The sequence below is a fragment of the Micromonospora sp. MP36 genome, from assembly GCF_008119785.1.
GTDB lineage: Bacteria > Actinomycetota > Actinomycetes > Mycobacteriales > Micromonosporaceae > Micromonospora.
In genome coordinates this window covers 1-53456 of record NZ_VSFA01000046.1, presented here as the reverse complement: position 1 = coordinate 53456, position 53456 = coordinate 1, and the positions used below count along the sequence as shown (strand labels likewise).

45 protein-coding genes and 1 riboswitch are annotated in these 53456 nt (G+C 68.0%); of the genes, 23 read left to right on the top strand and 22 right to left on the bottom strand.

Going from position 1 to position 53456, the window contains the following annotated elements; all coding sequences use genetic code 11:
• The 11 genes from FXF52_RS42530 to FXF52_RS25335 all read left to right on the top strand — a co-directional run.
• Window positions 1-282: hypothetical protein (locus tag FXF52_RS42530; protein WP_222870662.1), on the top strand; the 282-nt coding region annotated here is incomplete at its 5' end.
• Between the two features lie 475 nt (window positions 283-757).
• Window positions 758-3709: an amidohydrolase family protein gene (locus FXF52_RS25380; RefSeq protein ID WP_255472327.1), complete on the top strand. Its 2952-nt coding sequence runs from the start codon at window positions 758-760 to the stop codon at window positions 3707-3709.
• A 185-nt stretch (window positions 3710-3894) separates the two neighbouring features.
• Window positions 3895-5280: an SGNH/GDSL hydrolase family protein gene (locus FXF52_RS25375; RefSeq protein WP_222870661.1), complete on the top strand. Its 1386-nt coding sequence runs from the start codon at window positions 3895-3897 to the stop codon at window positions 5278-5280.
• A 365-nt stretch (window positions 5281-5645) separates the two neighbouring features.
• On the top strand, window positions 5646-6662 hold the full coding sequence (locus FXF52_RS25370) for a LacI family DNA-binding transcriptional regulator (protein WP_148800833.1): 1017 nt from the start codon (window positions 5646-5648) through the stop codon (window positions 6660-6662).
• Window positions 6659-7654, top strand: coding sequence for a carbohydrate kinase family protein (locus FXF52_RS25365; protein ID WP_148800832.1), 996 nt, complete (start codon window positions 6659-6661; stop codon window positions 7652-7654). Before FXF52_RS25370 ends, FXF52_RS25365 begins: the two co-directional genes overlap by 4 nt.
• A gap of 28 nt (window positions 7655-7682) precedes the next feature.
• Window positions 7683-8321, top strand: a complete 639-nt coding sequence (locus FXF52_RS25360) for an ECF transporter S component (protein ID WP_148800830.1) — start codon at window positions 7683-7685, stop codon at window positions 8319-8321.
• Window positions 8318-9130, top strand: a complete 813-nt coding sequence (locus FXF52_RS25355; protein WP_148800828.1) for an energy-coupling factor transporter transmembrane component T — start codon at window positions 8318-8320, stop codon at window positions 9128-9130. Before FXF52_RS25360 ends, FXF52_RS25355 begins: the two co-directional genes overlap by 4 nt.
• Window positions 9121-9996: an energy-coupling factor ABC transporter ATP-binding protein gene (locus FXF52_RS25350; protein ID WP_148800826.1), complete on the top strand. Its 876-nt coding sequence runs from the start codon at window positions 9121-9123 to the stop codon at window positions 9994-9996. The genes FXF52_RS25355 and FXF52_RS25350 overlap by 10 nt, the downstream gene beginning before the upstream one ends.
• Entirely contained in the window at window positions 9977-10771 is a 795-nt protein-coding gene (locus tag FXF52_RS25345; RefSeq protein WP_148800824.1) for an energy-coupling factor ABC transporter ATP-binding protein, read from the top strand. Before FXF52_RS25350 ends, FXF52_RS25345 begins: the two co-directional genes overlap by 20 nt.
• 46 nt (window positions 10772-10817) lie before the next feature.
• Window positions 10818-11591, top strand: coding sequence for a BtpA/SgcQ family protein (locus FXF52_RS25340; protein ID WP_148800822.1), 774 nt, complete (start codon window positions 10818-10820; stop codon window positions 11589-11591).
• Window positions 11584-12297, top strand: a complete 714-nt coding sequence (locus FXF52_RS25335) for a M24 family metallopeptidase (protein ID WP_148800820.1) — start codon at window positions 11584-11586, stop codon at window positions 12295-12297. The genes FXF52_RS25340 and FXF52_RS25335 overlap by 8 nt, the downstream gene beginning before the upstream one ends.
• An 88-nt stretch (window positions 12298-12385) precedes the next feature.
• Here FXF52_RS25335 and alc read toward each other — a convergent pair whose 3' ends face one another.
• From alc to FXF52_RS25285, 10 genes are all read right to left on the bottom strand, one after another.
• A complete protein-coding gene (gene alc / locus FXF52_RS25330) occupies window positions 12386-13357 on the bottom strand; it encodes an allantoicase (protein WP_148800817.1) in 972 nt (323 codons plus the stop codon).
• Window positions 13354-14673 (bottom strand): allantoinase AllB, encoded by a 1320-nt coding sequence (gene allB, locus FXF52_RS25325; RefSeq protein ID WP_222870665.1) that lies wholly within the window; start codon window positions 14671-14673, stop codon window positions 13354-13356. The genes alc and allB overlap by 4 nt, the downstream gene beginning before the upstream one ends.
• Entirely contained in the window at window positions 14673-15860 is a 1188-nt protein-coding gene (locus tag FXF52_RS25320; protein ID WP_148800815.1) for an aldolase/citrate lyase family protein, read from the bottom strand. Before FXF52_RS25320 ends, allB begins: the two co-directional genes overlap by 1 nt.
• Window positions 15857-17452, bottom strand: coding sequence for a malate synthase A (gene aceB, locus FXF52_RS25315; protein WP_148800812.1), 1596 nt, complete (start codon window positions 17450-17452; stop codon window positions 15857-15859). The genes FXF52_RS25320 and aceB overlap by 4 nt, the downstream gene beginning before the upstream one ends.
• Window positions 17453-17506: 54 nt before the next feature.
• Window positions 17507-19051, bottom strand: a complete 1545-nt coding sequence (locus tag FXF52_RS25310; protein WP_148800810.1) for a chlorohydrolase family protein — start codon at window positions 19049-19051, stop codon at window positions 17507-17509.
• Between the two features lie 77 nt (window positions 19052-19128).
• The gene (locus tag FXF52_RS25305; RefSeq protein WP_222870660.1) at window positions 19129-19929 is read right to left on the bottom strand and encodes an aspartate/glutamate racemase family protein; all 801 of its coding nucleotides are present in this window, start codon (window positions 19927-19929) and stop codon (window positions 19129-19131) included.
• A gap of 334 nt (window positions 19930-20263) precedes the next feature.
• Entirely contained in the window at window positions 20264-21235 is a 972-nt protein-coding gene (locus FXF52_RS25300; protein ID WP_148800808.1) for a carbohydrate ABC transporter permease, read from the bottom strand.
• Complete coding sequence (locus FXF52_RS25295) at window positions 21225-22157, bottom strand: carbohydrate ABC transporter permease (protein ID WP_148800806.1); 933 nt, start codon at window positions 22155-22157, stop codon at window positions 21225-21227. Before FXF52_RS25295 ends, FXF52_RS25300 begins: the two co-directional genes overlap by 11 nt.
• A complete protein-coding gene (locus tag FXF52_RS25290) occupies window positions 22154-23611 on the bottom strand; it encodes an extracellular solute-binding protein (RefSeq protein ID WP_148800804.1) in 1458 nt (485 codons plus the stop codon). The genes FXF52_RS25295 and FXF52_RS25290 overlap by 4 nt, the downstream gene beginning before the upstream one ends.
• Before the next feature lie 166 nt (window positions 23612-23777).
• The gene (locus tag FXF52_RS25285) at window positions 23778-24890 is read right to left on the bottom strand and encodes a ring-opening amidohydrolase (protein WP_148800802.1); all 1113 of its coding nucleotides are present in this window, start codon (window positions 24888-24890) and stop codon (window positions 23778-23780) included.
• Window positions 24891-25293: 403 nt separating this feature from the next.
• Here FXF52_RS25285 and FXF52_RS25280 point away from each other — a divergent pair, with 403 nt between their 5' ends.
• The 5 genes from FXF52_RS25280 to glyA all read left to right on the top strand — a co-directional run bounded on the left by FXF52_RS25280 (window position 25294) and on the right by glyA (window position 30323).
• Window positions 25294-25971 (top strand): FadR/GntR family transcriptional regulator, encoded by a 678-nt coding sequence (locus FXF52_RS25280; protein ID WP_148800800.1) that lies wholly within the window; start codon window positions 25294-25296, stop codon window positions 25969-25971.
• A 61-nt stretch (window positions 25972-26032) separates the two neighbouring features.
• Window positions 26033-27259, top strand: coding sequence for an amidohydrolase (locus tag FXF52_RS25275; protein ID WP_222870659.1), 1227 nt, complete (start codon window positions 26033-26035; stop codon window positions 27257-27259).
• 29 nt (window positions 27260-27288) lie between these two features.
• Window positions 27289-27384, top strand: a riboswitch (glycine riboswitch).
• A gap of 146 nt (window positions 27385-27530) precedes the next feature.
• A complete protein-coding gene (gene gcvT / locus FXF52_RS25270) occupies window positions 27531-28649 on the top strand; it encodes a glycine cleavage system aminomethyltransferase GcvT (protein WP_148800798.1) in 1119 nt (372 codons plus the stop codon).
• A gap of 26 nt (window positions 28650-28675) precedes the next feature.
• Window positions 28676-29050, top strand: coding sequence for a glycine cleavage system protein GcvH (gene gcvH / locus FXF52_RS25265; protein ID WP_148800796.1), 375 nt, complete (start codon window positions 28676-28678; stop codon window positions 29048-29050).
• A gap of 1 nt (window position 29051) precedes the next feature.
• The gene (gene glyA, locus FXF52_RS25260; protein ID WP_148800794.1) at window positions 29052-30323 is read left to right on the top strand and encodes a serine hydroxymethyltransferase; all 1272 of its coding nucleotides are present in this window, start codon (window positions 29052-29054) and stop codon (window positions 30321-30323) included.
• Window positions 30324-30677: 354 nt separating this feature from the next.
• Here the strand turns inward: glyA and FXF52_RS25255 are convergent, their stop codons facing one another.
• On the bottom strand, window positions 30678-30881 hold the full coding sequence (locus FXF52_RS25255; RefSeq protein WP_148800792.1) for a hypothetical protein: 204 nt from the start codon (window positions 30879-30881) through the stop codon (window positions 30678-30680).
• Window positions 30882-31001: 120 nt separating this feature from the next.
• A complete protein-coding gene (locus FXF52_RS25250; protein WP_255472325.1) occupies window positions 31002-31445 on the bottom strand; it encodes a hypothetical protein in 444 nt (147 codons plus the stop codon).
• A gap of 257 nt (window positions 31446-31702) precedes the next feature.
• On the opposite strand from FXF52_RS25250, the gene FXF52_RS25245 reads away from it, so the two are divergent.
• Window positions 31703-33925 (top strand): hypothetical protein, encoded by a 2223-nt coding sequence (locus FXF52_RS25245; RefSeq protein WP_148800787.1) that lies wholly within the window; start codon window positions 31703-31705, stop codon window positions 33923-33925.
• A 143-nt stretch (window positions 33926-34068) separates the two neighbouring features.
• Here FXF52_RS25245 and FXF52_RS25240 read toward each other — a convergent pair whose 3' ends face one another.
• The 4 genes from FXF52_RS25240 to FXF52_RS25225 all read right to left on the bottom strand — a co-directional run bounded on the left by FXF52_RS25240 (window position 34069) and on the right by FXF52_RS25225 (window position 40714).
• Entirely contained in the window at window positions 34069-36444 is a 2376-nt protein-coding gene (locus tag FXF52_RS25240) for a glycoside hydrolase family 28 protein (protein ID WP_187413679.1), read from the bottom strand.
• A gap of 265 nt (window positions 36445-36709) precedes the next feature.
• Window positions 36710-38134 carry a glycoside hydrolase family 28 protein gene (locus tag FXF52_RS25235; RefSeq protein ID WP_148800783.1) on the bottom strand — a complete coding sequence of 475 codons (1425 nt, stop codon included), beginning with the start codon at window positions 38132-38134 and terminating at the stop codon, window positions 36710-36712.
• A 611-nt stretch (window positions 38135-38745) separates the two neighbouring features.
• Entirely contained in the window at window positions 38746-39876 is a 1131-nt protein-coding gene (locus FXF52_RS25230; protein WP_148800781.1) for an N-acetylmuramoyl-L-alanine amidase, read from the bottom strand.
• Window positions 39877-40246: 370 nt separating this feature from the next.
• Window positions 40247-40714, bottom strand: coding sequence for a MarR family winged helix-turn-helix transcriptional regulator (locus FXF52_RS25225; RefSeq protein ID WP_255472324.1), 468 nt, complete (start codon window positions 40712-40714; stop codon window positions 40247-40249).
• An 89-nt stretch (window positions 40715-40803) separates the two neighbouring features.
• Between FXF52_RS25225 and FXF52_RS25220 the strand changes: the two genes are divergently transcribed.
• Genes FXF52_RS25220 through FXF52_RS25210 form a run of 3 tightly spaced genes read left to right on the top strand, consistent with a single transcriptional unit; the run spans window position 40804 to window position 42584 of the window.
• Window positions 40804-41457, top strand: a complete 654-nt coding sequence (locus FXF52_RS25220) for an SgcJ/EcaC family oxidoreductase (protein ID WP_148800777.1) — start codon at window positions 40804-40806, stop codon at window positions 41455-41457.
• A gap of 16 nt (window positions 41458-41473) precedes the next feature.
• A complete protein-coding gene (locus FXF52_RS25215) occupies window positions 41474-41941 on the top strand; it encodes an SgcJ/EcaC family oxidoreductase (protein WP_148800775.1) in 468 nt (155 codons plus the stop codon).
• Between the two features lie 16 nt (window positions 41942-41957).
• Window positions 41958-42584, top strand: coding sequence for an NAD(P)-dependent oxidoreductase (locus FXF52_RS25210; RefSeq protein WP_148800773.1), 627 nt, complete (start codon window positions 41958-41960; stop codon window positions 42582-42584).
• 57 nt (window positions 42585-42641) lie between these two features.
• On the opposite strand, the gene FXF52_RS25205 is transcribed toward FXF52_RS25210, so the two are convergent.
• The 6 genes from FXF52_RS25205 to FXF52_RS25180 all read right to left on the bottom strand — a co-directional run bounded on the left by FXF52_RS25205 (window position 42642) and on the right by FXF52_RS25180 (window position 48937).
• Window positions 42642-43643 (bottom strand): carbohydrate kinase family protein, encoded by a 1002-nt coding sequence (locus FXF52_RS25205; RefSeq protein ID WP_187413678.1) that lies wholly within the window; start codon window positions 43641-43643, stop codon window positions 42642-42644.
• 14 nt (window positions 43644-43657) lie between these two features.
• On the bottom strand, window positions 43658-44596 hold the full coding sequence (locus FXF52_RS25200) for a pseudouridine-5'-phosphate glycosidase (RefSeq protein WP_148800768.1): 939 nt from the start codon (window positions 44594-44596) through the stop codon (window positions 43658-43660).
• Window positions 44597-44671: 75 nt separating this feature from the next.
• Complete coding sequence (locus FXF52_RS25195; RefSeq protein WP_148800766.1) at window positions 44672-45850, bottom strand: PLP-dependent aspartate aminotransferase family protein; 1179 nt, start codon at window positions 45848-45850, stop codon at window positions 44672-44674.
• Window positions 45851-45888: 38 nt separating this feature from the next.
• Window positions 45889-46785 carry a carbohydrate ABC transporter permease gene (locus FXF52_RS25190; RefSeq protein WP_222870658.1) on the bottom strand — a complete coding sequence of 299 codons (897 nt, stop codon included), beginning with the start codon at window positions 46783-46785 and terminating at the stop codon, window positions 45889-45891.
• Entirely contained in the window at window positions 46782-47687 is a 906-nt protein-coding gene (locus FXF52_RS25185; protein ID WP_222870657.1) for a carbohydrate ABC transporter permease, read from the bottom strand. Before FXF52_RS25185 ends, FXF52_RS25190 begins: the two co-directional genes overlap by 4 nt.
• A 68-nt stretch (window positions 47688-47755) precedes the next feature.
• Entirely contained in the window at window positions 47756-48937 is a 1182-nt protein-coding gene (locus FXF52_RS25180) for an ABC transporter substrate-binding protein (protein ID WP_222870656.1), read from the bottom strand.
• Between the two features lie 222 nt (window positions 48938-49159).
• Here FXF52_RS25180 and FXF52_RS25175 point away from each other — a divergent pair, with 222 nt between their 5' ends.
• The 3 genes from FXF52_RS25175 (at window position 49160) to FXF52_RS25165 (ending at window position 53170) form a co-directional block, all read left to right on the top strand.
• Window positions 49160-50017 carry a MurR/RpiR family transcriptional regulator gene (locus tag FXF52_RS25175; RefSeq protein ID WP_148800763.1) on the top strand — a complete coding sequence of 286 codons (858 nt, stop codon included), beginning with the start codon at window positions 49160-49162 and terminating at the stop codon, window positions 50015-50017.
• A gap of 28 nt (window positions 50018-50045) precedes the next feature.
• Entirely contained in the window at window positions 50046-50723 is a 678-nt protein-coding gene (locus FXF52_RS25170) for a phosphoribosylanthranilate isomerase (protein ID WP_148800761.1), read from the top strand.
• A 74-nt stretch (window positions 50724-50797) separates the two neighbouring features.
• Window positions 50798-53170, top strand: a complete 2373-nt coding sequence (locus FXF52_RS25165; protein ID WP_148800835.1) for a 1-deoxy-D-xylulose-5-phosphate synthase N-terminal domain-containing protein — start codon at window positions 50798-50800, stop codon at window positions 53168-53170.
• The last annotated feature ends 286 nt before the right edge of the window (window positions 53171-53456 follow it).

The window sequence follows — 53456 nt, the reverse complement described above, 5'->3', positions numbered from 1 at the left end:
AGTGACGTACGCGATGCCCTGAGACGCCGCCCACTCCTTCAAATTCACCCGATCACCATAGCACACAAAAGGACACTAGAGACCACCGAGTCGCGAGCAGTTGTTGACCCCACCGGAGACATCACGCTCACTGACCGTGGCTGGCCCTGGGAACGCACCCTTCGCCCGGTCGTCCTGGCGCTGGCCGGCCTGGCCCTGCTCGCCGGTGGGCTGGTCGTCCAGCGGCGCTGGGCACGCCGGCCGGCGCAAATGGACGCCCATCGCGCTCCGGCCGCCGCGTGACGAACGGTGGGTGTTGGCTGGGCGAAGCAGGGTGACGGGGCGGTCAGGTTAGTGGGGGCGACTGAGTGAGGGGACCTTCCGTCGCGCAATTTGCACCACTCACCGCATTGTGTGGGCCGCTCACAGTTCGAACGGCATAGATGGGAGCCGCGTGATGACGCCGGGGAGAAGGATGCGCGATACCGCCTGACGTATCCGATGCAGCAGGTCAAGGAGGAACAGCATGCCCCCCACTGCGGATTTTCCGGCCAATGACCTCACGGAGCCGGACCAGCCGGATGCTGGCGCCCCCACCGGCTCGCGATTCACCCCGTCTCGCCGAACCGTCCTCAAGGCTGGTGCGGGTGCCGTACTGGCAGCGGCTTTCACTCAAGCGGCTGCGCCGGGTGCCCGTGCCGGCAGCCCCCATCCGGGCGGCGACACCCGCGTCGACACCGGGACCGACTTCGCTGTCGCACCGTCCCCGGACGGGCGCATGCTCGCGTTCGACATGCTCGGCGTGCTGTGGGTCGTCTCCGCCTCCGGCGGCACCGCGCGCCGCCTGACGTCGGACCTGTACGACATCGCCCAGCCGGACTGGTCCCCCGACGGGTCCACGATCGTGTTCCAGTCGTACCGGGATGGAGTGTTCAACCTGTGGGCGATCCATCCCGACGGGTCAGGCATCACCCAACTGACGAAGGGCCCGTTCGACCACCGCGAACCGAGGTACAGCCCCGACGGGCGTCGCATCGCCTACTCGTCCGACGAGGGCGGCTCGTACGGCATCCATGTGCTCGACCTCGCCACCGGCTCCACCCGGGCCCTGGCCGAGACTGCGGCCGAGGAGTACGAGCCGGCTTGGTCACCGGACGGGTCTCGCATCGCATTCGTCGTAGCGGACACCCGCATCGACGTCGTCGAGGTCGCCACCGGCGCCCGCACCACCGCGGTCACCGTACCGGCCGGGCAGGTGCTCCACCAGCCGTCGTTCCTGCCGAACGGAACCGACATCGCCTACCACCTGCTCAATGCGGGCCGCAACGAGTTGGCCTCGACGGCAGGCACCTTGGTCACCGGTGAGGAGGTGTTCCCTTTCCGGGCCAGGTTCACGGCCGACGGCCGGTACCACTACAGCTCGGCCGGCCAGATCCGCACGCGTCGCCTCGGCTCGGCCACCGCCGGGACCGTCGGATTCACCGCAGCGCTGACAGCCACGGTCGCGAGCTACCGCAAGGCCACCCGGGTGTTCGACGCACCCGGCGCCTTTCCTGTCATTGGCATCGGTTCCCCGGCGGTGTCCCCGGACGGGACCATGGTCGCGTTCCGCGCCCTGAACGACATCTACCTGATGCGGGTCGGGGAGAAGCCGGTACCCCTGTTCGGGGACCGCTGGTGGAAGGCCGACCCGGACTTCTCGCCGGATGGTCAGCGGTTGGCCTATGTCAGCGACCGGACCGGCACTTTGAACATCTGGGTCCGGGACCTGAGCTCCGGGGTCGACCGGCAGCTGACCTTCCTGACCGAGTCCGCGGCCCTTTCGGTGCGGTGGTCGCCAAGCGGTGAGGAGATCGCCTATCTCGACCAGGATGGCGCTCTGTGGGTACTGGACGTGTCGACCGGAGACGTGCAGCAGGTCTTCGGCGCGACGTTCGAGCCGGGCCGGCCCACGTGGTCCCCGGACGGGAGGATGATCGCCCTGGCGGCCGTCGTGCCCTACTCGCGCCGCTACCGGGAGGGCCTGTCGAAGATCCTCGTGGTCGACCGCGGCACCGGCGCCGGCAGGTACGTCGACCCCGCCCCGCACCGCTCGCTGCAGACCCGCGGTGACGACGGGCCCGTCTGGTCCCCGGACGGGACGATGCTCGCATTCGCGATGGAGTCGCTGATCTGGGTGCTCCCGGTCGACCGGAGCGGACGCCCGACCGGGCCGGCACGCCAGGTCACGAGGGAATTGTCCGACGCACCCATCTGGGCGGGTGGCTCGTCCACGCTCATGTACCTGTCGGGCGGTCAGCTGAAGACGGTCCGGGTCGACGGCGGGGCCAGCCGGACGATCCCGGTCCAGCTGCGCTGGCGCAACGACCCCGGCCCGGACCAGGTCGTGATCCACGCAGGCCGGATGTGGGACGGGTCGTCCGCGACAGTGGCCCGCGATGTCGACATCATCGTGCGGGGCCAGCGGATCGTTGCGGTGGAACCGCACCGCGAGGGCCGCAGCGGCAGCCTCGTCGACGCCAGCGACCGGTTCGTCATGCCCGGACTGATCGACATCCACCACCACCGCGAGATGCAGGGCTACGCGTACGGGTCGCGGCAGGGGTCGCTGTGGCTCGCGCTCGGCATCACCACGACCCGCTCACCCGGCTCCCCGGCCTACCACATGGTCGAGGAACGCGAATCGGTGCAGTCCGGCGCCCGGCTGGCGCCGCGCTATCTGGCCACCGGCGAGGCCGTGGACGGCCCTCGCATCTACTACAACTTCATGCGCCCGACATTCACCCACGCCCAACTGGCGCTCGAGCTGGAACGGGCGGCCAAGCTCGACTACGACCTGATGAAGTGCTACGTGCGGCTACCGGTCGTGTGGCACAAGGAGGTCATCCAGTGGGCGCACCGGCAGGGCAAGCCGGTCACGTCGCACTACCACTACCCGGCGATCGCCATGGGCGGCGACGGAACGGAGCACGTCGGCGCGACGAACCGGTTCGGCTACTCCCGGACCGTCACGAACGTCGGGTCGGCGTACTCCGACGTTATCGCCATGTTCAACGCGTCGAAGATGGCCCGCACTCCAACTCTGTTCGTGTCGTCGACCCTGTACCGGGAGGACACCTCTCTCGTCACCGACGAACGAGTCCGGCGACTCTACCCGAACTGGCGGATGGAGAAGCTGCACGCGTCGGTCAGCTCTGCGCAGACGACGGACCAGACCGCCACCCGGCAGAACCTTGCCAACCAAGTCGCGCAGCTGGTCGAGATGGTCCGTGGCGGCGGCGTCGTCACCGCCGGGACCGACGCCCCGATCGATCACCTGGCCATCAGCCTGCACATGAACATGCGGGCCATGGTGAAGTACGGGCTCACGCCGCTGGAGACGCTGACCAGCGCAACGTCGACGTCGGGGGATTTCCTCGGGCAGCCGCTCGGCCGAATCGGCAAGGGCATGCTGGCGGACCTGGCCATCGTCGACGGCGACCCGCTGACTCGGATCGAGGATGCCGCGAACGTCACCGCGGTCGTCGTGGGTGGACGGCATCACACCGTCGCAGACCTGATCGCCCCCTACCCGACCTCCACGACGACCAATCAGCGGATACCGACGGCATCAGCGCCCAGAGGCAAGGTTAGGCAGCGCGTGCCCGCACACGCCAGCACGGCCGCGTACTGGTGGAACGCTCCGGAGGAGCTCGAACGGGCCCGAGTCTCCTGCAACCACGACCACTAGACCGAGCCGCTTTATGGAACCGCGTCCCGGATCGGCCCGGGGCGCGGTTCCGTCACGCATCCCGGAAGACCCTGCTGCGGCCGCTTGTCGGCAGGCGAGAACCGCTCATCGCCCAGTGGGAGCCGTTCATCTCAATTGCAATACCGGACGTCGGTGCGTTACCGCGAAGGCATTTAGCGTGGCTTATGCGTTGGCAATCAGACCAACGGCCGGCGATCCCGGCGCCTGACTGCCGAAAGCATGGTCCCTGCTCGACCGGTCGCCTCGGGACCCTTCCTGCCCGGCCAAGCGCCGTGATGCAGAACTCACTGAGGGAGTTATTCCTGATGAAGCAGCCACGCATGCCCTTCGTCACCACCGGGCTCGCCATCGCCACCGGCCTGGCAACGGTCACCGCCCTCGTCGGGCCAGTCGCCGCCGAGCCGAACTCCGAAGCCTCCACACGGGCGACTTCGGTCACCACCGATCAGGTCGTCACCTGGGGCGCCAGCGCGGACCGGGTCGGCGGGTCGTTCACCGACCAGACGGTCCGCAACATCATCCATACCAGCATCGGTGGCAGCAACCTGCGCGTTTCACTGTCGAATGTGTTCGGTGACCGCATCGTGACCTTCGACTCCGTCTACGTCGGCGTTCAAAGCGAGGATGCCGGGGTCGTACCGGGCACCAACCGGCAAGTCACCTTCGCCGGCAGCAAGACGGTGACCGTTCCGAACGGCGCGGAGGTCCTCAGCGACCCGCTTCCAGGCGACGTGCCTGGCGACACCAATCTCGCGGTCAGCATCCACGTCACGGGCGCCAGCGGCAGCCTGACAGGGCACAACCTGGGCATGCAAACCAACTACATCTCCGGGGCTGGTGATCACACCGCGGACACCGATGGCGCGGCCTTCACACAGCAAGCGACGCGCTGGTACTGGGTCGATGCGCTGGTCATCGACACGCCGCAGCAGGTCGACACGGTGGCCACGCTCGGCGACTCCATCACCGACGGCTACGGGTCCACCCGCGACGCCAACCACCGGTGGCCGGACTACCTCGCCCGTCGCATCGCGGAACAGCCCCCGGCGCACCAGTTCGGCGTCATGAACGAAGGCATCTCCGGCAACAGGGTTCTCACCGACGGCGCCGGGGTGAATGTCCAGGCCAGATTCGACCGAGACGTGCTTTCTCAGCCCGACGTACGCACCGTCATCCTCATGGAGGGCATCAACGACATCGGCGGCGGGGTCGCGACGTCGGCCGACCAGCTGATCTCGGCCTACCGGATCCTGATCGCCCGCGCCCACGCCAACCACACCTGCATCCTCGGCGCCACGCTGACCCCATTCGAGGGCGCCGGCTACTACAGCCCCGCCAAGGAAGTCATCCGCGAGCAGGTCAACACCTGGATCCGGACCAGCGGCGAGTTCGACCGGGTCATCGACTTTGACCAGGTCACTCGCGACCCCGCGAACCCCAGGCGGTTCCTGCCGGCCTACGACGTCGGCGACCACCTGCACCCCAGCGACGCCGGCTACCAGGCGATGGCCAACGCCGTCGACCTCAGCCAACTCGAGTGCAACCGATAGCAACCCCAGCCCCCTAACTCGGCGATTCTTCGCACCCCACCCCTACCAGCGCTGCGGGAGACCGTCGTAGGGCCCGCGCCACGCCGGCGCGGGCCCTACGAACAGCCCTGGGGCATGACTGCTCCACTCCCCCGCAGTCTCGCGGCGGTCCGTGCAGATCAGCAGCGCTCACCGCCCGTCCTCGGCGGCGGTTCAACCGGCCGGCCATGAGGGCGCGCGCCAAGTGGATCTTCCGGTTCCCCGCGTAGTGCGGCGGGCCACCCATTTTTGATCAGGCCGCGGACTATTGCCCTCCACCAGCTCAGGGACTAGCCTTCCGCCAAAGCGCTTTGCCAAAGCGCTTTGGCAACCGAAAGGACCTTGAGTTGGCTTCGATCGCGGAGGTGGCGGCGCGCGCAGGGGTTAGCCCCACGACGGTGTCGCACGCACTGAGCGGCAAGCGGCGAGTCAGTCCCGCCGTCAAGGAACGCGTCGCCGCGGCCATGGCTGAGCTCGGTTATGTGCCGAGTCGATCGGCGCAGAGCCTTGCTCTGGGTGTGACGCGCGTGATCGCCCTAGTGGTTCCGGACATTTCGATCGGCTACTTCGCCGAGCTCGCTCGAGGCGTCGAGGCCGCGGCGGTGCGACGTGGGTACAACGTCATCCTGTGCACCACCGGATTCGACTCGGCCAACGAGTTGCACTACCTCCAGATGGTCCACTCGCGCGCCGTCGACGGGATCGTGTACGCGGCAGGCGCGCCTCCAACGGACCAGGAGCTGTCGGATCTGCTCGGCGCGATGCCTCTGGTCTTCGTCGACGAGGAGATCGAGGGAACCAGGCTCAAGTCCGTGATCTCGGACAACGAGGCGGGTGGCCGGCTGGCAGCCGAGCACCTCCTCGGGCTGGGGCACCGTAATGTCCTCATCCTCGGCGCCGAGGGAGAGCCGTTCTCGAGCTCACGCCGTATCGCGGCGTTTCAGCGGCGGTGGGAGGACGGTGGCGGCACCGTTGTCGCTACCGCATGGGGCCGGTTCACGGAATCCAGCGGCGCACTCGCCGTGGCGCCCCACGTCGCGTCGTTCCGGGCCGGCGACGTCACCGCGGTGTTCGCGATCAACGACTTGATGGCGATCGGCGCGTTGTATGAGCTGAGGCGGGCCGGTGTGCGGGTGCCGGAAGACATTTCGGTCGTCGGCTTCGACGACGTCATGGCGGCACAGTACTGCTTCCCGTCGCTGACAACCGTGCGGCAGGACGTCCCCGCCCTTGGACAGGTCTCCACCGACGCCCTGATCGACGCCCTGGAAGGCGTGGCGGAGCTTGATGGCGAGCAGCTCAAGCTGCCCGTCGGGCTTGTGGTGCGGGACTCGACCGGCCCGGTGAAGGTGGGCCGGCGATGAGCATGCCCATTCGTGGGTGGCAGGCCCACCGCACGCCGCAGGGGGACGGGCGCTATGCGGTGTTCTTCGGTGACGTCGCCATGGACGAGTACTTCCGGGCACCACACTTCCCGGTCGCCGGTGACAAGATCATTGTCCGTCCCCTCGAACCACAGTTCGGCGGGATGGTCGCCAACTCGGCGGCGATCTTCGCCAACTACGGCGTGCCCACTTCCTTCATGTCCCAGCTCAACCCCGGCGAGCTGACCCAGCGGTTGCTCTCTCAGCTGGAAAAGGTGGGGCTCGACACCCGATTCGTCATCCTTGACAAGGAAGTGCCCGACTCGCGGTGCATCATCCTGCTGGCGGACGACCAGCACATCGTCCTGATCCCCACCCTGGGCATCACGCACACCGAGATCACGCCAGCGGCGTTCGACCACATGGCCGGAGCTGCGTACCTGGTCACGACGGTGACCGATGCGACCCCGTTCCGGATGGGAGAGCTGGGGGCCAGCGAGGTCCTCGCCGGTGTCCGCGCAGGCGGAACGAAGATCGTCATGGACCTCGACGTCTACAACCTCGAGAACCATCCGTCGCCCCTGATCGACCACTGCGACATCATCTTCATGAACGCGATCGGCTACCAGCGGTTCTCCGGCTGTGGTCAGAGCATCCAAGCGCTACTCGACCGCGGCGCCCTCGCGGTCATCGTCACCAACGACAGTGACGGATGCCGGGTCTTCACCGACGGCGACCAGTTCAGCGTCGCCGGCCACCGGGTTGATGTCGTCGACGTGACCGGCGCGGGGGACACCTTCACGAGCTCCTTCCTCTACTCCTACCTGGTTTCGGATGACCTCCGGTACGCAGCGGAGTTCGCCAATGCCGCGGCCGCCCTGTCCGTCGGAAAGGTCGGGGCTCGCGGAGGAATGCTCGACGAGGCGACAGTCCTCGACTTCATGGCTCGCAGCGGCCGCCTTTCATCAGTCCACCAACCCTCCCCCACCTGACAGAGGAGTCCTCGTGTCGACGCAGTCATTGATCTCCCGCTACGGGCGGCTGACCATCTTCATGATTCCCATCGGAATCGCGATCAACTTCGTGGGCGGACAGCTTGCGCTCCTGTTGAAGCTGCCCGTCTACCTCGACAGCATCGGCACGATCCTGGTGGGAGCGCTGTGCGGCGGCATCCCCGGAGCGCTTGTCGGCCTCGTCTCCAACGGAATCAACTCCATCACGTCTCCGCCGACCCTCGCCTTCGGCGTTCTCAATGTCATGTTCGGCCTGCTGGCCGGGTGGCTCGGGCGACGGGGCGTCTTCACCGTGCTGTGGAAGACTGTGGCGAGCGCGGTCCCCTTCGCGCTCATCGGGGGCTTTCTCGGGGCACTCATCACCCTGTGGGTCTTCGGCGGCCTGGCCGTAGGCGGCGGAGCCCTCGTGGTCGGCGCGCTCATGGCCGCCGGACTGGACGTCACGACGGCAAACTTCGTGGCCCAGGTGCCGATGGACTTCCTCGACAAGGTGCCCACGGTGCTGGCGGTCTACGTGGTCCTGAGGGGCATCCCTCGGCGCATCTTCGCCAAGCTGCCGCTCGGCGAGGTGTACCTGCGAGCCAAGGGAGTCACACCAGCGCCGATCCTTACCGCCGCGCGGCCGACTCCCGGCGGTCCGTTGTGAACGCGCTGTCACCGACAGGCGCCGGCGCCACCTCGGGCGGGACCTTTGACGGCGTGGTGTCGCACGGCAACCGGATTCGGGACATGCACCCCTTGAACGTGGCCGTGGTGTTGGCGTCCATCAGTCTGCTGGCCCTGGTGACACCCCGTCCCGTCGGCCTCGTGTCCGGGTGCGCGGCATTTCTCGGTGTCGCCGTGGCCGCCGGCGTGGGCGGTTCCTTCGCCAAGCTCTACGCAAAGCTCCTGGTGGGTGTGGGCCTGGTGCTCTTCGTGCTCCGTGCCGCGTTCGTCCACGGCAACCACGTGCTCTTCGAGCTGGGACCGCTGGCACCGACCTCCGAGGGAGTCCGTGAGGGCCTGAACTTCGCCCTGGCGGTCATGGTGCTGTGCGGGGCGCTGACGCTGTACTTCGCCCTCGTCCCGATGAAGACGTTGATGCTGGCCCTGGAGTTGAAGGGAATGCCGCCGCAGGCGACCTACATCCTGCTCGCGTCCTTCCAGGCCATCACCGATCTGGGCCGAAGCGCTCGCACCGTGATGGACGCGCAGAAGTCCCGGGGCATCGAGACCGAGGGAAACCTCTGGGTGCGCGCCAGGGCTTTCGTTCCCATCCTGGCACCGGTGTTCATCATGGCCCTCAACCAGACGGAGGAACGCGCCATCGCGCTCGACGCACGCGCGTTCAACTCGGGCATTCCGCATACCCATGTCCTCCAGTTGAGGCCGGCTCCCGCTTGGGAGCGGGCCGCGACGGCGCTCGCGGCCGCCGGATGTCTCGCAACGATTGGAGCACTACTCCTGTGGACCTAGCGACCCTGCGTGACGTTACCTTCACCTACGCGTATGCCGAGGTGCCGGCTCTCGACGGCGTCACCCTGCAGCTTCAGCGTGGCCAGCTCTACGGGGTCGTCGGGATCAACGGCAGCGGGAAGAGCACCTTGTGCAGCCTGTTGCGCGGCCTCATTCCGCACTTCCACCAGGGCACACTCGAGGGAAAGGTGGAGATTCTCGGCAAAGACCTGGGCGAGTGGGATGCCGCAGAGCTGTCCAGGACCATCGGGTGCGTCTTCGACAACCCCTTCACCCAGATCAGCGGCATCAAGGACACCGTTTTCGAGGAGATCGCCTTCGGCCTCGAGAACCTGGGCATCAGCCGCAGCGAGATGTTCGCCCGCGTCACATCTGTCGGTGAGCAGATGGGCATCACCGCACTCCTGCGGAAGAACCCCAACGAGCTGTCGGGCGGGCAGCGCCAGAAGGTCGCCTTCGCGTCGATCATCGCCATGGACTCCGAGGTGCTCGTCATCGACGAGCCGACGTCCCAGCTGGATCCGCAGTCATCGCAAGCAGTCTTCGAGATCATCGCCGATCTCAAGGCCCGCGGGAAGTCCATCGTGCTCGTCGAACACAAGATGGACCTGATGGCTCAGTTCGCCGACCGGCTCGTCGTGATGCGTTCCGGACAGGTCATCGCCGAAGGCCTCACAGCACAGGTGCTCGCCTCCCCCGCGATGGACGCCGCGGACGTACCACGCCCCGAGGTGACCGACCTCGCCTTCGCCCTGGAGGCGGCCGGTAAGGGTCTGGGAAGCATTCCGGTGACACGTCGGGAAGCGGAGGCGGCGATCGCCGCAAGGATGAGAGGTAGCCGGGTCCATGCCGATCGCATTGCATGACGTCCACTACGCGTACCCGGACGGCACCCCGGCAGTGCAGGGTGTCGACCTCACCCTCGAGCGGGGAGAACGGCTGGCCATCGTCGGCCAGAACGGCGCCGGCAAGACCACCACCGTCAAACTCATGAACGGCCTGCTCAGGCCGACTCGGGGCACCGTCACCGTAGACGGACTGTCGACGGCGACCAGGACGACGGCTCAGGTCGCCAGGCAGGTCGGCTACGTCTTCCAGAATCCCGACGACCAGGTCTTCGCCGGCGATGTCGAGGCCGAGCTCACGTTGATGCCGCGGTACCTACGCTGGGACGCCGCCCGCACCGCCGAGCGGGTCGCGCGAGCGGTCGAGCTGACCGGGATCGGTCGCTACGTCGGCAGCAATCCCAACGATCTGCCCTTCCCGGTCAAGAAGTTCGTGGCCATCGCCGCCATCCTGGTAGGAACCTGCGACTACGTGATCCTCGACGAACCGACGGCGGGACTCGACCGGCCAGGGACGCGGCAGCTGGCGACGATGCTGGACCGGCTGCAGGACGACGGCATCGCGGTCGTGACCATCACGCACGACATGCGCTTCGTCGCCGACGCCTTCCCCCGCGTCGTGGCCATGGCCGACGGCACCGTCATCGCCGATGGATCCGCCGCTGACGTGTTCGCCGACGACGACGTGCTGATTCGTTCGCAGCTTCAGCGCCTCGAAGTGGCCCAGCTCGCCCGCAACCTCAATCTGACCGACCGGGCCACCCGAATCGCCGACGTGCTGCCCCTGATCCCCTGACCACCCCAACGACCAGGCGGTACACGCCTTCAAAGGAGATGCCCGCATGTCACAGCGCACCTTCCTCGATGAGTTCGACAGCCAGATCCCCGTCCTCGCCATGCTCCACCTGACCGGCGACACACCAGCACAGAAGCTGGAGCTCGCCAAGCAAGAGATCGACGTCTTGTGGTCCGAGGGCGTAGACGCAGTAATCGTCGAGAACTACTTCGGCGACGTCGACGACGTGGTGAGCGTGTGCGGCTACCTCAGCGACTCCGCACCTGAGATCCGCTTCGGGATCAACATCCTGCGCCAGGACTGGACGGCGTTCGAGATGGCGCGTGAGTTCCACGCGCTCTTCATCCAGATGGACTCGGTGGCCGGGCATCTGGCCCCAGGCGATGACCCGGCCTTCGCGTCGCGCCTCAACGACGAGCGGGCGAAGACGGCAAGCCACCTGCTCGGAGGCGTCCGGTTCAAGTACCAGCCGTACCTGTCCGGCCGATCCCTCGGGGAGGACCTCACCCTGGCCAGGTCGCGATGTGACGCAGTTGTCGTGACCGGCGACGGCACCGGGATGGAGACCCCGCCGGGCAAGATCGAGGAGTTCCGGCGTCTCCTCGGCGGCGGCTTCCCCCTCGTCGTCGGGGCCGGTGTCACGCCGGCGAACTGCAAAACCCAACTTGCCCACGCGGACGCGGTCATCGTCGGCAGCTACCTCAAGGACACGTACACCGACACCGGCCACGTCGACCGCGGCCACGTCCGCGAGTTCGTCCGCGCCATCCGGGACGTGCAACCCCGGCGTTCGCTGACCCGAGTGGCGAACGATGCCTGACCGCGTCAACCCAGCGATGCCGGCCAGCGGCGCGAGGGCACGGGGTCTCCCCGACGACCCCCCTGACGAGCTCGTCGAAGCCCAGCTACTGGCCATCCGGGCGGCCGAGGCCGTCACCGCGTCCGTGCGGCCGGGCGAGTCGGAGGCGGTCGTCCACGCCCGCGCGGGAGAGATCCTCCGCGACCTGGGCGCCACCGGCGTCTGGAGCCCCACCACCGTGGGCTTCGGCGCCGGGACGCTCAGCTGCTTTCCCACCGACACCCCGGGCGACCGGGTCCTGTGGAATCTCGACCTCGGTATCATCGACGTCCATCCGATCACCCCGAGCGGTGGGTGGGGGGACTGCACGCGCACGTTGCAGCACGGCGCGAATCCCGCCCAGCGAGCAGCACTCCAAGCGGTGGAGAAAATCCACTCGGCGGTGCTGGCCGCCGCCACACCGGGCATGCGCGCCTGCGACCTCTTCGAGGTGTTCCGACAGGAGCTCGCCAGGACGCCCTACGTCCTGCTGGATCGCCTGTCTAACATCGGCCACTCACTCGGCGCCGGCACCTCGTACGACGACGGTTACCTCGACGAGTGGAACACCACCGTGATGCGGGGGGCGTGGGCCGTCGAGCCCTTCATCGGCAACCACCTCTACGGGGTCAAGCGGGAGGACGTGATCTGGTTCGGCAACACCAATTGTCAGGTGATCTCCCTCTGACAGCCCGACTCGGGAAAGCCGCGGTCCGTGACCCGGCGCTGCCACCACGGCGCGCTCGATCCGGGGCTGTCCTGCCCCTGCCGGGATATCAGTTCCGGAGCAGAAGCTCGAGAACATCCGGATCGATCTCGCCGTGCACTCTTAGTCTGGCCACCCCACCGTCCGGAATGACGTCGAGTCGTACCTGGCTGACGGCCGTCGTCTCCTCGATGACGAAGAAGTGGCGTGTGTCCGGCTGCAACCGGGTCCGGGGCACGAGGACAACGTCGTCGTCGCCGGTGAGGCTGGCCCAGCCGGGAGCGTTGCCGACGAAGTACGACGTGTCGATCTCCACCCTGCGCACCCTCCCCCGTGCGGCAAGGCGGACGGTGACGTGTTCGTTGCCGGCGTCGCGACGGCGTGCGTTCTCCCAGCCGTCGCCCATGATCCGAGCGCGGCCGGGCAGCAGCAGGCTGTTCGGCGACGAGTAGAACGCGTTCGAGCAGTCGATCACCTGGCCACCGTTCTCCAACGCCGCGAGGTCGATCGTGCCGGCCAGCAGTCGTGGGTCGGGTCGGGGCATGCCGTGGACCCGGAACCGGGCGACGCCGCCGTCCGGGTAGATCGAGAGCCGCACATGGGTGTAGCGACGTTCATCGGCGATCTCGAAGAAGTTGTCCGCGTCACCACGGAGCTCTGACTTTGCGACGAGCGGCGTCCAGTCCGCCTTCTCGAGCTCCTCTGGTGACGGGTAGCCGCCGATACTCGCGCCCTCGACGGAGGCGTACGGGGGGTAGTTGCCCGTGAACCACGACGTGTCGATCACGACTCCGCACAGGATGCCGGGCACGCCGAGCCGAATGATCGCGAAGTCGTAGCCAGGCTCACGGCGCCGCCGGGTCTCCCACCCGTCGTACACCTTGCCCTTGTGGCCGAACGCCTCTGCGGAGAAGATCGCGGGCTCCGGCTTGATGAGGTTCTCGCGCTCGGCGAAGAGCTCGTCGTTGGCGTACACCACGCTGCCGGCGAGGACCCGCGAGGCAAGGTCCGGGTAAGTCGTGAACGAAGGTCGCTTCGTCATGCTGTTCCTTTCCTCAGAAACCGGCCCGGTGGCTCAGCGCCAAGGTCGATGCGTTCGCCACGCAACCAGGTGCTGCGGACCACGCCGACCAGTTCACGCCCGTCGTACGGGGTGACCGCGTTCTTGTGGTGAAGCCGCGCCACCTCGACGGTGAAGGGCTGCTCCGGGGCGACGACGCAGAAGTCAGCGTCGTTGCCGACCGCGATGCCGCCCTTGTGTCGCATCCCGGCCATCCGCGCCGGGGTGTGTGCCATCCACCGGACGACGTCCGTGAGGTCGAACCCTCGTGCCCAAGCCTCGGTCCACACGATGGAGAGACCGAGTTGGAGTGAGGAAATGCCGCCCCAGGCGGCGTCGAAGTCGCCGGAGCCCATCGACTTGAGCTCAGCCGTCGACGGGGAATGGTCCGAGACGACGAGGTCGATCACTCCGTCCCGCAGTGCCTGCCACAGTGCGTCCCGGTTCGCGCCCTCGCGGATGGGCGGGCAGCATTTGAACTGCGTGGCGCCGTCCCCGATGTGTTCGGCGTCGAACGACAGGTAGTGCGGGCAGGTCTCGACCGTGACACGAACGCCGTCCGCGCGGGCCTGCCGCAGCAGTGGCACCGCGTCGGAGCTCGACAGATGCAGGATGTGCACCCGGCAGCCAGTCGCCTGCGACAGGGCCAGCACCTCGGCGATGGCGTGGTCCTCCGCGGACCGGGGGCGGGACGCCAGGAAGTCGGCGTACTTCCGGCTCGCCGGGGCCGGCGCGATCCGGTCGGCGTCCTCGGCGTGCACGACGAGCAGGCCGTCGTACGGGGCGAGCTCGCGCATGACCTGCTCGACCTCGACGAGCCGAAGGTGCGGGAATTCCTCGACACCGGAGTCGACCAGGAAACACTTGAACCCGAACACCCCCTCGTCATGCAGCCGACGGAGGCCTGGGAGGTTCCCGGGCACGGCTCCGCCCCAGAAGCCGACGTCGACGAAGCACTGTCCCGCCGCGGCCTTGCGTTTGAGCTCGAGGGCCACCACGTCGATGGTCGGAGGGATGCTGTTCAGCGGCATGTCGACGATGGTCGTCACTCCGCCGGCGGCGGCCGCCCGGGTCGCGCTGGCAAATCCCTCCCACTCCGTCCGCCCCGGTTCGTTGACGTGCACGTGGGTGTCCACGAGACCGGGCAGCAGCACCTCGTCAGTGCCGAGCCGCACCACGCGGGGCGCCTCGAGATCCGGCTCGACCGCGGCGATCACGCCGTCCTTCACCCCGACGTCGACGGTGCGCTCACCGTCGGGCGTGACGACGCGCGCGGCCTTGAACACCGTGTCCAGCATCAGCGCCACGGCAGGCCTCCTTCGCGTCGGGCGAGTCGGTGCAGAACGCTGCGATCGATGCCGAGTTCGGCCTCATCCGTCGCCCCGCACTCCACTCCGCGTAGGAGGAAGCCAGCCAGGGCCGCGGCGGTCGCCGGCTCGTCGAGGTAGGCCGTCCGCTCGCCGTACACGTAGGCCCGCGCCCGCTCGGCAGCCGTGGTCAACCCCTGACGGAAGAAGGCGTACGTGGCGAGATACCGGCTCGGCAACCGCGCGGGATGCCGGGCCCAGCCCTGGTAGAAGCCGCGTTCGAGCGACCGCCGCACCAGTCGGGCGTGCACCCGCCACGCCTGCTCCGCGTGGTCACCGACCGGCAGCATGTTGGTGGAGCCGTCGGAGACGACGACGCCCGTCCCGGCGGCGACCGCCTGCATCACCGCCTTCGCGTGGTCGGCCACCGGGTGCTCCATGCTCTGGTACGCCGCGGCGATGCCGCAGGCGGCCGAGTAGTCGTACGTGCCGTAGTGGAGCCCGGCGCATCGGCCTTCCGACGCGTGCACCATCCGCGCCAGCAGGACGCTGCCATCGGCGCCGACGATGGCCTGAGGGGTCTCGACCTGGAGCTCGAAGCGGAGGCGCCCGGCTCCGTATTCGTGCTCCAGCCGGGCGCAGGCGAACGCCATCGCTTCCACCTGGTCGACCGAGGTAACCTTCGGGATCGTCACCACGAACCCGCCGCCGACGTCCCCGATCTCGGCGAGAAACAGGTCGAGCGTACGCAGGCCACGCGCCCGGGTCGCCGCCTCGAACGCCTTGACCCGGATCCCGTAGAAGGGCGGCCGGGCGCCGGAGCGTAACGACCTGGCCGCATCGCGTACGGCTTGATCCTCCTCTTCGTCGGACCGGATGCCGTAGCCGTCCTCGAAGTCGATGCGCAGGTCCTCGATCGGCTCCGCGGCGAGCTTGGCGCGCACGCGTTCGCGCACGTCATCGTCCGCCGAGAGCGCGTCGGCGCATTCGTCGAGCACCGCCAGCGCCTCCCGGCCGAACGACTCGACCGTGTGGGCACCGAACTTGTCGGCGGGCACGTACAGCGTGTGCACCGGTTGCCGCACCCCGCGCTCGCCGGGGTAGTGCGCTGCGAGCTCGGCGTCGGCCTTGGCGAGCCGGGCGTCGAGCTCGCGGTTCAGTCGGTCGAGGAGAGTCACCGGGCGACAACCGCGTTGTAGGCCGGCAGCGTCAGGAAGTCGACATACTCGTCGCTCAACGCGACGTCCTCGAAGATGTCGCGGGCCAGTTGGAACGGGCGCTCGTCGAAGCCGTCGCCGACCTGAGCACGGAGGTTCGCCATCTCGGTGTCGACCACCTCACGCACGAGCTGCGCGGTGACCACCGCGCCGTCGTCGAGCTTCGAGGCGTTGTGCACCCACTGCCAGACCTGCGAACGCGAGATCTCCGCGGTCGCGGCGTCCTCCATGAGGTTGTGGATGCCGACGGCGCCGGTGCCCCGCAGCCAGGACTCGAGGTAGAGGATCGCGACCTCGACGTTCGCGTGCAGACCGCGACGGGTGATCGAGCCGGGTGTCGAGGCGACGTCAAGGAGGTCGTCGGCGGTCACCTGCACGTCGTCGCGCTGCCTGCTGACCTGGTTGGGTTCGCCACCGAGCACGTGGTCGAACGCCTGGACGCAGAGCGGGACCAGGTCCGGGTGGGCGACCCAGGAACCGTCGAACCCCTGGCCGGCTTCCCGGTTCTTGTCGGCCTTGACCTGCTCGAACGCGCGCACGTTGACCTGCTCGTCCCGACGGCTCGGGATGAAGGCGGACATGCCGCCCATCGCGAAGGCGCCCCGCTTGTGGCAGGTCTTCACCAGCAGCTCGGCGTACGCCTTCATGAACGGCGCGGTCATCGCAACCGCGGCCCGGTCGGGAAGCACGAACCGGGGGCCCGAGTCGCGGAAGTACTTGATCACGCTGAACAGGTAGTCCCAGCGGCCGGCGTTGAGCCCCGACGCGTGGTCACGCAGCTCGTAGAGGATCTCCTCCATCTCGAACGCCGCCGGGATGGTCTCGATCAGCACCGTGGCGCGAATGCTGCCGTACGGGACGCCAAGCCGGTCCTGCGCGAAGGTGAACACCTCGTTCCACAGCCTCGCCTCGCGGTGGCTCTCCATCTTCGGCAGGTAGAAGTACGGCCCGCTGCCGCGTTCGAGCAGCTCCTTGGCGTTGTGGAAGAAGTACAGGCCGAAGTCGACGAAGGCACCCGCGACCGGCTCGCCGTCGACGAGCACGTGCTTCTCATCGAGGTGCCAGCCGCGCGGTCGCATCACGATGGTCGCCAGCCGCCGGTCCCCCCGGAGCCGGTACACCTTCCCGTCGGTTGAGGCGAAGCTGATGTTCCTACGGATCGCGTCGTACAGGTTCACCTGCCCGCCGATGACGTTGCTCCAGTGCGGCGTGCTTGCGTCCTCCAGGTCCGCGAGCCACACCCGAGCCCCGGCGTTGAGGGCGTTGATGGTCATCTTCCGGTCGGTCGGACCGGTGATCTCGACGCGCCGGTCGCGCAGGTCCTCGGGGGCCGGGGCGACCTGCCACTGCGCGGCCCGGATGTGGGCGGTGTCGGCGAGGAAGTCCAGCTTGCCGGTGCGGGCCACCTCCGCCCGGCGGATACGCCGAGCGTCGAGCAGCTCGACGCGGCGCGCGCCGAACCGGCGGTGCAGCTCCGCCACGAACTGCAGCGCAGCCGGAACGAGGATCCTGCTGCCGCCCTCGACAACACTTCCCGTCACTTCGATCGACATAACTCCACCTTCTCTGCCTTGGTCTGCGTACCGGTGACGGCGGCCTTCGTCGGACTAACGCTCGGCATGGCCCGCCTCGGCAGCCCGTTCGCGAGTGGATTCCGGGCTATGGCTCAGGTCGGCGTGTGCTCCGGGTGCGGGGTGCCGCCGGAAGACGGGTGGGAACAGCTCGGCGGTGCTGCGGCGGGAGAAGTCGCGCTCGGAGTAGGCCGCTCGCATGCGGGCGAAGAGTCGCTGGGCTCGGCCCTTCATCTCGGCGAGGTCGAATCCCGGAAGTTCGCCGTCCCGGACCACCGTGCGTCCAGCCACCACGGTCATGGCGATGTCGCGCGGAGAGCCGGACATCAGGAAGGTGCGCAACGGATCGTCGAGGACGCCGAGGCGGAAGTCGGTCAGCCGGAGCACGACCAGGTCCGCCTGCGCACCGGGAGCGAGGCGGCCGAGATCCTCGCGCCCCAGTGCCTTCGCCCCGTTGAGAGTCGCGGCCCGGAAATACGCCGCCACGTCGCCGGCGTCGAGGCGGCCGTCGAGCACCTTGTTGAGGTTGGACCCCACGTCCATGGCGCGGAACAGGTCCGGCGGAAAGCTGTCGCTGCCGAGGGTGACGTTGACTCCGGCCCGGCGGAACCTGTCGAAGGTGTCCAGCACCGTGCCGTAACGCAACGAGGTCGAGGGGCAGTGCACGATCGACGCCTCGGCGCGGGCGAGCGCGTCGAGTTCGCTGTCCGAAGGCGAGGATCGCGTTCCGTTGCCCGCGCCATAGGTCGCGTGCGGGACGAGCAGGCGGCAGCCGAGGAGACCGGTGCGTTCGAGGATCTCCATCGGCGTCGCGTCGTACCAGCGGCGGAGCAGTTCGAGTTCGACAAGGCCCTGCATCGAGTGCAGCCGCACCGGCACGTCGTGTTCGCGAGCGAGCTTGGCGGTGGCCTCGAGCAGTGCCAGGGTCATGGTCTCGACCCGGCACGGCAGCAGCACCCCGGTGACCAGGCCGTCCGCCGACGACGCGGCGTACTCCAGGAAGCGCTCGGCGTGCCGCAGGCCGGCAAGCCCCTGCTGGTCGTCCCAGAGGACGTCGCGTCCGCCGTCGTCGCGTACGACGTTGACGCCGGAGCGGTAGCTGGGCCCGACGTAGGTACGGATGCCGAGGGCCTGTGCCGCCTCCGCGATACCGATGGCATCCTCGCAGGTCTCCGCCCAGGAGCTGTGGACCTCTGACGCGATCGGCATGCAGGTCGTGACCCCGTGCAGCAGGAGTTGGGCGAGCGCGTAGCGGCGGATGAAGTTCCGTTCCTCTTGGTCGAACACGTCGCGCCGGCGGTGCCGGAAATAGTCCTCGGACCACTGAAGTCCCCGGCCGGTGTCCGGTGACGCCCAGGAGTCGAGGAGCGCGTGGTCGATGTCGGAGACCGCGTCGAGGTCGATGAGTCCTGGTATCACCAGGGCCTCCCCCATCTCGATCGTGCTGTCCGCCTCGCCTTCCCAGCGCGGACCGACGTACAAGATCTGGGCGCCGTCGTACACGACGGACGCGTCCTCGATCAGAACGTGATCACCCGCGGAGTAGCCGAGCACGTACCGGGCGTGCACCGCCGTTGTCATCTGATCCTCTTTCCCGACCGTCGTCGGCCTCTGGTCAATGCGTTGGGGGGACTCGGCGCCGCAGCGACCGTGGACAGTCAGGCGAGCTTCGCGTCGAGCGCGCCAGCCACCAGCGCTACCGCGGGACCCCAACCGGGGCGGGCCTTGGGGCGCGGCCTGGCGTACGTCGAGATCTTGCTGGTTCGGAGCCCGAGTCGGACCAGACCTTCCGCGAACAGCATCGCCGCGGCCACCGGGTCGACCACGGGGATGCCGAGTTCCTCCTCGATGGAGGTCGCGCGACCGGCGAAGCCCGCGCAGCCGAGCACCAGCGCTTCGGCACCGGCCTCGATCAACTGCCGGCCGCGCTCCACGACGGCCCGGCGCGTCCGGTCCTCATCGGCGTGTACCTCGAGGACGGGAAGTCCCGTCGCCAGCACGCCGACGCAGTGTTCCGCCACGCCCGCCGCCCGCAGGCTGTCCTTGATCTGCACGATCGACCGGCTCAGGGTTGTCACGACGCCGTACCTGGGTGCCAGCATCAACGCCACATGAGCCGCGGCGTCGGTGATGTCCACGACCGGCACTTCCAGGAGTTCGCGGGCGGCCTCCCGGCCGTGCTCGCCGAAGCCGGCGAGGATCACCGCGTCCGTTTCATCGGGCCAGGTGGCGAGCCGTTCGAGCATGGCGGTGGCCGCGATGAAGCTGTCCAGGTATCCCTCGGCGGAAGCCACCCCCCACTCGGGCGAGATGGCGGTGACGGCCGTGCCCGGGCTGGCGGCGGATCTGGCCGACTCCGCGATGGCCGCTGTCATCGACTCGGTCACGTTGCAGTTGAGGATCAGTACCCGGATTGGGTGCGGCACGCCGTCGGTGCCGGCGGGGGTGTGCTGGGTCATCGAGCTGGACCTCGCTGACGGCGCGGTCGGGTGTCAGTGGGGGCCGTGGTCATGTCGTTCTCCTTGTTGCTGATGGCTCTGTCAGTGCGCAAAGCCGCGTGGCTGGTCGAGCGGCCGCCCCAGTCGGCGATCGGGGAGGGTGGAGGCGTCCGCATGAGCCTGACCACCAGCCCGATGGGCCGTCTACGCCGTCACCAACCTCACCGCCGACCAGGTCAGCCCGGCCGACCTGGGCTGCCCGGCGGCGTGGGCACTGGGTCATCAAAGTCATGCAGTTCTGCCGGCGGCAATAGACCGGCTGCGGCATCTGCGGATGCGTCCAAGAATGGCAGTGCTATCTACCGCTTGAACTCACCATTCCTTTTACGTAGTAGCGCTGCAGAACGATGGACAGCGCCACAACGGGTACGGTCAGCACTGTTGCTGCGGCGAACACCTCACCGTACAAAGGGGTATTCGCAGCGGTGGCGAAGTTCGCCATGCCGACCTGCGCCACCTGCTTGGCCGGGTCCTGCATCGCGACAAGCGGCCAGAAGAACGAGCTCCAGGACCAGATGAATTGCAGCAGCGCCAAGGTGGCGAGCGCGGGCTTCACGCCGGGCAGTCCGATACTCAGGAACATACGTGCCTCGGATGCTCCGTCCATCTCGGCAGCTTCGAAGATCGAACGGGGAACCTCTCGGAAGGCCTGGCGCATCAGCAGAATCCCGAAGGGGTTGCAGATGAACGGCAGGAACAGACCCAGATAGGTCGACACGAGACCCAGGCTCTTGACGACGTCGTACAGCGGGACGATCAGCGCCTCCGCCGGTAGGAACGCGGGGATCATGCAGAAGGCGAACAGCGCGCGCCGGAAGCGAAATTCCTTGAGCGCGAACGCATAGCCGGCAAGGCTGCACACAACCATTGAACCCACGATCTGACCGGCGGACACGATGGCGGTGTTGATCAGATTCCACTCGAATCCAAACGCGCCGAAGATGCTGCGAAAGTTGTCGACTGTGGGTTGGGAGGGAAGAAACGACTTCCAGGACAGGGGGTAGGTCTCGGAAAGGAACGCCTCCGTCGACTTGAAGGCCGTCAACGTCATCCACAGGATCGGAAAGGCGAAGGCCAGCCCGACGATCACCATCCCGCAGGCGACCAGGATGCGGCCGGGCCGGATCCGACGCGATCGGCTCGCCCGCGGCAAGTCACCGTCCGCCGATGGCAGCGCCGGATCTGCCCCGGCCGGTCTCCCAGTTTTCCGGCGCCCACTGCTCGAGCCACGTTCGATGCTGTCGATCGGGGCGGCGTTATGCGTCATATCGACGTCCTAGAAGCTTGAACTGAACTGCGATGATGGCCCCCAGGAAGAGGAGCATGAATATCGCCGCAGCCGACCCTACGCCGCGTGAGTTGAACTGGAACGCCTGCTCGTACGAATAGAACACGAGATTCCGTGTTGCGCCGTCGGGCCCACCCTGAGTCATGAGAACGATCGGTACGAAGATTCGTGTCGACTGCAGCGTCGCCATGAACAAGACCACGGTCCCGCTTCCGCGAAGCAGTGGGAGCGTGACACTTCGGAACTGGCGGAATCCACTCGCGCCGTCGATCGACGCGGCTTCGTAGTAGTCCTTGGGGATCGCTTGCAGACCGGTCAAGAAGATCAGCGTTGGAATGCCGATGCTCTTCCAGCTGGACATCAGCACCACTGACACGAGAGCTTGGCTTCCGCTGTTGAGGAAGTCCTGCGGAGGCACACCGAACACACTGAGCAGTCCGTTGAACAGGCCCTGATCCGGGTTGTACAGCTGAGCCCACACGATCGCTGCGACCGTCTCCGACGCGGCCAGGGTCGCGATGACCGATACTCGAACAAATCGCGTTCCCGGCAGATGCTGATCGATGAAGACGGCCAACGCCAGGCTCACCGGTATCTCGATCAGCATTGAGCTCATGACGTACAGAACAGTGTTCTTCAGCGCGGCCTGGAAGTCTTCACTGCTGAACATCCGGCTGTAGTTGTCCAAGCCGGTAAACCCGACCGCCTCGTGGGTAAATGGATCGAACGCCTGCAGACTGTGCACGGCTGCGACGATCACCGGGTAGTACTGAAATAGTGCGATCCCCACGATGGCAGGGAGGATCATGAGGAGAGCGGCGCTTCCCCGGTGCGCCTTCCCACTACGCCAGGTCGTGCGCCGGGGCGCCGCCGCCCGACCCTTGGTGGCCGTCGTGATCATCGCTGATACTTCTTCAGCTGGTCGTCGATGTGCTTCGCGGTTTCGCTCAGGGTCTTCTCCGGATCGGCACCGAGCGCGATGTCCTTCACCGCCGGGTTGATCGCCGCGTAGTATTCGTTCCAGCCGACCGTCCGCGGGGCGCCGGTGCAGTTCTCCGCGACCTTGAGGGCGAGTTGTTCGTCGGGCTTCGAATACTCCTCGAGCTTCTCGACCAGAGAGCGTCGCGTGATGAAAGCTCCTCGCGACCGGAAGTACGGGGCCTGGCACGCGTCGGTACACAGGTAAGCCAACAGTGCGGCAGCCTCGTTCGGATGCTTGCTCTTCGCCCAGACGAACGGGGCGTCGCCGCTGTTACACCCGAACAGCGTGTTCCCGCGGGGGTCCAATGTCACCCCGACGTCGAACGGGCTTGCGCCACCTGGCTTGTCGCGGTTGAGAATCTGCCTGATGGAGTTCATCGACATGGCTGCCTGCGCGCCTTGGAACTGCGAAGGAATAGCAGATTTGGGCGTCAGGCCTTCGCTGAAGAGCCGCTGATAGTTGCGCATGCCCTGGACAGCCTCGTCCGTGTCGAGGTAGCCACTTACGGTGAGACCGTCATCGCTCACACCTTGCCAGGTCTTGTACCGCGATGATCCCTTTTCGGCACTCCGGTCGCCCATGTTTCGGACCCAGATGCTCTCGTACTGGGTGTAATTCGAGCCAGGTCCGCCGTTGCCCAAGATCGACGACTCCAGGGCCCACGTCGCGGTGTCACCCTTCTTGCGGAGGTTGTGGGTGAGGGCGTTCATCGTTTCAAACATTTCCTCGACGGTCCATCCCTTGTCGAGACTGTCGACCTCGGGCGGCGTCGGAACTCCAGCGCGTTTGAAGATCTCGCGGTTGAAGAGGACCATGGGGAGGTACCCTTCCCATGGCATCAAGAAGAGCTTTCCGCCGCTCGATCCAGCCTCCCGCATGGGAGTGAACAGGTCGGAGAGGAACTCCTTCGTGAGGTAATCCGTGAGGTTCAGCGCCTGGCCCGATCGCGACATGTACTCGGTGAAGTCGAGGCGCGACATCATGATGTCGGGTGCATCACCGGACTGCGTGTAGATTTGAATCTTCTGCGGCAGGTTGCCGTAGGGAATGAGTTCCTCTTCGACCTTGATGTTCGGGTACGCCTTGGAGAACCTCGCGTAGTGCGAGGTGAACAGGGCGTTCACCTCGTCGCTGTAACTCTGTCGGAGGAAGCGGAGCACGACGGGCTTGTCGGTCAGCTCGGGTCCCTGGTACCCACCGAGGTCGATGCGGTAACCCCCAGGTCCCGGACCGGTGGGGACCGGCCGCTGTCCATCCAGGGGTCGGGCGCCTCCGCTACAGCCGGCGAGGCCGTTGAAAGCGGCGAGGGATGCAAGACCAGCCGCGCCACGAACGAAGTTGCGCCTGGTGATTCCACTTGCGAAGTTGTCCATGTCGGTTCTCCGGTTCTTCGAGTTGGAATATGGCCTACCGTCGTGCGGTGTCGAAAATGGGATGGTTCGGTCATCGGCCCGGTGCCGCTAGCGCGGTGACATATGCCTGGGCGGTGATGCGTAGGTGCCGCCTGGGTCGTTGGCGTCGACGGGGTGGATGGTCCGGTCAGTTCCCGTGGTCGACGACGACGCCCACGGTTCCCCCACCGGGAGGTCCCTGATGGACAGCGCCGGATGAGATGTACAGGACCGTGTCCTGCAGAGCCGCGGCGAACATTCCGCCCACGGCTGCCTTGAGTTCGTTCATGTACTGCGGATTTTCGGCGTTGTGAACCTGCCGTCGTCCGCGCAGCCGCGCGTCGATGGGCGTACCGATCTTCACGTAGACGGCCACGATCCGTTGCCGCTGGTCGGGTGCCATCGGTGTGCCGTCAGCCGGCAGGCCCGCCGCGCGCAAGGCTCGACGGAGCGAGTCGATGTCCAGCATGTCGGTCATCGTCGATCGACCCACGCGCAATCGGCCGCCGGCCGCCGTTGTGTTCCCCAGGAGGACGACTTGGGTTTCTCGGTGTTCACGTCCAGACGACGAGGAGACCCGATCGGTCCAGAGGTCCAGGTTGGTGCCGATGTCGCCGTCGGCAGGCAACGCGAGGTTGTCGACCGCAACGGCGACTCCCAAAGCCGCGGCGCCGCTGGTTTTCGGAGTAGCCAGGCGCGGCTCGAAGGGCGAGATTTGGTGCCCACGTTGCTGCGCCTCTTCAATGTCCTCCGGCTGAAGCCCACGGCTCTTCGTCAGCACGTACTCGGCGTCCGACGGGTCGATACCGGCGTCACGAGCAGCGGCTCGGACAGCGTCGGCGACGTGTTCGACCATCGCGGGGTGACCGACCCATTCGGGCCGGATGGGTGCCGACTGTGCAGTGCCGATGGCTAGTCTCGGCTCAGGTCCGACGGGTCCGTCCCAGGCGCGTCTGGCATAGACCACCATGTGCGGTGCGAGGACGCCGACTCCTCCGCTGGAGAAGACCATGGGAATGCGGGCGATTCGGTCGGCACCCAGATTGCTGTTCTCCTCGAGGAACCGGCGGACTGCGGCGATCGCTGCGGCTCGACTGTTCTCACCGGGTGTGTTCCCTTCCGTCTTACCGGTGATCGCGCAGATCTCGTCAGGACGCAGCCGGCCCTCTTTGACGAGCTGTGCGAGCGCAGCGGTGTCCGACTCGTGCTCCAACGGCACCGGGAAGGCCTCGACGGCCGTCGGTTGCGGGTTCTGGTGCACTTCTCCTCCATCGGACTGGTGGCCTGATCAGCTCGGATCCTGGGCTCGTCACTGAGTCGGGTCCGAGCAAATTCCTATGAAGATCTGATGTCTTAGGTGCAAAGGCGGGTTAAGAAGCAGGTTCAGGTCGAGTTGGCTCAGCGCGGCGTGAGGGACGCCGACCAGTCGCCACCATCGATACCCTGCGTCGGTCCGCACATCGCCGCGAGACTCGGCCGGGCGCTCGCGTCCGAGCCCCGGACGAGGATCGCAGCAGCGCCGGTTCGACGAGGGGCGATGCGCGGGTGGGTCGTCATGGGATATGGTTATCAGACGTCTGATGTTTCGGGTAGGGGTAGCGGTGAATTTTCCACGGAGCGGGTCCGCAGACACGCCGGTCAACACCAGGCGGAAGGAAAGACAGGTGCCCAGGGTCAGCCGCGTCTCCGCGGTGGAGGCGGCGATCGAGGAGATCCGCGCACAGATTCGTGAAGGGCACTGGGTCCCTGGTGATCGACTGCCCTCCGAGGCGGAGCTGACCGAGATCCTGGGGATCAGCCGTGCCCCGCTGCGCGAGGCCATCCGCGCGCTCGTCCACGCCGGTCTGCTGTCGGTACGCCAGGGCGACGGCACCTACGTCGTCGCCGTGGACGAGTCGGCCGTGGCGTTCAGCCGCAAGCTCAAGGACAGCAAGACCCGCGACGTGCTCGAGGTGCGGCGCGGGCTGGACGCGACCGCGGTTCACCTGGCCGCGGCACGACGCACCGACGACGACCTCACCGCGATGGAGGCGACGCTGCGGCGCCGCCGAGAGGCCGCGTCGACGGGAGATCAGGCCAGGTTCGTCGACGCCGACGTGGCGTTCCACCTGGCCGTGGCGCAGGCCGCCCACAACGCCCTGCTCCTCGGGCTCTACGAGGGACTCTCGATGTCCATCCGCGAGTCTCTGAACACGATCGAGTCCCTGCAGCACGCCGTCGGCGAGGGCGGTGACGACCACGAAGCGCTCTTCGACGCGATCAAGTCCGGAGACGAGGCGCGGGCCGTCGACATCGCGCTGTCGATAATCGCCAGCCAGGAGCAGCAGTGCGCACTCAAGTGACCGGGCCGTCCAAGGCGGAGGCGGTCCAGCCCCGTTGCCGCCACAGCCGCGAGGAGGATCGTTGACGACCGCCATGTTGATCAAGAACGTACGCCCCTGGGCGGGCGAACCATGCGACATCGTCGTCGAGGACGGCCGGATCGCCAAAATGGTGCCGGCCGGCAACGCGACGCCGGACGCGGACGGCAGTGTCGTCGACGGACGTGGCCACATCGCCCTGCCCTCGTTCACCGACACGCACGCCCACCTGGACTCCACCCGCCTGGGTCTGCCGTTCCGCCCACACACTGCGGGCCCGGGATTGGCGGGGCTGATCGAGAACGACCGGGCCAACTGGCGTTCCGCGGAGGCCAGCGTCAGCGAGCGGGCGATCTACACGCTCGGCCGGACCATCGCGTCGGGCGCCACGACGGTACGCAGCCACGCCCAGGTCGACACGCTGTCCGGCCTCGACCGCCTCGAGGGGGTGCTCGCCGCCCGTGCGGCCCACCGAGCCAGGGCCGCGGTCCAGGTCGTGGCCTTCCCGCAGGCCGGCATCATCCGTGACCGGGGTACCGCCGACCTGCTCGCCGCCGCGCTGTCCAGTGGCGCGGACCTGGTGGGCGGGATCGACCCGTGCAGCCTGGACCGGGATCCCGTCGAGCACCTCGACACCGTCTTCGGGTTGGCCGAACGCCATCAGGTCGGCGTTGACCTCCACCTGCACGAGCTCGGCGAACTCGGCGCATTCACGCTCGACCTCATCTTCGAACGGGTACGCGCCCTCGCCATGCACGGCAGGGTCACCGTCTCGCACGCGTTCACGCTCGCCACCGTAGCCCCGGACCGCGTCGAGGCGATCGCCGGTCAGCTGGCCGAGCTCGACATCGCCCTGACCACGATCGCACCCGGCGGTCAGCGCACGCTTCCGCTCGACCTGCTGGCGCGTCACGGGGTAAGGGTCGGCCTCGGTCAGGACGGCATGCGGGACTACTGGTCCCCGTTCGGCGACGGTGACATGCTCGGTCGTACCTGGCAGCTCGCGTTCGTCAGCCAGCTACGTCGGGACGACCTCATCGAACGCTGCGTCGCGGTCGCCACCGTCGGTGGCCGCGCCATCGTCGAGGGCTGTGGCGGGGCCGCGTGGACGGCAAGCTCGGACGAACCCCGTGGGCTCGCGCCGGGCGACTCCGCCGACCTCGTCCTGATCCCCGGCGAGACGGTGACCAGCGCGGTGATGGACCGGCCGTCCGGCCGCATCGTCGTGCACCGGGGCCGGGTTGTCGCCGAGGACGGCGTTCTGGTCTGATGGCACCCACAACTGAACATCGCGCCGCTTGAACCGGAGCGGGAGAGACTCGGCCACAACCCGGACCGAGCGCCGAAGGAGCAACTCTCCCCAGAATCTCTCAGGCCCTGTACCGCTCCGGTGAGGCAACTCTGGAAAGCCAGGACGCGGATGTCCTGCACCCACGGTGCAAACCGTCTGATCGACGGTGAATCTCTCAGGTACCGATGACAGAGCGGGGAGGTCGCCCACCGGTGCCGTTCGCGGCACCCGAGCCAAGGGAGCCTCCCGAATGAACCCCTCCGGCCACTCGTGGCGCTGCACGCCCCTGCACGACGTGCACGCGGCGCTCGGTGCCAGCTTCACCGGCTTCGCCGGCTGGTCGATGCCGATCCGCTACTCCTCCGAGATCGCCGAGCACAAGGCGGTGCGCTCGACCGCCGGACTGTTCGACCTGTGCCACATGGGCGAGTTGGAACTCACTGGCCGGGAAGCCGGCGCGGCGCTCGACTTCGCACTGGTCGGGCGTCCGTCGAAGATCGGCGTCGGCCGGGCCCGGTACTCGATGATCTGCGCCGAGGACGGTGGGATCCTGGACGACCTCGTGGTCTACCGGCTGGCCGAGGAGCGGTTCCTCGTCGTCGCCAACGCCGCCAACGTGCTCGTCGTACGCGACGCGCTGAACGAACGCGCGTCGGGATTCGACGCCGCCGTGCGCGACGCGTCCGACGACTGGGCACTGATCGCGGTCCAGGGACCCGCCTCGGCGGAGATCGTCAGCCAGCTGACCGACCTCGACGTGTCGGCCCTGAGGTACTACGCCATCGACGAGGCCGTCCTCGCCGGCGCGACGGTCCTGCTGGCCCGGACCGGATACACCGGTGAGGACGGCTTCGAGGTCTACTGCCGCCCCGAGGACGCCGCGGCGGTCTGGGCCGCCCTCACCGAGGCCGGCGAGCAGCACGGCCTTGTCCCGGCCGGCCTGGCGTGCCGCGACACCTTGCGACTGGAGGCGGGCATGCCGCTCTACGGCCAGGAGCTGGGCCGGGACGTGACGCCGTTCGAGGCGGGGCTCGACCGCGTCGTCGCCTTCGACAAGGACGGCGGTTTCGTCGGGGAGGCCGCCCTCGCCGCGCGCCGTGTCGCAGGAGCACGGCGGACGCTCGTCGGGTTGGTGTCCGCCGGCCGCCGCTCCCCGCGGGCCGGATACCCCGTGCTCGACCCCTCGACCGGTGCGCAAATCGGCCGGGTGACCAGCGGCGCCCCATCGCCTACGCTCGGCCGCCCGATCGCCATGGCCTACGTCCCCGTCGGCCGCGACGAGCCGGGCACCAGGCTCGCCGTCGACATCCGCGGCGCCGCTGAAGACGTCGAGGTCGTCGCTCTCCCCTTCTACCGCCGCAACCGGTGACCGCGCCAACCTGCCAGGAGCACGAGATGAGCGTTCCCGCCCAGCTGAAGTTCACCGCCGAGCACGAGTGGCTCGACATCGAAGGAGACCGGGCCACCGTCGGCATCACCGCCTTCGCCGCCGAGGCTCTCGGCGACGTCGTCTACGTCGATCTGCCCGCCGTCGGCAGCAGTGTCGCCGCAGGCGAGGCCTGCGGCGAAATCGAGTCGACGAAGTCGGTCAGCGAACTCTACGCCCCCGCCGACGGCGACGTGGTGGAGGTCAACCAGGCGGTCGTCGACGACCCCGGCCTGCTCAACCTGGACCCGTTCGGGGCGGGCTGGCTGTTCCGGATGCGCGTCACGAACTCCCCCGCCCTGCTCGACGCGGCCGCCTACGAGTCGCTGACCGGAGGCGAGTGAGATGAGCATCCGCGACCGGTCGCTGGCCGACCTCGACCCCGAGGTCCACCACGCCATCCGGGCCGAACTCGCCCGCCAACAGAACACCCTGGAACTGATCGCGAGTGAGAACTTCGCACCCGTCGCGGTCCTGCAGGCCCAGGGGTCGGTGCTGACCAACAAGTACGCCGAGGGGTACCCCGGACGGCGCTACTACGGCGGCTGCGAGCACGTCGACGTCGTCGAGCAGCTCGCGATCGACCGCGCGAAGGCGCTGTTCGGTGCCGGGTACGCAAACGTGCAGCCGCACTCCGGTGCCCAGGCGAACGCCGCGACGATGTCCGCGCTGCTCGAGCCGGGCGACACGATCCTGGGCCTGGACCTGGCGCACGGCGGTCACCTCACCCACGGCATGCGGCTCAACTACAGCGGCAAGCTGTACGAGGCCATCGCGTACCACGTGCGTGAGTCCGACTTCCGGGTCGACATGGCCGAGGTGGAGCGGCTCGCGCTGGAGTACCGGCCGAAGTTGATCGTGGCCGGCTGGTCGGCGTACCCGCTGCATCTGGACTTCGCGGAGTTCCGGCGGATCGCGGACCTGGTCGGCGCCCGGCTGATGGTGGACATGGCGCACTTCGCCGGGTTGGTCGCCGCGGGCCTGCACCCGGACCCGGTGCCGTACGCCGACGTCGTCACCACGACCACGCACAAGACTCTCGGGGGTCCCCGCGGTGGCATCATTCTGACCAACCGTGCCGACCTGGCGAAGAAGATCAACTCGGCGGTGTTCCCCGGCCAGCAGGGTGGGCCGCTGGAGCACGTCATCGCGGCCAAGGCTGTGGCGTTCAAGCTGGCCGCCTCGGAGGAGTTCCGCGAGCGGCAGCGGCGGACGCTGGACGGCGCTCGTACGCTGGCCGGTCGGCTGCTGGCCGACGACGTCCAGGCGGCGGGGATCAGCGTCCTGACCGGCGGCACCCAGGTGCATCTCGTCCTGGTCGACCTGCGTCACTCTGAGCTGGACGGACAGCAGGCCGAGGACCGGTTGCACTCGATCGGCATCACCGTGAACCGTAACGCCGTACCGTTCGATCCGCGGCCGCCCATGGTCTCCTCCGGCCTGCGCATCGGCACGCCGGCGCTGGCCACCCGCGGCTTCGGCACCGCGGAGTTCCGGGAGGTCGCCGACATCATCGCGACCGCGCTCATCAGCGGGCCGACCGAGGCCGTCGTCACCGAGCTGCGTGGCCGGGTGGCCAACCTCGCCGCGAAGTTCCCGCTATGTGAGGGGCTGTGACATGACTGGAGTCGCGTAACGGCAGGCTGTCGATGGGCGGAGGCCGTCATTGCGCTGAGCGCGACGACGGCCTCCTCACCACGTCGTCGGCTTCGACCCGCACCCGGACCTGCTCCTGCTAACCGCCGGCCAGGGCGATGCGAGCGGCGCCCATCGGGTAGGGAAGGGATGCCGCAAGATCCGATGCCCGGCCGAAGGTCTCGGCGGCGCGTTCCGGGCGGCCGAGACGGGCGAGGGCGGCGCCGTGGACGGTCAGGGCGTCCACCTCGGCCAGGCGCTCGCTGGGCCGGGCGGCGCGCTCCGCCTCGGTGCCAGCCAGCTGGGCGTGGCCGGCGGTCAGATGGGCTTATGCCGTCAGCGTGACGGCGGCGGCCGACGTCCCGGCGCCGGGCACCGGCGTGCCAGGAGCCGTAGTGCCTCCTCGGGGCGGCCGCTGCGGACGGCCAGCTCGGCCTGCGCCCTGCGCACTTCCTCCAACGCCTGCCGGTCGCCGCTGTCCACCGCGGCCGCCTCGGCGCAGGTCAGCAGGCCGGCCGCATCGGTCGGATCGGGTGCCATCCTGACCGGGCCAGAGCCGCCAGCGCGAACGCCAGGGACCACTCCCCCAGCGGCTCGGCCAGCGACACCGCCGACACCGCCAGCTGATGGCGCGGCCGCCGATTCAGGCAATACGGGGGTTTACTTCCGCGAGGCGATGACCACGCTGGCAAGGACCCAACCGACAAACAGTCCGTACACCCCACCACCGGCGGCCCAGCCGAAGGCGCCGCGCAGACTGGCGTCCACCTGGACGAACGCGGCGAGTAGGCCGGCTGACGCCGCGGCGAAAACGTAGGCCCCCCAGCTCGAGAAGAACAACCTCGCGCTGCGCGGTGACCCTGCCGCAACCATCACGGACACGAAGACGCCGGTCAGCACGATGAGCAGGATTGCCTTGATGTCGTTGGCGAGGATGGTCCGCACCGAATCATCCGAGCTGAACGACCAGGTCGGCCACGCCAACTGCTTGAGAAAGAATCCCCACGCGTCGTTCGAGGTGTGGTTCTTCGCCCAGTCGGTGTAGGCCGGGTTACCGAATGCGATTACCAGGATCAGGGCGGCGGTTACCGCTGTGCCCGTCACGGTGCGGACCCGCCCGGCTGTAGTGGTAGCCATACGGACAGTGTGCGGCGTGACTCCCAGGCGAAGCAATCCATGAGGGTTAATGGCTTACAGGGGCATTCGCGATGGGCGTGGTCGGGGCGGTGGCCAGATCCGGCCGAGTTCGCCGGCGAGGGTTGTAGCCGCCGCCGGTGCCTTTGTAGCGTGATCCACGTCTTTGAATCGATTCATGTTCGCCCCGAACCGCGAGGCACCGACCCGTCCGAGGAGAGGCGCAGATGACGGAAGAACGCAGAATCAGCCGACGCACTGTCCTGCGGGGAGCCGGCACGCTCGCCGCCGCTCCGTTGATGGCCCAGGTCCTCGCCGCGGAGGCCGCGGCGGCGCAGGCGCCCCCGCAGCCCGGGCCCCGCATCGACCGGCGGGCGGTGGTCTCCCGCCACCCGGTCGTCCGGTACGCCAGTGACCGGGAACTGCCCGTCCAGGTGGGCAACGGCCGGTTCGCCTTCGGCGCCGACGTCACCGGCCTGCAGACGTTCGTCCCGTTCTCCACCCTGTCCGACTGGGGCTGGCACAGCGACGCCCTGCCGCCGGGGAAGACCATCGCCGACTACAAGGGCACGGTCTGGGACACCTACGGCCGACCGGTCTACTACTGGACCGGCGACAAGAACGAGCCGGAGCTGCACAACTGGCTGCGTGGCAACCCGCACCGGATCAACCTCGGCCGGATCGGCCTGCGCCTGCTGAGGGCCGACGGCACCGAGGCCACCGAGGCCGACCTCACCGACACGGTGCAGCGGCTGGACACCTGGACCGGGCTGCTGCACAGCAGCTTCCGGCTGGACGGGCATCCGGTCACCGTGGAGACCTCCTGCCACCCCGGCATCGACGCGGTGGGCGTCCGGATCACCTCGCCCCTGGTGGCGCTCGGCCGGCTCACGGTGTTCCTCGACTTCCCCTACGCGACCGCCGACGGGCAGGACAAGTTCTCCGCCCCGTACGTCGGCTTCTGGGACCGGCCGCAGGCACACACCACCACCCTGTCCTTACGCGGCGACGCCGGCGCGGTGATCACGCACGTCCTCGACGAGACGGAGTACCAGGTCGCACTCGCCTTCACCGCTGGCGCGACGGTGACCCGGGAGGACCCGGCGCGGCACCGCTACCGGATCACCAGCGGGCGCTCCGAGCAGCTCGACGTCACCTGCCACTTCGCACCGAAGGTCGACCGGGCGGCCCCACCGGCCGCCGAGGTGTCGGCGCAGAGCGCGTCCTGGTGGCCCCGCTTCTGGCACACCGGAGGGGCGGTCGACCTGTCCGGCAGCAGCGATCCTCGGTGGCGGGAACTGGAGCGGCGGATCGTGCTCAGCCAGTACCACCTGGCCGTCAACGAGGCGGGCGATGAGCCGCCGCAGGAGTCGGGCCTGGTGAACAACGGCTGGTACGGCAAGTTCCACATGGAGATGTACTGGTGGCACGCCGCGCACTACGCGCTCTGGGACCGGTGGCCGCTGCTGGACCGCAGCACCGACATCTACTCCCGGTTCCTGCCGCGCGCCCGGCAGCTCGCCGCCGAGCAGGGTTTCCGGGGTGCCCGGTGGCCGAAGATGACCACCGCGGTCGGTGACGCGACCGGACGCGAGTCGCCGAACGTGCCGACCGCCCTGCTGCTCTGGCAGCAGCCGCACCCGATCTTCCTGGCCGAACTCGACTACCAGGCCCACCCGAGCCGCCGGACGCTGCTCAAGTGGCAGACGGTGATCTTCGAGAGCGCCGAGTTCATGGCGTCGTTCGCCCACGATGACGGCGCCGGACGGTACGTTCTCGGGCCGCCGCTGATGTGCGCCAACGAGCGCAACCCCGCCGGGGCCACCACGAACCCGACCTTCGAGCTGTCGTACTGGCGGTTCGGGCTGCGGATCGCCCAGCAGTGGCGCGATCGCCTCGGTTTGGGCCGCGACGCGCGCTGGGACGACGTGCTCGCCCGGCTGGCGCCGCTGCCCGTGCAGGACGGCCGGTACGTGCTCTACGAGGGTGTGCCGGACATGTGGACCCGGTACAACACCAACCACCCCGACCCGGTCGCCCCGTACGGCATGCTGCCCGGCGACGGCGTGGACGTCGAAACCATGCGGGCGACCACCGCGAGGGTGTACGAGACGTGGCCGGTGACCGACCTGTACAGCTGGGACTTCCCGCTGCTGGCGATGAACGCCGCCCGCCTCGGGGACCCCGTACGGGCGGTGGACTTCCTGCTGCACGAGCGGCTCGGGTTCACTGACACCGGGCTGCCGGCCAGTGGCAAGAAGGCCGTGCCTTCGCCGTACTTCCCGGCCGCGGGCGGGCTGCTCTACGCGGTCGCGATGATGTGCGCGGGCTGGGGTGACTCCCCTGACGCGCCGGGCGGGGCGAGCGGGGTTGCCTGCGCCGACGGCACCGCGCCCGGGTTCCCGGACGGCTGGGTGGTCCGGTGGGAGGGGCTTGCCCCGGCGTTGTGACGGACGGTCGTGGAGGGTGGCCCGGCGTCGCCGGTCACCCGCCCCTTGTTCACGCCCCTGACCGCGCGGATTGGGGTGGGAGACCGTCTTCCCGGGTGGCCGCGCGGTTCGGCGTGGCCACCCGGGGAGAATGGTCAGGGGCTTCAGGAGGTGCTGGCGTCGGCGGCCACCTGATAGACGATCGTGTTGATGTTGATTCCGTTGAACAGGTTCAGCGCGACATAGTGACGGTCGGTGTACCAGTACTGGTCGTCGTTCAGCGTGATCGTGCCACTCGTGAAGGATCCGTCCGCGTTCAAGGTCACCGGAATCGCCGTGCCGCTCCTGTCCACGAAGATGCGGGCCGTGCCACCGCTGACAAAATCGGGATACGCGGCCAGGTCAACCTGGCCGCTGATCGTGAAGCTGTGCCCGGAGACCTTGTTGACCGCAGTCGGGTTCCCGATGCTCACCGGCGTCAGGTGCACGGTCTCCTCACCTGCGTGAGCTACCGTCTCGTCCAGGACGTTCAGCGGTGTCGTGTGGTAAACCGTCTCCGCTCCGGTCGACGGGTCGATGTAGGTTACATTCTCGACAACCAGGTTCTTTATGTTCTTGTTCGAGCTGAAGGCGGCCTGCAGCGTGTTGCTCGTGTGGAAGACCGAATTCCGATAGTGGACGTTCTCCACCGGTGAACGCGAGGCTGCGCTGGAGAACTGGAACGTGGTCCGGCCCGGAGTCATCGTCGGCGCGGTGTTGACGTCGTCCAGGTAGATGTCGCGCACTGTCGGGTTGAAGACGTCGGCGTTGGGGAACGACACGGTTTCGGAGTAGTTGCTGTCGAGCTGGACCATCGCCGACCGCGCCATCTTCAGCAGGTTGTGCCGGAGATAGATCTTCTCGACGAATCCACCCCGGTACGAGTTCGTCTTGATCTTCAGGATCATCGCCAGCCCAGGTCCACCGAACTCGTTGTGTTCGATGAACACGTTCCGGATGCCTCCCGACATCTCGCTGCCCATCGAGACCGCGGCGGAGTAGGTGCCGATGTTGTCGTTGTTGTACAGCGAGTCCCGGATGATGATGTTCTCGCTTGGTTGCCGATGCAGCCTGCCATTGACGTTTCGGCCGGCCTTGATCGCGGCACCGTCATCGCTGACCGTAACCCGGTTCCTTTCCATGACGACGTTCTTGGCGGACTCCGGGTTGGTTCCGTCGTCGTTGTTCCAGCCGGTGGCCTCGAAGTCTTTGGTCTTGTCGCTGTAGATGTCGAGGTCTCTGATGAGTACGTTCTCGGAGTTGAGCGGGTGGACGATCCAGAACGGTGTGTTCCTGATCTTCACGTCCTCGATGAGGACGTTGCGAGAATGGTTCATTTCGATGAAATGCGGGCGGAAGGTGGACTTCATGGCCACCGCGTCCGCCGGCGGTGGAACGTGTTTCACCGTGTCCCCGTCGAGCACCGGGATCGTGCTGGGCATATGCCCGTCGTCGGTGAATATCCGCTTGGTGATCGGCACGTCCTCGAAGTTCATCTGGTTGAGGATGCCGTTTTCACCGTACGGAGCGTCGAGGCTCTTGTTCTCCACCGACGGCTCACCCCAGTAGCCCTTCTTCCACGGTCGCCAGTTCCACATGTCCTCCTGGCCGTCAAGGGTTCCGCCGCCGGTGACCGCGATGTTCGTCTGGTTGAGCGCGTAGATCAGCGGAGAGAAGTTGTAGAAGTCGGTCCCCTCATAACTGCTCAGGACGACCGGGTAGTACTCGTTGGTCTTGTTCCGCATGAACTTGACCACGGCACCGGTCTCGATCCGCAGGTTGACGTTGCTCAGGAGGGTTATCGCCCCCGAGTAGTAGGCGCCGTTGGCGTTGCGTGAACCCACGGCGGGGATGACGACGATGCCACCACCGCTCTCGTGGCAGTCTCTGATCGCGGCGTGAATCGCCTCGGTGTAGTACCACACCTCCTGCGAGCTTGCGACCAACGGTGACGTCTTGTTCGCCGGGTTGTTGGCCTGATTGCCGACGTAGAACGTCTCGGTGGCGCGTCGCACCAGGCCGGCATACTTCGGTTCGGTGATGTCGCAATAGTTGTCTTTGAAGGTCGGCGTGTTGGCGTTGACCGTCTGGTCTATCTCGTTGTAGTGGTCCTCGTTCCAGTACGCGCCGTCTCTCTTCTTGGCGTCCGGGTCGTAGATTGCCAACCGATAAGCGAAACGGTCCTCACCGTTCTCGGCGGTAACCTGGAGCTGATCGCCGTCCACGATGGCACCCGATCGCTTCTCCTGAAGATCTTTGTTCGCCACGATGTAGCTTTGTCGCGACTTGTCCTTGGCGACGATCTGCGCCTTGATCTGTTGAACAGTCACGCCGTCCCTGACCGTGATGGTCGAGGTCCCGACAGCTTTTATCATGCCGGATTCGTTCTGTTTGGCGACAACGACGGTCCCGGTGGACCGGAGTTCGGTCGTGCTCGCCGGAGATTCGACGGGATCTGCCCAGGCCACGTGTGGTGCGCTTGCGACGACCAGCGCGGCCACGGCGACGAGCGTGACTATCCTTCTCCTACCTCGCCTCTTCATCGGTATGACCTCCAGTGCTGCGTGTCGTTACCATTCATGTTTCGAGGAACCAGCCCAACTGACGGACGGCTGGCGCGTTCGTCCCGCGTCACCCAGTCGACGCGACCACCTCGCCGCGCCGGGCCCCAACAGGCCCGGCGAGCGCGGCAACCTCCGGCCTTTTCCAGAGCAGCGTGGAACCGAACACCGCTGGGCCACTCTTCGGCTCTGGCCCGGGCCAGGCTCAGATCACCAGCTCCACGCCGTTCTGGCGCACGTTCTTGAGGACGAGGTCGTCGACGTATTCGACGACGCTGGGCTTGCTGGTGACGCCGAAGTCGATGTCGGTCAGGGTTATCCCCCTGATGTGGTCGTCCGCGTAGCCGCGGAGGTTCAGCGCCCGGGTCGCGGTCCCCACGGTGACGTCGCGGACGTCGATGTCGCCGACGATCGGGTTGAAGCCGTGGCCGGGACCCTCCTCGTAGAAGAAGTTGATGTCGATCACGGCTCCGCCGACCTCCCCGATAGTCAGGTCGCGGGCATGGAAGGCCTCGATGAAGCCGCCGCGGACACTGTTGGTCTTGAACCGCAGGGCGATGTTGAGGTTGGGGCTGGACATCGCGCAGTCCCGGACGAATACGTTGCGGGCACCGCCGGACATCTCGCTGCCGATCGTCACGCCGCCGTGGCCGTCGCGCATCGTGCAGCCCTCGATGAGGATGTCCTCGCTCGGCACGTTGACGCGGCGACCGTCGGCGTTCCGCCCCGACTTGATCGCGATGCAGTCGTCGCCCGTGTCGAAGGTGCAGCCGCGGATGACGACCATCCGACTGGACTCCGGGTCGCAGCCGTCGTTGTTCGGCCCGTGGCAGTTGACGGTCACACCGTGCACGAGCACGTTCTCCGACAGCACCGGATGTATCTCCCACATCGGCGACCCGACGATGGTGACGCCCTCGATGAGGACGTTGCGGCAGCGGTAGGGCTCGAGGAAGGACGGCCGCAGGTAGCCGCCGTCGCCGAATACCCGTTCCTCGACGGGAACTCCCTGCTCGGCCTGCGCGAACAGCGCATTCCTGGCCTCGGTCTGCCGCGGGTCACCCGGCTTCCAGCCCCACTTGGCCGCACCGCACCAGGGCCACCAGTTCTCCATGTCGGCCTGGCCATCGAGGACGCCGGAGCCGGTGACGGCGATGTTCTCCTGTTCGTACGCGTAGATCAGCGGCGAGTAGTTGTAGAGCTCGACCCCTTCGAATCGGGTCAGCACGGCGGGCAGATAGTCGGCAGGGCGCTGGCTGAACAGCACCACCGCGTCGGCGGTGACGTGCAGGTCGACGTTGCTCAGCAGGTGGATCGGACCGGTCAGCCACCGACCAGCCGGCACGACCACGTGGCCGCCACCGGCGGCGTGACAGGCCCGGATGGCCTGCTTGATCGCCTCGGTGCAGTTGGTGACGCCGTCGCCGACGGCGCCGAACTGGCGGATGTCGTACGAGCGGTTGGGGAAGTGGGGGCGGCGCACCGTGCCGCTGATGTACTCGGCCCGGGCCCACGGGTTGCCGGGCGGGAGCGGGGACGCCGCGGCGCTGCCGGGCTGCAGCGCGTAGGCCGCGAGACCCATGACGCCGATGCTGCGGAGGAACGTGCGGCGGCTCGGGTGGTTCGGCATGTGCAGTCTCCTCGGTCGGTTGACAAGTGGCCAGGTAAACCTTTTCCTAGATGGTCGTCGTTCCCTTACTCGGCAATTCCCTTCAAGAGCGGAGCGCTGCCCCGACGAACTGCGGGGCTTGGACAGTTCACAACGCGGGCGTGAATCCCTCCCAGCGCACAACCCGGCCATCGCGCCGCGATGCCGGGCGCCGGCTAGGCGCGCGCGCCCGCCCCGGGCTGGACAGCACTGGCGACCAACGGGGCGGCGGCCAGGCTGCCGGCACCATGCAGGACGGCCCGTCGGGCAGTCCTGCGAGCCACCGTATCGAGCCATCGAAGCAGGTCGCTAGCATCTGGCCGGATGTGGCCAAAACCCTGCCTATGTCGTGCTTCTCCGGCAAGCCGCCACAGAACTGATCCGTGCCGCTGGCGGCTCGATCGAACGCGCCCCTACCGCCGTCCTCATGCTGGCCGCCAGCCTCAGCGGTGCGCTACTGGTAGTCGGCACGCTTATGGGTCGCAGCAGACGCACTCAGATGTCATGGCGTGTCCGGCCCGGCCGACGTGGCAGCGCTCCAGCGCCTACGTCGGTCGGGTCCGGATCGTCCTGAACCAGCCAGCAGGCGGTGTTCAGTAGTGGAAGGCCGAACGGACTGAGCCGCCGACAATCGCGCACCACGTGTCCACGTCGACCTTCCCATTGGGCACCAGGCCGTGTAGGCGCTGCATGTCCTGGACGGCCTTCATGGTGCTGTGGTCGAATTCGCCGCTCACCGTGACGTCGCCGTACCCCTTGCGGCCGAGCAGGTACTGCAGCGCGTTGACGGGAAGGCCGTTGGCGTCCTTGTCGAGTGTCGGCACAAGCGCTTCCCAGGTGGCCGCGTCGAAGGTCGCGTCCGGGTCGACCCGAATCCCGTGGTTGGCTTGGAAGTCGGCCACGGCCGCATTCATGTCATACCCGAAATTGCCGTTCGGGGTCAGCGGGTACCCGAGATCCGCAAGCAGGTACTGCGCGACCTGCACCACCGGGCCGTCGACGAAGCGCCAGATGTCGGGCCACCGGCGTGCGGGGATGTCCGGCTGTTCGGTACCGAGTGCTGCCGCGACACGCGAGCGCACCATCGGGAACAACCGGTAGAAGGCGGTGCCGGGGCACTGGGTGGTGTAGAAGTCCCAGTGGCCGAAGATGTCCCATGGCTGCAGCCGGAACTGCTGGCACACCGCGGCGCACAGCGTTACCAGCGAGTCGAGCAGTGCGTCAGGCGGCGTCTCGGTGATGTACGTGCCTTCGTTCTCGATCCCGATCGCGTTCCCGTTCTCGCCGGGGCAGTGTGCGGCGATGACCTGGTGCGCGCCCGTGTCGAGCGTCTGCAGGCTGCGGTGGCGGCCCTCCAGCACGTAGCCGCCACGGCTGACCGTGAAGTGCTGTCCGGTGTCCGCCCAGCCGTTGACGTCCATATGCAGGTTCTGGCAGTCCCGCGCCAGTTGCATTGCGTGGTCGCGCGAGTAGTCCGTGACGTTCGGGAACGCCATGTGGTGCAGGATGATCTTGTTGGTGACGTTGCCGGTGATCTGAATCGCTCCCCTTGGCGGACGCGCACCCCACGTGTCGCAATCGATGATCCAGGGGAACATGGCGCTGGGCGCGGCACCAGCGGGTGCCGCCGCGAACAGTTCAGTGCCGACGATCGCCGCGATCCCAGTACCCAGCCCTGCTTTGAGCAAGGTGCGACGATCAACCTCGTGCTGGTCAGGTGACATGCGCTGCCTCCATGGGGGGTGTGGAACGACAACGAAAACTGTTGTGGATTGGGGCGGTACACGTGCTCGGATCCCAGACCGCGATGGAGGCCGGCTCGGCGGGCGTGGCGCCGGACGTGCCGGTCAGGGAGGCGACGGCCAGCAGGGCGCCGACCGCCGCCATGCCGAGAAGGCGGGGTGGTCGGACTGACATGGCGCCACCTTCATCCGCGAAGACCGATGGCGAAACATTTCGACTATTCCATCGCAACGCTTGGCAATTTTCAACAGGCCAAGAGCCAACTGCCGGCGGCGGTGGTGGAACACCCCGCCGGCCAGGCCGCCGACCGGTCGCCGCGAGGCCACGCGGGGTACGTGCCGGCGCCCGGGTTCATGGCATCTGTTGGTCGCCGTCGGGGATGTGTTCGGCCGCTTCCTGGTACGCCTGCGTGGCGCGGGTGAAGTAGTCGAAGAGCACGCGGAGTTGCTCGTCTGAGTAGCCGGCGAGGATCTGGCCGATCTTCTGCCGAGCCGGTGCCATGACCTGGTCGAGTTGGGCCGGCTTACCGATCGGCTCGACGATCACTTTGCGGCGGTCGCTGGGGTCGGGGGCGCGGCGGACGTAGCCGGCGGCTTCGAGGCGGTCGATGAGGCGGGTGGTCGGCCCGGTGGTCAGTCCGGTGCGCGCGCCCAGTTCGCCCGGCGTCATCGGCCCGGCCAGTTCCAGGATGTTCAGCGCGTAGAGGTCCGTCGCGCCCAGGTCGCAGGCTTTGGCGCTGGCCTGGCCGTGCAGCATGACCGCGCTCAGGTAGCGGCGGTAGGTGTGGCTCGCGTCCGACTGCGCCCGTGGAGTTGACACAAGATCCTCCATCCACCTAATCTCTTCTTCAGAGAAGAGAAATCTTCTAGGAAGAAACTTCTCTTAAGAAGCTACCACGGGAGGCCCCCATGACCACGACCACCCCGGCACCGTCCACCGCTGCGTGCCCGACAGACAAGCGCGGCGCTCGCGGACGCGGCGTAGGGCGCCTCCTGGCGGCCGGCGGCCTGACGCTGGGGCTGGCCGCCGCTGGCGGATACGCCTGGCTCGACGCCACCGCCGACGTACAGGCCACCGGAACCGCCGACTGCACCGCGGTCACGCCGTCCGGGCCAGCCGCCGCCCACCTCGATGTCTGCAACGTGCTGGACCAACTGGTCGGAGCGTGGGATCGCGGCGACGCCGACGCCTACGGCGCCATGTTCACCGACGACGCCACCTACACGACCTACGTCGGCACGCACTACCAGGGCCGCCGCGACATCACCGAATCCCACCGCGCGCTTTTCGGAGGTTTCGTCAAGGGCACCAAACTCGCCGACTCCTACCTCGACATCCGGTTCTACGGCCCCGGAACCGCGATCGTCACCAGCCGCGGCGACACCTACGAAGGCCAGCGCCCGCAGCCCGCGGAGCTGTCGAAGACCCAGACCTACACCCTCGTGCGCCAAGACGACGGCACCTGGCGCATCGCCGCCTTCCACAACACCAAGCGCCAGTCCGTCATGGAACGCATCTCGTTCCTGATCTCCCCGCAGACCCGGCCAGAAGCCGAGAAGTAAGAAAGGACCGATCCAGATGACCAGCATCCCGATTCACCCTGAGACCACCGAGCCGGACGTCGCGGCGATCCGCGAGCTGCTAGCACGCAGTCAGGACGCGTGGAACCGCGGTGACGGTGCCGCCTACGGCGCCTGCTTCACCGCCGACGCCACCGACGTCACCTTCGTCGGCACCGTCTACCACGGCGGCCCGGAAATCGGCCGCGCCCACCAGGCCCTGTTCGACAGCTTCCTCAAAGACACCCGTCTGAGCCTGCAGATCCTCGACATCCGCCGCTACGGCGCCGACACCGCCGTCGTCATGACCCGCGGCGACGTCACCAAGAAGACCCCGCGCCGACTGGGCAAGCTCGCCACCTACACGCTCGTGCGCGACACCGACGGCCACTGGCTCATCGCCGCCGTCCAGAAGACCCAGCACAAGCCACTGATGGAGGCCATTTCCTTCAAGCTGCAGCCCGCCACCAAGCCCGCCACGGCCTGACCTAGGAGAACAAAGGATGACCACCATCGCCGTCATCGGCGCCACCGGCCGCACCGGACGGCTCATCGTCGAGCACGCGCTCGCCGCCGGGCACCGCGTCACCGCGGTCGCCCGGCACCCCGATACCCTCGGCCCCGCCCGAGACCGGCTCACCGTGCACGCCGCCGACATGCTGACCCCAGGTTCGCTGCAAGGCGTGCTCGATGACCACGATGCGGTGATCTCCGCGATCGGTGCCGCCGACACCAGAACCACCACGATCTATTCGGCTGGCACCACCGAGATCATCTCCGCCCTCAAGCCCCACGGCCGACTCCTGGTGATCTCCTCAGCCGGCCTGTCCATCCCCGCCGACGCAACAGCTGGCACCCGGTTGGCCTCACGCATCCTGCAGCGCCTCATGCGACACACCTACGCCGACATGGCTCGGATGGAAGAACGCCTCGCCACCAGCGACCTGACCTGGACCGTGGTACGCCCGACAAGGCTGACCGACCGACCCGGCACCGGTCGTCTGCGCACTTCGCTGGGCGCCACCGCAAAGGTTGGCACACAGACGACGCGCGCCGACCTGGCCGACTACCTACTGGCCGCGATCGACGATCCGCAAACTCATCGCACCGTGGTCGCCGTCTCCTCATAAACCCGACGCAGCAGCTTGACAGCCCAGCTCATGGGGATGTCACAGCCATGATGCTCCTCACGCATGACCACAGCGGGAGGTGAGATCGCCGCTGATAGAGCACTCGATGCGTCGCAACTCATCGAGGGTCGGCAGCGACTGTCCGGCCCCCGGTTTCTCGACCGCAGCCGCGCCGAGCAGGTTGGCGAAGGCTCCGATCTTCGCCAACGGCAGGGCCGCCAGCATGGCGGCGATGGCGCCGGCGCAGAAGGAGTCACCGGCGCCGGTCGTGTCGACTGTCCGCACCGGCAGCCCGGGCAGCTCGACCCACTCGTCGCCGCTGGCGATGACGGTGCCGTCGCGGCCGACCTTGAGCGCGACGGTCCTGGCCCCCAGATCGCGCAGCCTGCGGCACGCCTCCGCCGGCTCGGCCGTCCCGACCAGTTGCCGGGCCTCGGGAACGCCGACGACCAGCAGATCGGTGAACCTCAGCAATCGCCTGATGGTGGCCGGCTCACGACGAGCGGGATCCACCGGGATGTCGAGGGAGACCGGCACGCCGTTCGCGGTGGCCACCTCGATCGCCCGGGCCGCGGCGAGCGACTGCGGCGCCTGCAGGAAGGCGTAGCCGGACACGTGCAGGAAATCGCAGGCGGCGATCGCCTCTTCAGGCAGGTCGGCCGGCGAATACCGGGGGTTCGCCCCGCGGTAGGCCATCATCGTGCGCTCCCCGTCCGGCGTCACGCCGATCACGTTGAGCGAGGTCGGCTCGTGCGGGTCGCGGACGACGTACTCCAAGCCGACCCCTTCGGCGCGCAGCGCCTCGACCGCGACCTCGGCCCAGCGGTCGTCGCCGATCGCGCTGAGCATGCTGGCCCGCAGGCCCAAGCGGCGGAGCATGATGGCACTGTTGGCCGCGGAGCCGCCCAGCCCGATCCGCTGGGACGATGCGACGCCGTCGCCACCGGGCCGTGGGTACTCGGGGATCTCGAGCAGCAGGTCGACGTTGATGTCACCGAGCAGCAGGACGACGGCGTCCCGCTGCCGGCTGACCTCCGCCACGAGTTGGCTCGCGGTCACTGCGCTGCCACCTCTCAGCCGCCGGCCCCGGCCACGGCGATCTGGCCGGCAAGGCGTGCATTCGCCAGCACCAGGTCGACGTTGGCCTTCAGGCTCGCACCGCCGGTCCGCTCATGGAAGAAGGCCAGCAGGAACGGAGTCACGTCCTTGCCTCGCACGTCCTGCTCCCGCAACGCCGCGAGCCCCGCCGCCAGGACGTCGTCGTGCAGGTCCGGGTCCATCTCGCTCTCCGGCTCGATCGGGTTCGCGACAACCAGGGCCCGGCTGTTACCCAGGGCTCGATTGGCGGCGTGGATCCGGGCCACCTCCTCCGGGGTCTCCACCCGCCACGGCACGGCCATTTCGGTCTCTCGCACGTAGAAGCCGGGGAACCGGTCGGTGCGGTATCCGACGACGCCCACCGACAGGCTCTCGAGCCGTTCCAGCGTCGCCGGCACGTCGAGGATCGACTTCACGCCGGCGCAGACCACGACAATCGGCGCAGCCGCGAGACCCATGAGGTCGGCGGACTCGTCCCACGAGGTCGCCGCGCCTCGATGCACGCCACCGAGACCGCCGGTGGCGAAGACCTCGATGCCCACCAGGCTGGCCAGCCAGGCCGTGGAGGCCACGGTCGTGGCACCCGGAACCCGACGGGCGAGGGCGACCGCGACATCGCGGATGCTCGCCTTGTTGACATCGTCGCGACTCGCGATCTGCAGGAGGGCATCCTCGTCGAGGCCGACCCGCACACGACCGTCCAGGACAGCGATGGTGGCCGGCACGGCACCCGCAGCTCGCACCGACTGCTCGATGTCCCGCGCCACCTGCATGTTGCTGTCGCGAGGCAGGCCATGGCTGATGATGGTGGACTCCAGCGCGACGACGGGCCCGCCGTGGCGGAGGGCCTCGGCCACCTCTGGATGAACCTCGACCGGCAGGCCATCCAACCGGTCGGATGCTGGGAATGTCATGTTTCGATCGTCCTGGTGATCTCGTGGTGGGTGGGGACACCGCGGCCCGGGCGGAACGACCGGGCCGGCCCGCAGCTACCGCATGGCCTGCTCGAAGTCGCGGATGATGTCGCGGGCGGACTCGATGCCGACGGATACCCGGATCATGCCGTCGGTGATGCCCATCTGCTCCCGCTCCGCCGCCGGGATGTCGAGGAAGGCCATCGTTCCGGGTACCTGGGTCACGGTCCGCACCCCACCCAGGCTTGCCGCGAAAGAGCCCAGCTTGAGGCCCTTGAGGACGCGCACCGCCTGGTCCTCCGTGTCCAGGCTGAACGCCAGCATCGCACCCGGCATGTCGAACTGCTGCTGCGCCAGGTCGTGCTGCGGGTGGCTGGGCAGGCCGGGGTAGAACACCTTACGGACCTGAGGCTGCTTTTCCAGCCATTCGGCGAGGGCGAGCGCGTTCTGGGTCTGCCGTTCGACCCGCAGCGGAAGGGTCTGCAGCCCCCGCAGCAGCAGCCACGCGTTGAACGGGGACAGCGCGCCGCCGAGCTTGGTGAGGGTGTTCCAGCGGACCTGCTCCAGCCAGCCCGCCGGGAGGATGTCCGAGCGCAGGGTGATGACGCCACCCACCGCGTCGTTGTGGCCGCCCATGAACTTGGTGGCGCTCTCGAGCACCACGTCCACGCCGTGCTCGTGGGGCCGGCAGACCGCCGGGCTGGCGAAGGTGTTGTCGCAGAAGACGACGATGCCCCGCGAGTGGGCGAGGTCCGCGAGTGCGCGAAGGGGCGCGATCTTCATCGTGGGGTTGGCGATGGTCTCGACGTAGAGGAGGCGGGTGCGGTCGGTGATCGCCGCCTCCACCGCCGCGATGTCACTGGCGTCGACGAACGTGACCTCGATGCCGAAGTCCTGGATGCGGTGGTCGAAGAACTCGTGGGTGGAGCTGTAGGTGGTGAGGTCGGCGACGAGGTGGTCCCCGGCCTTGAGCAGGCCGAGCAGGGCGTGGGAGATCGCCGCCATCCCGGAGGCGGTGGCCAGGCACGCCGTGGCGCCGGCGAGCTGGGCGACGTGCTCCTCGAGCTTGTACTCGCCGGGATTGCCGCAGCGGCTGTAGATGTTCACCTCCTTGCGAGCCCCGTCGACGATCTGGTCGTAGATGTCGTCGGCGTACTGGTAGTTGGCCGACATGTAGATCGGGTAGCTGATCGACTGCGTGCTGGCCTCGGGCTCGTAGTAGACGGCGCGGCTGGCGAAATCGAGGTCGTCCATGGGGTGTCTCCTTGGGTTGGGGCGGGTGGGGCCGGCCGTCACTGTTTGATGGCGCCGCTGGTCAGCCCACCGATGACGTGCTTCTGGAGGGCGGCGTACACCACGAATGAGCCGAGCGCGGCGAGCAGGATCGCCGCCAGCAGCACGGGGTAGTCGGTGACCCGCTCGCCCACGTAGTCGGTGAGGCCCAGCGGCAAGGTCTTCTTGCTGGGGGTGTTGAGCAGCACCAACGGGAAGAGGAAGTCGTTCCAGACCCAGATGGTGTTGACGATGGCGGTGGTGAACATCGCCGGTCGCGCGATGGGCACCATGACGCGCAGGAAGGCCCGCAGTTCGGACGCGCCGTCGACCCGGGCTGCCTCGACCAGGGATCGTGGGACCGTGCTGAAGAACGCCCGCATGATGAGGACGGACACCGGCAGGTTGAAGGCCACGGTGGGCAGGACCACGCCGGTACGGGTGTCCAGGAGGCCCGCGTCGCGCAGCGTCGCGACCAGCGGCACCAGTGCGACGTACGCCGGGATGGCCATCGCGACCAGCATCGCGACCTCCACCCAGGGCATCCAACGGGTGCGGTAGACGACGAAGGCGTAGCCCGCGGCGGTGGCTATGGCGACGGTCAGCGCGACCGACACCGCCGTCACGGCGAGGGAGTTTCCGGCGTAGACGAGCAGTTTCCCTTCGCCGAGCGCCTTGCCGTAGTTGGCCCATTGCGGGTCGGTGGGCAGCGACCAGACGGACGCCAGGAAGTTCTTGTTGCTCTTCAGCGAGCTGTAGGCCATCCAGAGGAAGGGGAAGACGACCACGGTCAGGTGGACCGCCAGGATGAGGTAGACGATCGCGGTGCCGGTGCTGAGGCGGGGCCGTCCGCGACCGGTCGTTCCCGGTACGGCCGTCGGGTGCTGCCTGGTGACGTGGATGGTCGAGGAAGTCACGCCTCTCCTCGCTTCCCGCGGCGCATCAGGCCGAGGACGAATACGCCGACCGCGGCGGTCAGCAGGATCTGGGCGAATCCGATGGTGGACGCGTAGCCGGCTTCGAAGTTCCCGAAGCCGGCTTGGAAGAGGTAGGTGGACACGACGTCGGTGGCGTTGTTCGGTCCCCCTCGGGTGAGCACGTAGACGAGGGAGAACGTCTTGAACGAGGAGACGACCGCGAGCAGGGTCGTCGCCTGGACGTTCGACCAGACCATCGGGACGCTGACGGAGAAGAAGGTCCGGTAGTGGCCGGCGCCGTCGATGGCCGCCGCGTCGTACACCGCCTCGTCGACGTTCTCGAACGCGGCGACGAAGAGCAGGATGTACAGACCCAGGTAGGTCAGGTTCATGACCACCAGCACTGCGGGCATGGCGGTCGACCGGTCGCCCAGCCACCCGCGGGCGAGTTCGTCGAGCCCGACGGTGTTGAGGAAGCCGTTCAGCAGGCCGAAGTAGGGGTTGTAGACGAAACCCCAGAGCAACCCGATGCAGATCTCGCTGATCACCACCGGGATGACGTAGACGAACATGGCGAACCGCTTGATCCGGGGCACCACCCGCACCAGCCAGTACGCGATGACCATGCCGACGCCGACCTGGAACACGATCGCGGTGAGCGCGACCAGGACGTTGTTACGAAGTGATCCCCAGAAGATCCGGTCGCCGAGCAGCCGCTCGTAGTTGGCCAGCCCGGTCCACTGCCGGGGCGAGACGCCGTCCCATGAGTGGAACGACAGGACCCCGGCGGTGAGCAGCGGGTAGGCGACGAAGGCCGCGAGGAACAGCACCGCGGGCGCGAGGAACAGCAGGGCTGCCCGGGCGTCGCGGCGGGCGGCGTGGGACCGCGTGGATATGGACACGAGACCTCCGGGGTCGCCGTCCGAGCGCCCGCGGTCGGTGCGGGCGCTCGGGCGACGGGTCGCAGTGGTTATTTGCCGGCCTTGGCGGCGTTCTCGATGGCCTCGGAGGCCGCCGCCGGCGTGATCGAGCCGTCGATCAACCCCTGGAGGGTGGAGTAGTACGTCTCGGTGGTCTTGGGGGCCATGGCCGTGTCGTAGAACGGGTCGAGGGTGTCGGCCTTGCCGATGACGTCCTGGACCACCCCGGCCAGCAGCGGGCCGGCCGCCTCCGGCGTGGTCGCTCCCTTGCGGGCGACCATGGTCTTGCGGATCTGGACGTACTTGGTCATCACCTCGGGGCTGGTGATGTGGCGGAGGAACGCCAGGGCCGCCTCCTTGTCCTTGGCCTTCTTGGACACGGCGAAGCTGGCGGCGACGCCGGCGAGGACGTCGCTCTGGTTCCCCTTGCCCGCGGCGAAGGTCGGGAACGGGAAGTAGCCGAGCTCGAAGCCGGCCGGGGCCTCCGCGGACATGCCGATCTGCCAGGTGCCGTTGAGGACCATGGCCGCCTTGCCGTTGAGGAAGAGGATGTTGGCCTCGGCGTCGGACATTCCGTTCGCGCCCTTCGGCAGGTATCCCTTCTGGGCGAGCGTCTGCAGGGTGCCGGCTGCGTCCTTGGCCTCGGGTCCGAAGGTGGCGTTCTTGTCTCCGGCGCCGAAGCCGGACATGACGCCACTGCCGTGCATGCGCATCTCGGCGTACTGGAACCAGAAGGTCGCGGGCCAGCTGTCCTTGTTACCGAGCGCGACCGGCACGACGCCGGCAGACTTGATCTTCTCGGCCAGGTCGAGGAACTCCGGCCAGGTGGTGGGGACCTGCCAGCCCTTGGCTTGGAACAGCGCCTTGTTGTACCAGACCAGCGCGGCGTCGATGTCGATCGGCACCGCGTACGTCGACCCGCCGAAGGTGACTGACGGCAGCGAGCTTTCCAGGAAGCTGTCCCGCCAGCCCTGCTTGGCGAGCTCGTCGTCCAGCCCGAGCACCTGGCCGCTGTCGACGAAGGCCTTCAGGTAGCCGCCGGGCAGGGTGTAGAAGACGTCCGGCGGGTTGCCCGAGGCCATGGCCGTCTGCAGTTTCGTCTTGTAGGAGGACTGCTCGGCCGACACCTCTTTCACCTTGATGTCGGGGTGCGCCTTCTTGAAGGTGTCCAGCGCGTACTCGATGAACTCGACCTTGTCCTTCTGGCCCGCGTAGGCGTGCCAGATTTCCAACGTCCTGCCCCCGCCGCCAGACGTGTCAGTCGAGCCACCGGCGCCTGCGCACGCCGACAGCATCACGAGCGCGGCACCGGCAGCCAGTGCCGCTCGCCATGCAGATCTGATTCGCATCCCAGACTCCTGTGGTTCCACTGCTTAAAAAGTTGGTGGGTAGTAGTACTACCACCACGAGCCAGCCTGGTCTAGGGTGTTGCTCAATTCGAGACGGGCGAGGGAATGACCAACTCCATCACCAACGGGACGAGCGCCCTGGCGCGACTGAGGGCTGCCAGGCCGTCGCTGTCCGACACCGAACGGAAGGTCGCGGACTGGATCCTGGAGCAGCCGGCAGGACTGCTGGAGAGCTCGATGCTGGATGTCGCCCGCGCCTGCAACGTCAGCGACACAACGGTGCTGCGGATGTGCCGCAACAGCGGCTTCGCCGGGTTCACCGACCTCAAGCTCGGCCTGGCCCAGGACCTCGCCTCGCCGACCCAACTGATCCACGACGACGTCACGCCCGACGACGACGCGGCGACAGTCGCGGCCAAGGTCTTCGCCAGCACCATCCAGTCCCTGCGCGATACGCACCACCTGCTGACCGGGCAGGACATGGCGCGGGCCCTGGATCTACTCGAAGCCGCCGACCACGTCCTGGTGGGCGGCGTCGGCACGTCCGGGGTCGTCGCGCAGTCCTTCTACCAGCGGTGCCACCGGCTGGGGATCCGCTGCGACGCCCCCATCGACTCGCAGTTGCAGATCATGCACGCCTCCCTGCTGCGCCCCGGCGATCTCGCCGTCGGCATCTCCTACTCAGGCGCCACGAAGGACGTGGCCGACATGTTGACCCAGGCGCGCCGGGCCGGGGCGTCCACCCTCGTCGTGACCGGCAACCGGGACTCACACGTCGCGCGGCAGGGAGACATCGTGCTGGTCAGCGTCTCCCACGAGACCCGCAGTGAGCCCCTGGCCGCCCGGGCCTGCCAGATGGCGCTCCTCGACGCCCTCTACGTCGCGTACTCGCTGCGGCACGTCGACGACGTGCTGGAGAAGGAGAAGCGACTCAACCAAGCCATCGCACAGCGTTCCTACTGACTACTTCGGACACCAGTTGGAGAACCGAGTGATCGTCCAGATCTACACCGCGCAGTCCGCTCGCGAGGCCCTCGCCCTCGCGGAGGTAGGGGTCGACCACGTCGGCCTCACCCCGGCCAAGCTCGGCCTGCCCGGGGAGATCGATGAAGATACCGCTGCGGAAGCCGTCCGGGCGCTGCGCGGGAAGGCAGTCTCGGTGGCCCTGTCCGTCTCCGGTGACCTCGACGAGATCGTCCGCATGACCACGCGGGTCCAGCCCGACATCCTGCACCTGTGTGGCGAGCCCGGCGCCGTGCCGCCGTCCGCCGTCGCGTCGCTGCGACGCCGGCTGCCCGACTGCAAGATCATGCAGGCCATCGCCGTCACCGGCCCCGAGGCGGTGGACACCGCCCGCGCCTACGCCGACGTCAGTGACCTGCTCATCCTCGACTCCCACACCGACGAGGTCGCGGGCGTCGGCGCCGCCGGGGTGGTGCACGACTGGGACATCAGCGCGCGGATCGTCGCGTCCGTCGGCATCCCGGTCATCCTCGCCGGGGGGCTGTCCCCCGAGAACGTGGCTGCGGCGATCGCGACCGTGCGCCCGTGGGGCGTGGACTCGCTCACGCTGACCAACCGGGCGCTGCCCGGAGGCGGTTTCGAGAAGGACCTCGCCCGCGTCGCCGAGTTCGTCACCAACGCGGGTGCCACCCGGGTCCCGGCATGAGCACCACGATCAACCACCCCGTCACCACCGCGGGACCGCCGGGTCAGCGCCCGGGCATCTCCCCCGCGTCCCCCATGCTGTCCGCCCGCCCGCCGGTTCCGGACGCCGAACCGCGCGTCGACCTCGACGTCCTGGACGCCGTCCAGCGCCGGGTGTTGTGGCTCGCGACGCGGATCGTGGACGCGGCCAACCGTGAGCGGGACACCGGCGACGGGGTGAAGGTCGGGGGCCACCAGGCGTCGTCAGCGTCGATGGTGACGGTGATGACGGCCCTGTGGTTCGCGCACCTGGACGCGGCGGACCGGGTGGCGGTCAAGCCACACGCCGCACCGGTCTTCCACGCGATCCAGTACCTGCTCGGCAAGCTGGACCGGTCCTACCTGACGAAGCTGCGTGCACGGGGCGGGCTGCAGTCGTACCCCTCGCGGACCAAGGACCCCGACGAGGTCGACTTCTCGACCGGCTCGGTCGGGCTCGGCGCGGCGGCGCCGCTGTTCGCGGCGGCCGTGCGCCGCTACGTGGACGCCCACTTCGGGCAGCGTCCCCGGTCCCGGTTCATCGCGCTGCTCGGCGATGCCGAACTGGACGAGGGGAACGTCTGGGAAGCGGTGGCCGACCCTGCCACCCAGGGGCTCGCCAAGGTCACCTGGATTGTGGACTTCAACCGGCAGTCCCTGGACCGGGTCGTCCCCGGAATCCGGATCGACCAGTGGCGGGCCTCGTTCGAGGCCAATGGCTGGCACGTGGTCGAGGTCAAGTACGGGCGACGGCTCCAGGCGTTCTTCTCCCGCCCGAACGGTCCGCTGCTGCGCGAGTGGATCGACGCGATGCCGAACGAGCAGTACCAGTCGCTGTTCGGCCTGGCCGGCCCGGCACTGCGGGAGCGGCTCCTGGACGGGGCTCCCGCCGGCCTGGCGGACCTTGTCGCCGACGTCACCGACGACGATCTGGGCGAACTCGTCACCGACCTGGGCGGCCACGACCTGGGCGCGGTGCTGGACGGGCTGGCCGAGTGCGACGCGACGGACCGGCCGTCGGTGCTGTTCGCCTACACGGTCAAGGGCTGGGGCCTGCCGATCGCGGGAAACCCGCGCAACCACTCGGCCCTGCTCTCCGGTGAGCAGATCGATGCGCTGCGGGCCCGGACCGGCGTGCGCGCCGACCGGGAATGGGACCGCTTCGACGCCGACTCGGCCGAGGGCCGGTGGGTCGAGGAACGCGCGCGGCAGTTGGCCCGGCAGCCGCGAAACGCCCGGCTGGGCGTCGCGGTGCCGACCGCCACCGGGGTACGCGTCTCCCGGCCGGTGTCCACCCAGGAGGCCTTCGGCCGGATCCTGGTGGACCTCTCGCGCGACAAGGCAGTCGCTCCGTACCTGGTGACCACCGCGCCGGACGTCGCGACGTCGACCAACCTCGCCGGGTTCATCAACCGGGCCGGAGTGTTCGCGCCCACCGAGCGGCGGTCATGGAACGCCGACCCGGTGCTGAGGTGGGCGGAGGGACCGACCGGGCAGCACATCGAGCTCGGCATCAGCGAGATGAACCTCTTCCTGCTGCTCGGGCAGCTTGGCCTGGCCTGGGACCACTCCGACCAACCGCTCCTGCCGGTCGGCACCGTCTATGACCCGTTCGTGTGCCGGGGGCTGGACGCGTTCATCCACGGCGCCTATTCCGGGTCGCGTTTCCTCGTGGCCGGCACACCGTCCGGGGTCACCCTGGCACCCGAGGGCGGGGCTCATCAGTCCACGATCACCGCGTCCATCGGCATCGAACTGCCTGGCGTGACGTTCCTGGAGGCCGCTTACGCCACCGCCCTGGACTGGCTCATGTGCGACGCCCTCTCGCACATCGCCGCAGGTTCGGCGGGCTCGGCGGCCGACGACGGCGCGTACTACCTGCGGCTGTCGACCCGCCCGATCGACCAAGCGCCCTTCGAAGCGGCCCGCCGCCGGCTGGGCGACGTGGTCCTGCGCCGGCAGGTGCTGGCCGGTGCGTACCGGCTGGTCGACGCGTCCGAGTTGGCCGCCACCGGGGCACCGCAGGTCTACCTGGCCGCCAGCGGCGCCGTCCTGCCGGAAACGGTCGCAGCGGCGACCGAACTGGCCGAGGAAGGCATCGCCGCGCACGTCGTGGACATCACCTCGGCCGACCGCCTCTTCACCGCCTGGCAACGGGCACTGCGGCAAGGCATTCGGACCGCGACCGCGCCGGCCATCCCCGGCGCGTTACGCACCGCGTTCGCGACGCGGGCACCTCTCGTGACCGTCCACGATGCCTCCAGTCACGCGCTCGCGTGGCTCGGCTCCGCGCTCGGCGTGCCTGCGGTGCCGCTCGGGGTCGACGAGTTCGGACAATCGGGCAGCGTCGCCGACCTCTACGAGATCCACGACCTGCTCCCCGGATCGATCACGAACGCAGCGCTGGCCGCCCTGACTCTGGGAACCTGACGGCGCCAGCCCGTTACCGGCGGTCACGCTCGGCGTGTTCCACGGCAGTCACCCGGGCCTTCGCCTTCGCGCTGGAGCCTTGGCTGTACGGATCGCTGGGCCCTGTCTCACATTCGGTGGTGACGGAGGGTGGCGAGGCGTCGCTGAGTCCCATGTGGAGGATTTCAACGAGCTTGTACAGGCGGTGTTCTCGGGGCTGTCCCCGCTGATCGTCGAGGACGTGGTTGACGAGGGTGAGCGGATTGTGGTGCGGGCCCGGACGCCGCAGGACACCGGGGTCTGCCCG

What these genes read in the sequence shown, in the direction of transcription:
- FXF52_RS25380 (WP_255472327.1), top strand. Translation starts at nt 758, where the DNA reads ATGCTCGCGTTCGACATGCTCGGCGTGCTGTGGGTCGTCTCCGCCTCC.
- FXF52_RS25375 (WP_222870661.1), top strand. Translation starts at nt 3,895, where the DNA reads ATGCGTTGGCAATCAGACCAACGGCCGGCGATCCCGGCGCCTGACTGC.
- FXF52_RS25365 (WP_148800832.1), top strand. Translation starts at nt 6,659, where the DNA reads ATGAGCATGCCCATTCGTGGGTGGCAGGCCCACCGCACGCCGCAGGGG.
- FXF52_RS25345 (WP_148800824.1), top strand. Translation starts at nt 9,977, where the DNA reads ATGCCGATCGCATTGCATGACGTCCACTACGCGTACCCGGACGGCACC.
- FXF52_RS25340 (WP_148800822.1), top strand. Translation starts at nt 10,818, where the DNA reads ATGTCACAGCGCACCTTCCTCGATGAGTTCGACAGCCAGATCCCCGTC.
- FXF52_RS25335 (WP_148800820.1), top strand. Translation starts at nt 11,584, where the DNA reads ATGCCTGACCGCGTCAACCCAGCGATGCCGGCCAGCGGCGCGAGGGCA.
- alc (WP_148800817.1), bottom strand. Translation starts at nt 13,357, where the DNA reads ATGACGAAGCGACCTTCGTTCACGACTTACCCGGACCTTGCCTCGCGG.
- allB (WP_222870665.1), bottom strand. Translation starts at nt 14,673, where the DNA reads ATGCTGGACACGGTGTTCAAGGCCGCGCGCGTCGTCACGCCCGACGGT.
- aceB (WP_148800812.1), bottom strand. Translation starts at nt 17,452, where the DNA reads ATGTCGATCGAAGTGACGGGAAGTGTTGTCGAGGGCGGCAGCAGGATC.
- FXF52_RS25310 (WP_148800810.1), bottom strand. Translation starts at nt 19,051, where the DNA reads ATGACAACGGCGGTGCACGCCCGGTACGTGCTCGGCTACTCCGCGGGT.
- FXF52_RS25305 (WP_222870660.1), bottom strand. Translation starts at nt 19,929, where the DNA reads ATGACCCAGCACACCCCCGCCGGCACCGACGGCGTGCCGCACCCAATC.
- FXF52_RS25300 (WP_148800808.1), bottom strand. Translation starts at nt 21,235, where the DNA reads ATGACGCATAACGCCGCCCCGATCGACAGCATCGAACGTGGCTCGAGC.
- FXF52_RS25295 (WP_148800806.1), bottom strand. Translation starts at nt 22,157, where the DNA reads ATGATCACGACGGCCACCAAGGGTCGGGCGGCGGCGCCCCGGCGCACG.
- FXF52_RS25290 (WP_148800804.1), bottom strand. Translation starts at nt 23,611, where the DNA reads ATGGACAACTTCGCAAGTGGAATCACCAGGCGCAACTTCGTTCGTGGC.
- gcvT (WP_148800798.1), top strand. Translation starts at nt 27,531, where the DNA reads ATGAACCCCTCCGGCCACTCGTGGCGCTGCACGCCCCTGCACGACGTG.
- gcvH (WP_148800796.1), top strand. Translation starts at nt 28,676, where the DNA reads ATGAGCGTTCCCGCCCAGCTGAAGTTCACCGCCGAGCACGAGTGGCTC.
- glyA (WP_148800794.1), top strand. Translation starts at nt 29,052, where the DNA reads ATGAGCATCCGCGACCGGTCGCTGGCCGACCTCGACCCCGAGGTCCAC.
- FXF52_RS25255 (WP_148800792.1), bottom strand. Translation starts at nt 30,881, where the DNA reads ATGGCACCCGATCCGACCGATGCGGCCGGCCTGCTGACCTGCGCCGAG.
- FXF52_RS25245 (WP_148800787.1), top strand. Translation starts at nt 31,703, where the DNA reads ATGACGGAAGAACGCAGAATCAGCCGACGCACTGTCCTGCGGGGAGCC.
- FXF52_RS25235 (WP_148800783.1), bottom strand. Translation starts at nt 38,134, where the DNA reads ATGCCGAACCACCCGAGCCGCCGCACGTTCCTCCGCAGCATCGGCGTC.
- FXF52_RS25230 (WP_148800781.1), bottom strand. Translation starts at nt 39,876, where the DNA reads ATGTCACCTGACCAGCACGAGGTTGATCGTCGCACCTTGCTCAAAGCA.
- FXF52_RS25220 (WP_148800777.1), top strand. Translation starts at nt 40,804, where the DNA reads ATGACCACGACCACCCCGGCACCGTCCACCGCTGCGTGCCCGACAGAC.
- FXF52_RS25215 (WP_148800775.1), top strand. Translation starts at nt 41,474, where the DNA reads ATGACCAGCATCCCGATTCACCCTGAGACCACCGAGCCGGACGTCGCG.
- FXF52_RS25210 (WP_148800773.1), top strand. Translation starts at nt 41,958, where the DNA reads ATGACCACCATCGCCGTCATCGGCGCCACCGGCCGCACCGGACGGCTC.
- FXF52_RS25200 (WP_148800768.1), bottom strand. Translation starts at nt 44,596, where the DNA reads ATGACATTCCCAGCATCCGACCGGTTGGATGGCCTGCCGGTCGAGGTT.
- FXF52_RS25195 (WP_148800766.1), bottom strand. Translation starts at nt 45,850, where the DNA reads ATGGACGACCTCGATTTCGCCAGCCGCGCCGTCTACTACGAGCCCGAG.
- FXF52_RS25175 (WP_148800763.1), top strand. Translation starts at nt 49,160, where the DNA reads ATGACCAACTCCATCACCAACGGGACGAGCGCCCTGGCGCGACTGAGG.
- FXF52_RS25165 (WP_148800835.1), top strand. Translation starts at nt 50,798, where the DNA reads ATGCTGTCCGCCCGCCCGCCGGTTCCGGACGCCGAACCGCGCGTCGAC.